The organism is Nitrosospira multiformis ATCC 25196 (assembly GCF_000196355.1).
GTDB lineage: Bacteria > Pseudomonadota > Gammaproteobacteria > Burkholderiales > Nitrosomonadaceae > Nitrosospira > Nitrosospira multiformis.
This window is the reverse complement of sequence record NC_007614.1, coordinates 1498402-1555555: the sequence shown is the minus strand read 5'-3', so window position 1 is coordinate 1555555 and position 57154 is coordinate 1498402. Positions and strand designations below refer to the sequence as shown.

Below are 57154 nucleotides of genomic sequence, written 5' to 3'. Positions count from 1 at the left end.
GCTTTCTCCCATGGCGCATAAACATGATTCAGCCTGGGTATGATCCAGTTGGGGGAACGCTGGCAGACGTAAAGCCTTGCAGCAAGGGGAGCAATATGGGGAATGATCTGTACCGCGCTCGCCGCGGTGCCGATGACCGCCACCCGTTTTCCATTGAGGGGGTAATCGTGATCCCACCGCGCAGAATGAAAAAGACGCCCTTCATAGGTATCCATACCCGGGATATCGGGATAGCGCGGCTCGCTCAGCGGTCCCGCGCTGCAGATGAAGAAGCTTGCCTTCAGTTGCTCCCCGTTTTCAAGCCGTAGCAGCCATAACCCCTGTTCAGCATCAAAGCGTGCGCTCGTCAGTGCTGCATTGAGCCTGATGTGAGACAGGAGATCGAACTTCGTGGCAAATCGCACCAGATATTTCCGGATTTCAGGTTGTGGAGCATAGGCCTGAGACCAGTCGGGGTTGAGGTCGAAGGAGTACGAATAAAGGTGAGAACGGACATCACACTCGGCTCCGGGATAGGTATTGTCCCACCACGTGCCTCAAATTCCCGCGGATTTCTCGATAATGAGAAATGAGGTGATGCCGGCTTTACGCAAAGCCCTGCCCATGCAGAGGCCCGAAACGCCAGCACCGAGAATTACAGCGCGATAAATTTCCGGAGCAGCTTGTTCAAGAACAGGATGTTCGTTCGACATTGGTCAGTTTCAGCAAAATTCATATTTAATGTCATTTATCTGACAAAGCTCCATCAATTTACTTCCAAAATATTCTTTCGCATCTTGGAGATCATGGCCATGAGGTTTTAGAAAGCCATTTCGTCGATAAAGAGGCTTTGGATTTGGACTTAACGACGATTATGAAGGTTTCTGCGCAGCGAGAAGTTCACTTTTGAAGTAGAAGATCTTGCAGCTTATTTGATGTTTTAAAATTCTCGAACCATTGAATAGTGACGGTAAAACAATAATCAACAACAAACCAATTTTGCTTTGGTGATGGTTAATTGACTAACTCGCAGTGTAACAACGCTTTGCCTGCGTCGTGGCGCCAGAAACTCCCATGGCCCATGACGGAGAAAATCGCGAGAAAAAACCCCAGGCAGACGAAGAACTCACCCGCAAGGCAACTTCGGTCACGCTTGTTTACGCGTAAAATGGCAATGACAGCTATTCCTGCTGTTTCCGCCGATAGTTTGCCGTCATGAATTGATGCCAGGTGCCGTCGTCACCCAGCATGTGCGAAGTCAATACCCTGTGATCATCGCTTTTGATCTCGATCACATCCCTGAATTTTCCCAGTTTTCCTTCAGCTGAAAAGCTTGGGCCCTCCGTATTCAGTGTCAGAATCTTCTCTTCTTCATCAAGTGATCCTTGGTAGATCCAAAGATGGGTCATCATCGATCCGACCCATGTTCCCACATATTGCTTTTTTTGCGGGTCGTAACCGAGGGTCATCAGGGTTGTTGCAGCACCCGTATCGCACATGCTGCCGTGGCCTTCGCACTGTATCCAGACATCGCCTATCGAGCGCACGCTTTCCGAGCCGCTGAATTTCTCCGGTGGCTTGTCGGGGCCCATCATTGCCTCCACCTCAAAGGTCCATTCACCCACGAGTTTCTGAAACCACTGATGTTCCTTCCGGGGTTCAACCTTCATAAATCTCTCCTCGTTTGTCCATGACTGCTCAACTTAACCGCCTGGCTCACGCATTTGGTGTTATTGCCCGTGACAAGTCAGCGCCGCCCATCGTACCAGACTGACAGGTGCTTTTTGTCTTGCAGAGAGCGACGAGGGCTCAGCAGGACGCGCGCAATCTGGCCAAAAATCTCTCCCGCAGAGTAGAGCTGCACCTTCCGCGGCGAGGATTCCAGCGGATGTTTCGTCAGGATCGGGAATTGCAGACCGCGCATCCGTCCCCATTTTTTCAGCTTTTCGCTCAGAGTTATTTCATCAGCGGCATAAAGTTCCTGGTCGAAGCCGCCAACATCCCGGAATGCATCGGCGCGGCTGACGACAAGTGCGCCCGCCGCCCAGCGAAAGAGGACGGATGTTGCAGTCCAAAGTTGCAATACCCCACTGGCCCACCACGGCAGGTCCTGCATTTTGATGGCACTCCCGCAACCTACAATTCGGCCTTGCTCTATCAACCGCAGAATATCGGCAAGTAATCCGGGGTTCAAAATACTGTCGGCATCCACAAATAATAGCCAGTCCCCCGTGGCCACGGCAGCTCCGGTATTTCGCGCCCGGCCGATCTGGTTAACCGGCTCGAAAACAACCTGTGCACCGGCTTGCCTCGCAAGCTCAGCCGTGTTATCCGTGGAATTGTTGTCGACTACAATTATTTCCGAGGTAAGGCCATGCCTTGCATTCGCCGCGAGCGATGCATGAACAGATTCAAGACACGCTTCAATCAGAAGCTCTTCGTTAAAAGCGGGGATGATTATCGAAAGATGCATGAGCGGACTCGATCTCATTTGTTGTGACTGAAACCACAATTATCGCGGAAAATAGGCAGGGGAAACCAGATATCGACGCTAGGTGAACATAAGACGTTATGCTACGCACAGGGGTGACAGGCAGTGGAAACAAGGTTTTTTGAAAAAACCTCCATCAGATTATCGCGGCAAGTAAAATTGAAAAATAATGAAAGGGTTCTTGTGGTTGAAGCCGCAAGAATCATATTGAGTATTGGGAGGTAAGATGAGTGAATTTGCGATTTTGCAGTGGTTGATAGTATCCACACTCTTTTTCGTCGTTCCATTCTGGAGAATCTTCGGAAGAGCAGGGTTCAAGCCGGCATTATCCTGGATTGCCTTGATCCCTGGGGGCATCTTGATTCTTCTATGGATTCTTGCGTTTGCCAAATGGCCAATCCTGGCGGGAACAGAAATAAAGAAGGAATAACCCTCCGTTCAGCATCCATCCCGCCACCGTGCCGTGTCTTCTGCACGGCGCCACGGTGTCTAAAGTGCCTTGTTACCGCTGGGGAAAAGGAAGCGGGCGAGGAAGCGCAGGCATGAATACCCGGCATGGGAAGTATGGAAAATCATGCCATCATGCCAAACAAGCTACACTTCCTGAGATCTGTCCGAGTACTTCTTGTCAATCTGGATAATGGCAACTAGCGGCAGTTTGCAAGGAGGTAGCATCTTTGATACGGCTGACGATAGGCTGCCAACGATTTCGGGGTATGTATGGAAAATTGGGTCGATGATTTGAACGGACGCGGCGCCAAGTATAAGCCACTGCTTGAAGCAGCCGAAAAGCGTTACGGAATACCGTCCGGCATGCTGGCGCGCCTGGCGTGGCAGGAGTCGCGCTTTCGGGAGGACATTGTTTCCGGGCGTACAGTATCGAGTGCCGGGGCAATGGGAATAATGCAAATCATGACGCGCTGGCATCCTGGCGTAGACCCCCTTAACCCGGCGGAAGCCATCGATTATGCGGGACAGTTTCTGGTCAGGCTCTATAAGAAATTTGGTACGTGGGAACTCGCGCTCAAAGCCTATAACTGGGGTGAAGGGAACCTGGCCAAGTGGCTGCGCGGAGAAAAACCAGAGCCGTTGGAGACCCGGTTGTATTCTGCGCAGATTTTGGGTGATTTGGGGATGGCGTGATGGATAATAAGATGGGAAAAATATCATGGTGGGGATTGTGGCTGCTGGCTTGAGGTGGGCATGTTCGTCCACGCATCATTCAGTTTCCCAACCATATATTGAATTTAACATAATATACATTATATGCAAAATCAGGAAAATAGAAATGATCGTGATTGCCATCGTTTTCCGCCGCCTAGAAACTGTCAGCATTACGCAATCAATAGTACGAGCTGGACAGCCTTATTGTGAGTGCAGTATTTTGCCCCTCGAACAGCAAAACCGTACGCCGGATATAATCGCATCCGCCTATGAGCGAATGCCGAAGCAAGAAAATTCATTTATGTGCGCCTGCGCACAGAAACCATAGTCAGACTAAGGGAAAATGACACTCAGGCATCCGCTTTTTTCTCCCTCTTGTAGTGGATGCCACTGACCCGGTAAAGGCCAACTACTCCTTACCGGGTCTCTTTTTTGTATCCTCATTTTCCAGTCCTTCCTGATATCCCTCCTCTCATGCTTAGCCCGGATGCTCGTGGCGCACTTGCCTGTAAAAGAGAAAGAAGCGCTGCGGCGTGATGAATGGGAAAGCAAATATTAAATTGCAGCGGGTTTTTTTTCTGAAATCATCATTCTATAATCCCTCAGAAATTCCGTTATCCCTCAAAAATTCCATTCACTGAAAGGAGCTGATATGCGACTCATCGTTGTGGCTATCTCCATGGTGTGGATTACAGGGGCTCTCGCGGAGGATGTGCCACTGACATTTCAACAGCCCGATCCTCAAAGTAAATTCCGCGACGCGCAGCTTCATGTAAGAGAACTGATGAAAGCAGGTCGCTACAAGGAAGCCTCGGAATACATGCCTGAATATCAAAGACTTTCGTGTGAGGCTTCGGAGCAGAAAGCGGGACGAAGCATAGTGGAAGGCGCCGCTATCTGTGCCCGCAAATACGATCATGGGGGAATGAGCGCCGGCAACATGCTGCCCCAGCAGGATCGAGCCGTAGCAGGATCATTATCCTCAGATCCTGTGGCGCCTGGAATTACGGTAATGCAGCGGCCTGTTCCCGGCACTCCCACAGTACTGGATGGCTCGACACCCTCCCTTTTTCTTTTCGATCCCCGAAATGATCCTGCAACGGGCAGCCGCCATCGCGATGATGCACCCGCAGATCCCTGGACAGGAACGCGCTGAAGCACATTTCTGAAAAACCCAAAAGTCTGCACCCGCTTTTCGGGGAAAACTTTCCGTTGGAACCGGGGAGATTGGGGTGTATTATTGCGCGGCTGTTATTTACTGAGGAGAGTCGTTTTGAAGACAACTTATCTTGCGACAACTTTTTTTATTGGCATCCTATTTTTCAGCCCTCTGCCCGCCCTTGCGGAGGCTGGGACGAGTACGCCGGCAACCGGCGCAGCGACAGGAATGCCAGCCAATGAAGGCAAGGTTCTTTCCACACTGGATGCCCCGGGCTATACCTATATGGAGTTGGCGAATACCGAGAAACGTTTCTGGATTGCGGCGCCAACGATGCGGGTTAAAGTGGGTGACCGGGTACGTTTCGATCAAAGTCTCGTCATGAAAAATTTCAACAGCAAGACTCATAATCGTACCTTCAAGGAAATTATTTTTGCGAACTCGGCCACGGTGATCAATTAGCGCAGAAAAGCATGTTGACGCTTCCCGGCTTTAATCCGTCGCTATCTCACCGCTCTTGGCACCTTCCCCCGGGATTTCGCCGCTCCCGTTCCTTTCTCATCCTGGGGCTCCACAAATCCGACAAAGAGCTTGTTTTTTAATTTTTTTAATTCATCCCGATACTCCGCAGCCTTCTCGAATTCGAGATTTTTTGCTGCCTCGTGCATCTGTTTTTCCAGTGACTTGATTTCTTTTGCGAGCTGCGTCTCGCTCATGGCTTCGTACCGCGCCTGCGTTTGCGCTGCCTTAAGCTGCTGCTGGGCTGTTTCCATGCTGTAAACACCGTCAATCAGGTCCTTGACGCGCTTATGCACGCTTCGCGGCGTAATCCCATGCTCCTGATTGAACAGGATCTGCTTGTTGCGCCGTCGCTCGGTCTCATCCATTGCCAGCCGCATGGATTCTGTAATCCTGTCCGCATAAAGAAGTGCAGTGCCATTGATGTGGCGCGCCGCGCGGCCGATGGTCTGTATCAATGAACGCTCTGAGCGAAGAAAGCCCTCCTTGTCCGCATCCAGTATGGCTACCAGCGATACCTCCGGCATATCCAGCCCCTCACGCAACAGATTGATGCCGACCAGCACATCGAATTTTCCCAGTCTCAGGTCACGCACAATCTCCACCCTTTCCACCGTATCGATATCGGAATGCAGATACCGCACTCTGATGCCGTGGTCGGCAAAATAATCCGTCAGATCCTCCGCCATGCGTTTGGTGAGCGTCGTTACCAGCACCCGCTCATCCTTTGCGGTACGCAGCCTTACTTCCGACATCAGATCGTCCACCTGAGTGCTCGCCGGTCTGACTTCGATCTGCGGATCTACGAGACCTGTGGGCCGCACCACCTGCTCGACAACCTGACCACTGTGTATCTTTTCGAATTCCGCCGGTGTCGCAGACACAAACACCGTTTGCGGCATGATTTTCCTGAATTCATCGAACCGGAGGGGACGGTTATCCAGCGCTGAAGGCAGGCGAAACCCATAATCGACAAGATTTTCCTTGCGGGCCCGATCACCCTTGTACATTCCTCCGACTTGCGGAACCGTTACGTGACTCTCATCGATCACCATCAGCGTTCGGGGCGGCAGGTAATCCATCAAGGTGGGCGGCGGTTCTCCCGGTTTTTTTCCTGACAAATGACGCGAATAGTTCTCGATGCCTTTGCAGAAACCCAGTTCGTTGAGCATTTCCAGATCGAAACGAGTGCGTTGTTCGATGCGTTGCAACTCTACCAGCTTGTTGTGCTGGTGGAAAAAATCCATGCGTTCCCTCAACTCGGTCTTGATTGTCTCGATGGCGCGCAAAGTGGTGCTCCTTGGCGTCACGTAATGGCTGGAAGGATAAACGGTATAGCGCGATACCTTTCTCGAGGTGCGACCGGTAAGAGGATCGAACAATGTCATGCTTTCCACCTCGTCATCAAACAGGGAAACACGCACGGCGGTTTCCGAGCTTTCCGCGGGAAAGATGTCGAGCACATCTCCCCTCACCCGGAAGGTTCCTCGGCTGAACTCGAATTCGTTACGCTCGTATTGCATTTCTGTCAGACGCTGTATTGCCTGCCTTTGGGTGATCTTTTCATGCTCCCGCAGATGGAGGATCATTCCGTGATAGTCCACGGGATCGCCTATTCCATAAATGCACGACACCGTGGCGACGATGATGGCATCGTCCCGCTCGAGCAGTGCCTTGGTGGCAGACAGGCGCATCTGCTCGATATGCTCGTTGATTGCGGAATCTTTCTCGATAAAAAGGTCCCGTGACGGGACATATGCTTCCGGCTGATAATAGTCGTAATACGATACAAAGTACTCGACGGCATTTTCCGGGAAAAACTCCCGCATTTCCGCATACAACTGCGCCGCGAGGGTCTTGTTTGGCGCCATGATAATCGCGGGACGTCCGAGCCGCGCAATGACATTGGCCATCGTAAAGGTCTTGCCGGAGCCCGTCACTCCCAGCAGTGTCTGGAATGCCAGCCCGTCCTCTATTCCCTCCACCAGTTTTTCGATCGCTGAAGACTGATCGCCTGCGGGCTGAAATAACTGGTTGAGCTTATAAGGGCTATTGGGAAAGGTAATAATCACGGGTATAATCCAAATCCATCGTTGTCTACTGTTTTTCAGTTAATTCCATGACTTGCAGCATTGTTTCTGCTTCGCCTGGCCCCTCGTCAAACTGGAGAAGTGGAGTGCGTATTTTTCGCAAGTATGCGCGGTGCAACAGGTCGGATGGAGCTATCCGGGGATTGCAAGAGAGAACCGGTTACCCCGCTCCACTTCATCCTGTTTCAAATCTCAAGCCTCATCAGGCGTTTTTTTCATCTCCTCCAACCACCGCATGCAGCATCACCCGCGACTTGATGGCTGATTTTATCACGCAGCACAAGTGCCATTAGCATAAGGACATTATTGTGGAACTCTCAAAGCGCGTTCAGGCCATCAAGCCCTCCCCTACTCTGGCTGTCACTGCCCGAGCAGCACGCCTGAAAGCGGAAGGCAAGGATATTATTGGACTGGGCGCCGGCGAGCCCGATTTCGATACCCCCCAGCACATCAAGGATGCCGCGGTTGCCGCGATTCAGCGCGGTTTTACGAAATATACGGCTGTCGGTGGAACACCCGGCCTCAAGAATGCGATCATCGCCAAGTTCAAGCGCGAAAACGGCTTCGACTATACTGCGGGACAAATTCTGGTTTCATGCGGAGGCAAGCAAAGCTTTTTCAATCTCACACTGTCTGTCATCAATCCTGGGGATGAGGTCATCATACCGGCGCCCTACTGGGTCTCTTATCCTGACATCGTCCTGATCGCCGAAGGCAAGCCGGTCATTGTCGAGGCGGGTATCGAGCAGGGTTTCAAAATTACAGCGGCTCAGCTCGAGCGAGCCATTACGCCGAAAACCCGGATGTTCGTCATCAACAGCCCCAGCAACCCCTCTGGCGGTGTCTACACGCTGGACGAACTCAAGGCATTGGGAGAAGTTCTACTCGGACATCCCCATATCCTGATTGCCACGGATGACATGTACGAACACATCCTGCTATCGGAGGGCAAGTTCGTCAATATTCTGAATGCCTGTCCAGCCCTGTATCCCCGCACGGTGGTGCTCAACGGGGTTTCCAAGGCATATGCCATGACAGGCTGGCGGATCGGTTATTGCGCGGGTCCCGCTCACATCATTACCGCAATGGAGAATGTCCAGTCGCAGAGCACTTCAAACCCTGCCTCTATTTCCCAGGTCGCGGCTGAAACAGCGCTGAATGGCGATCAATCCTGTATCACCCCGATGGTGGAAGCGTTCCGGCAGCGGAACCGTTTCGTGACTGATGCCCTCAATGGTATCGCCGGCATCCGTTGCCTGCTGTCCGAAGGAGCATTCTACGCATTTGCCGATGCACGGGAAGCAATCGCACGTTTGCACGGTAATGGGATGATCAAGGATCGCAGCGATATCGCCTTTAGCGAATATCTGCTGGAACAGGGGGGGGTCGCGGTGGTGCCAGGCTCCGCTTTTGGGAGCGAAGGTTACATCAGGCTCTCCTTTGCCACCGCAATGTCCAACCTGGAAGGTGCGCTAGGACGCATGGCAAGGCTGCTGGGCTGAAAATCTTCCACACTTGAAGGTGACCTTGCCCGCCTCGCCCGAAATTTTCTTACCAATAACCGGGTGGAATCATCTAAAGTCCCGTGTCCCATACCTACTGGCGAACAGGGTTCTCGGTCATCGCGTCCCCGTCACCCGGTTGCGCTTTCCAGTGGAAATCACACACTCCCGTTATGTCCCACAAAGATATCTCCTCAAAAGACTACGCGACCCCATCCCAAGATTACTTCTGATGGGGCATACAAATCTCGCCCTGGAATTTCACGTCAATTGAAAATTGGCAATTTATGCGGCCGTCAATTGCGATTCTACCCGCAGTGACACCCTGAAACATCCCCCGCCCGGTTCCGGGTACGGGGACCGAGGTTTCCTGGAATGTCCCATACGAGCCTCCGAGGGGATTACTGGGATTGCACGCCTGGAATACGCCGGTACCGGTAGTATTAAAGGTAATCTGGGAATGGACAGTTTCCCTCTGGCCGGTCACAGGGTTTGTTACCGGAATACTGTCATCGCACACCAGTGTTTGTACGAAGTGGGTCGAGCCGTCGGAGCCAACGCCACCGTTGCCCAGGAGGCCGCATTTAACTTTGGCGCCGCCAACTTCAAGGTGTGCAGCGCCGACAACGATACCGGCGTCGCTGACAATATTGTTGGATATTTTACCCTTGGCTGCGGCAGCAGCTGTACCTGCGGGGCATGAAGCAGCGTCCGCCTGTCCAGCAGCTGCAATCAGGACCGATATTGCCATGGAGAACATATAATTGTTTTTAATCAACAGAAATTCCCCTATATTTAAATGAATTATCTCGCCAAGCTCGAGTGTGAAGAGCGGCCAGGAGGCGGACGTCGCAGTCTGCCATACCATTGTTTCCGGGTTACTCCCGCATGCCAGTTTACTTGATTTGTTCGGAACTCGCTTTACTCCGTTGTAATCAGCCCAAATAACCAACAGGCTGAAATATGGCGTTAGAGTGACTATTTCCAATCAGAAGGTTGACGCAGAAAGTCGCGCATTATAGATTGGCGACATGTCCGAATTTTTACCTTCTCTTTGGCGTAAGATTTCAACAATTGATACGCCAATCATTATTAAAGGACCTTAAATTGAAAGTAGCTCGCACAACGCTGATAAAGCGCTCTATAGCTTCAGTCACCGCCGGCATGGCTACGCTTGCGCCCGTTTCTGGCCCCGAGGCAGCACTTTTCTCGGTAAGCGCAATCATACAGGAGCAGATCGGTCTTGATGCTGGATGCGCCTCCCATATGGGAGGCTCGATCTCCGGCAGTGGAATTTCATCTTTCGGCGCAGTTTCCCTCGCAGCCAGGGACTGCATCATGCCCGCGGCAGATTTCAGTTATTTTTCCTTTCAAGGTAAAATGACATTTACCCTGCTCAGTGGAGACGAGATTTTTGCCGATTACGGGGGACGCTTCGTTCCTACCCTCACTCCATCCATATATACGCTGAAGAATTCTTTCTTCGATATAACAGGCGGGACAGGACGCTTCCTGTCGGCAGATGGACGCGGGAACTTGCTCGGAACTGAGCAGATATCCTCAGATTTCTCAAGCGGCCTGGGTCTTATCCAAGCCATAGGAGATGTATCCTTTCCCAAAAAAACCAAGAAAGGAACAGAATCAAGTCTCGAACTTCTCGATCTTACAGACCCTGCTGAGGGAAGCGTTATCGTTGCAATCAATGAGCTTCCGGAATCAGATTCCCTGGCCCTGCTCGGTATAGGTCTTGCCAGCCTGGCCTTCGTTCGTCGTAAGGTAAGCCGCTGAGCTCAACGGGCGTTTTGCGTCACCTCGAGCGTCGTTTGCAATCCGTCAGTGATTAATCGCTCGAGCACCGGGGTAAAATGCGGAAGCGACAGCATGAGCGCTGACATTCCAATCATCAGGGTAATTGGAAAACCAACCGCGAAGATGTTCAGTTGGGGCGACGCGCGAGTCAGAATGCCGAGCGCGAGGTTGACAATCAATAATGCGGCGACCACTGGCAACGCAAGTTGCAGCCCGACGCTAAAAATAACACTCCCCCATTCCGCCAGCCTTTTCCATCCCATATTTGAAAAGGGTTCGGTGGAGATTGGGAAGGCGTTGAAGCTGTCGATCAGCGCAGACAGCATCAACAGATGGCCGTTGAATGATAAAAATGCGAGCGTTCCCAGCAGACCCAGGAAACGTCCCAGAACAAGACTGCTGCCATCGCTGTGAGGCGTAAAGAACGTAGCAAACCCCAAGCCCATCTGCAAGCCTGCAATTTCTCCCGCCAATTCAATCGCGCTGAAGATGATGCGCATGGCAAAGCCCATTGCCAGGCCGATCATGATCTGCTGACCGAGGACCAGCAGGCCGGGAGCCGACGCCAACTCGATCTTTGGCACCGATTCGAGGGTGGGCGCCACGACCAGTGCGACGAGGACACCCAATCCCACTTTCACCCTGACAGGAACTGCAAGATTTCCCAATACCGGCGCTACCGAAAGGAGCGCCAGAATACGGGCAGCAGGCCAGAAAAAGGAAATGAGCCACGCATTGAGGTCGACCGAGCTGAGCGTGATCATTTAACAATAATGAAATTCCGCTTTATCTCTCTGATCCAGGAAGCACTGGAGGGCGGGATGTGACAAGCAAGATGCCGCTTTTGTCTATCTTTTCCGGATAGTTCTGACAACTATCCGATCACTCCGGGAATTCCTTCCAGCACCTGCCTCATATAGTCGAGCAGCACCGAAAGCATCCACGGGCCTGCAAGCACCAGCATGGCAAACAGGACCACGAGTTTGGGAATGAAAGACAGAGTCATCTCATTGATCTGGGTAGCAGCCTGAAAGATGCTGACCAGCAATCCGGTGGCGAGTGCGGCCAGTAACAAGGGAGCGGAAACCATCAAGGTAACTTCCATTGCTTTCTGGCCGAGTGTCATTACGCTTTCAGGTGTCATGGTTTTTTTCCGTCATCTCGTCCGGTGAATAAATATGTTGCATCCTTAATAAAAGCTCTCTGCCAGCGAACCGATCAGCATATGCCATCCGTCGACCAGCACGAAGAGCATGATCTTGAAAGGCAGTGCAACAAGCGCTGGCGATACCATCATCATTCCCATCGACATGAGCACCGATGCCACGACCATGTCAATAATCAGAAAAGGAATGAATACTGCGAAACCGATTTGAAATGCGGTTTTCAACTCGCTGGTAACAAAGGCCGGAACGAGCACCCGAAGGGATACTTCTTCCGGTCCGTTCAGCTGCGGCCTGCCCGAGAGTTTGACGAACAGCGCAAGATCGGTCTCCCGAGTTTGTTTCAGCATGAAAGCTTTGAGCGGTACGGCGCCCTTCTCCAATGCCTGCTCCATCGTCATCCTGTTTTCCACATAAGGTTGGTATGCGTCCTGATAAATCTTGTCGAATACCGGACTCATGACGAAAAAAGTCAGGAACAGCGCCAATCCGACGAGCACCTGATTGGGGGGCGAGGATTGGGTGCCGAGGGCCTGCCGCAGCAGCGAAAGGACGATGATGACGCGGGTAAAACCCGTCATCATCAGGAGCACCGCCGGCAGAAATGTCAGCGATGTGAGCAGCAGCAGTGTTTGCAGGCTCAATGAGTAAGTTTGTCCACCCCGGGGTGCGGGCGTACTGCTAAAGGCAGGAAATCCTCCCTTTGCCTGTGCCAGCGCAACCACAGGCGTAGTCAGCAACAGGACTGCGGCCACTATCCCGTAGGCAATATGTGTGCTGGATCGGAATTTTTTATCTGACATGCTATTCGCCATGCTTTTCTGCCAGCCGCTTCAGCCAGCCTGAAAAATTCGAATCTTTTTCAACATGCCCTGACGCCCCGGAAACATGAAGCATGCTTGCGCCAATATCGCCTTTGGGCATGTTATGCAATACCGTTACATGCCCGGGTGCGACCCCCACGACAAGCCAGGTCTCGGCCACTTCGACTACAACGACGCGCTCGCGTTGCCCCACCGCCGATCCCCCGATTATCCGGACCACTCCTGCATGACCCCTGTATACTCCACCCATGCGCTTGAGCAGCCACGCGCACCCCGCGATCACTGCAAGCACCACTCCCAAGCCGAGCATGACCTGGAAGGGACTGCCACTGGAAGTAACGGTGCCGTCGCTCGCCCCGACCGCCATGGCCGGCGAGGCGAAATGCCAGAGCGCTGCCGCTAAAAGAGAATTACGGAGCACCGCCCGGGGCAAAAACGGGTTCTGATGTTTTCTTTTCATGATTAGCGGTTTAATTTGCGTATCCGTTCACTCGGCGTGATGATATCGGTCAGACGTATGCCAAACTTCTCATTGACTACCACAACTTCGCCTTGAGCAATCAGATAACCGTTTACCAGAACATCCATCGGTTCTCCCGCCAGCCCATCCAGCTCCACCACGGAACCCTGCGCCAATTGCAACAGGTTCTTGATGGCGATTTTGGTGCGCCCCAACTGCACAGTGAGTTGAACGGGTATATCCATGACTAGATCAATGTCATTCTGGATCTGTACCTTCTGGGTATTCTGGAATTGCTCGAATATCTGCCCCGAGCCAGTCTCCCCGGCCCCAATTGTCTCATCCTGATCCGCCGGCGTTCGAGCTGCGGAATTGGCTGGTGTTACAGACACTTTCATCTCCTCAGTTTTATTCACAAAGGGCCGCCTGGACAGATCGCGGCGTTCAACTTCACTCATTACTGTTCCCGGAAGCGAGCATTTTCTCCATACGCAAAGCGTAGCGCCCATTCGAAATTCCGTATTTGCATTCCATGACCGGTACCCCATCCACGCTTGCAGTAACGAATTCCGGAATATCCAAGGGAATAACATCCCCAACCTTCATATTCAGGATCTGATCGAGTCTTACCTGGGCATGCGTCAGATTTGCGAGTAGTGTCACTTCAGCCGACTGCACCTGTTTTGAGAGGCGACCGACCCAGCGTTTATCTACCTCCAATGCCTCACCTTGCAAAGTGCTCGACAGCAGATCGCGGATCGGTTCGAGAATGGAATAAGGCATGCAGATGTGCATCTCCCCTACTACGGAACCAAAATTGACCTCGAAGGTGGTGGCAACCACGACCTCATTCGGTGTCGCAACATTGGCAAACTGGGTATTCGTTTCTGCCCGCAGATACTCAAACTCGATCGGATAAACCGGATGCCAGGACTTGCCATAGCTGTCGAAGACCAGGTTGAGCAAGCGCTGGATGATGCGCTGCTCGGTCTGAGTGAAATCGCGGCCTTCAGTCTTGGGAAGAAAGCGCCCATCGCCGCCGAACAGGTTGTCAACCACAAGAAATACCAGTGTCGGGTCGAATACAAATAGCGAGGTGCCGCGCAAAGGTTTTATATGCACGAGATTCAGGTTGCTTGGTGCAGCGAGGTTGCGCACGAATTCGCTGAATTTCATAACCCTTACCGGTCCCGCGGTGACATTTGCGCTGCGGCGCATGAAATTGAACAGTCCGAGGCGCAGGAGGCGCGCAAAACGCTCATTGATGATTTCGAGGGTGGGCATGCGCCCCCGTACGATGCGTTCCTGTGTCGCAAGGTTATAGGGGCGGAAACCGGGATTAGCCGTACTCTGTTCGCTTGTCGTGGATCCACTGCTCACTCCCCTGAGAAGAGCATCCACCTCCTCGCGCGAAAGGAAATCCTCTCTCATGGAGCTACTGAATCACGAACGAAGTAAAAAGCACGTTCTCAACCGATCCTGTCACACGCTCCTCGCTGAACTGGTGATTTATCTCGGCAGTGAGTTCAGAGGCGAGCTTCTTTTTTCCCTCGATACTCGAAATCTGCGTGGCTGTCTTGCCCGAAAGTAGCAGCAACACGCGGTTGCGTACTTCCGGCATATGCAATTTGATTAAATTCACCACACTTTCGTCTTCGACCTTCAAGGTAAGGCTGGTTTGGAGATGCTGCTCGCTGTGCTCCGGCTGGAGATTGACAGTAAAGGTTTCCAGATTGAGAAACACAGGAGGTTTAGGCTTCGGCAACGCGCCTGTCCCATTGTAGACCTGGCTGAAATACCATCCTGCACCGCCGCCTCCTGCTCCCAGCAATAGGGCGCACGCCGTGATAATCAGAACGAGCTTGCCTTTCCCTGATTTCTGCTCCAATTTCACTTCCCTCGGATCTTTACTTTGCTTATTTGGTCTGACTGACATGGTTGTGCTCTGTTAGCCGTTTTACCCTCACGCAGGAGGCATTATTGAACTGATGCCCTGCCTTCAATGTGAGAAACAAACGGGAAAAAACAGGTTATCTCGAAATTTGGAGATTGCAGTCTCCAACGTCACAAATAGAAACTCTATACCTGGCTTGGTTACAAGCCGCCCCAAAATTATGCAAAGGTATCCACGAGCTGGTGTCCGCGAATATCAGCAGTGCCACCGCCCATTCCGAAGCTTGCACCTGCTGCGGCGACCCGGCTTTCTCCCTGCCGATAATGAGGCCCTGCACTATTTTGCCTTTCGAAATCTCCTTGCTGCCGGGATCCCTGGTCGCTGACTGTTGCATTGCCCAGATTGATTCCGCTTTCCGCCATCATTTCCTTCAGCCGGGGCAGCGCCGCTTCGAGTGCCTGCCGAACCTCAAGGTTCTGGGATACGAATGCTGCACTGGCCTGATCGCTGTTCACGGACAGAACGACTTGCAGCGGTCCCAGATCAGCAGGGTTCAGATTGAGTTCGGCGATCTGATGTTGGTGAGATACCATCCAGAGTACTCTCTGACCCAGGGCATTATCCCAACTGCCTGTGCCCAGGCGCGGCTCCAGCTTGGGCAAGGAAGGATCGCGCAGATCTGCGGTGCCGGGTACCATACCTGGCTCGCCTGTCAAAGGCCCTGGAGAGGGGGATGGGGTCAGGAGTTCGGGGGACACGACGGATGCAGCTAATGTGGGAAGCGAAGAAGTATCGGTATCGCTTCCTGCGGTTGAGCCTGGATGCAGATGTGAAACATCCGGCAGGAAATCGCCAATGCTGCGGGACATTCCCCCCGGCCTGCTCTCTGGGGAGGCCGAGCGAGACATCTCGCCCACCGCGACTCCTGTGAACTTCATATCTTTGGGTAGTTTCACGCCTGCAGCCGCCCGTCCCTCCTGGAAGTCCCGCGCAATAGCAGAACTCGGGTGAGTTCCGGCTTCCATGCCCTGCCCTACGCTGACAATGGTCTTTCCCATCGCCAGTCCCGAGGGGTCGGATGACTTTGCGTCTCCTCCAGCCTGCGCCTCGTGTCCTATCGATGCAGGCGAAATGAGCCCTCCGCCAGCAGACCGGAGCAGCTCGTTTACATTCCTCTGGCCGAAGGCAGCGTCAGGCTGCTGCGGGACCGGCATGCCGGCAGGGACCTGAGTTTCAATTCCGGTTAAGGTATCCGAGGTGCGGGCGGCACCAGGGGGGTGTAAAGCATCTGTGATACCGGGCATTGCCGTAGCCGTGGCAGGACGAGAGAACTGGAATCCGCCGGTCAGCATTTCAGCTGTCAAATTCCCTTCTTTGCCGCGATCTTTCTCAGCCTCTGCCTCAGCGTCCGTATCTTCAGAATCTTTCAGGGACCGATTCCCGGGTATGCCCAGACCGTTTCCGATCGCATTCGCCGTCGCGCCCGTCTGTGGATCGCTAGCGCCTGTATCCGATGCTTCATCATCACCGTTCACTCCGGCGGCAAGCAGTTTGCGGAAATCGGACGCATCCGATTTCTGGATAACGCTTTTCGATTCGGTCAAACTATCCTTGGCGGAATGCAAAGCGGTGCTCGATGATACAGATAGTACAGATAGCATGGGCTGCCCTCGGAATTCGATTTTTCAGGAGTTTATTATCTTGTATGGTTTAATTATGTCGAGCCGGGCCGGATAGCCGCACTGTTCGCCCACTCGTCTGTTTCCCGCTGCTCGCGCCTTGCCTGGTGGGCCAGCTGAATCTGCCTGTGACGCTGCGCCAGAGTGCCATAAGAGTTAAGAACACGCCGCTCCGATTGCCACGCGGCCTCACTGGCAGCGACACGCTGACGCATGAGCGCCAGCGCCTCCTGTTGCTGGGAAATCGCAGCGTCGAGCTTGTCGATGAATTCATGATAATTCCGCCATCCTGCCGCGGTGAGGCCTTGCTGCATGGAAGCTCGAAAGCGGGACTGGTATTCATCCGAATACTGTGTCAGCAAAACCAGCTTGGCTTCCATGTCCAGGCCTTGAGCGTTCAGAAACCCCAATCTTCGCGCCGCATCATCCGTGCGGGTTTGTGCCAGTTCGATAAGGGTTTCCAGCGCAGAAGTTTTCGGCATGATCAGGCAACAGCTAATTGAGATTGATTGGGGTTAATTGAGGTTTAAGGCCAGCAGGGCCTCCAGGCTTCGGGTACTCTCTTCATACCCTGCCCGCTCCACCATGGTTTGTTGAAGAAAATGTTCGAGTTTTGGATACAGGGCAATCGCCCGGTCCAGCAATCTGTCATTCCCCGGGGAATATGCTCCTACGCTGATCAGGTCGCGCGAACGCTGATAGCGTGAAAAAAGCTGCTTGAAATTACGCACCTGCTCAAAATATTCGGGCGAGATCAGGCTGGTCATGGCGCGACTGATGGAGGCTTCGATATCGATGGCAGGATAATGCCCGCTTTCCGCCAGTTGCCGCGAAAGCACGATGTGGCCATCCAGAATCGCCCTGGCCGCATCCGCGATGGGGTCCTGCTGATCGTCCCCTTCGGCTAACACGGTATAGAAAGCGGTGATCGAACCGCTTCCCTTGACTCCATTCCCCGCCCTTTCCACCAATTGCGGCAGTTTGGCGAATACGGAAGGCGGATACCCTTTGGTTGCGGGAGGTTCCCCGATCGCAAGCGCGATCTCACGCTGCGCCATTGCATAGCGGGTGAGCGAATCCATGATCAATAGAACATTTTTTCCCTGGTCCCGAAAGTATTCAGCGACAGAAGTCGCATAGGACGCACCCTGCAATCTCATGAGGGGCCAGGTATCTGCGGGTGCTGCCACTACCACCGAACGTGCCAACCCTTCAGCACCTAGGATTTGTTCGATGAAATCCTTGACCTCTCTTCCGCGCTCACCGATCAATCCCACGACGATGATATCGGCGCTGGTATAGCGCGCCATCATGCCGAGCAGGACGCTCTTTCCCACGCCGGAACCGGCAAAAAGGCCCATGCGCTGGCCGCGCCCCACCGTAAGCAGGGCATTTATCGCGCGCACCCCTACATCGAGGACCTCGCTGATCGGTTCCCGGTCGAGCGGATTGATGGGCGAACCTGCGGCCGAAGCCGAACGTTCCACCTCTAACGGGCCAAGGTTATCCAGAGGACGTCCCGTGCCATCCACCACCCTTCCCAGTAGGGCTTCTCCCACTGGAAACCGGCTGATCTGATCAGACGCCCGGCGCCGCTGGCGGGATGCGCTGCCCGGGTTAGGAAGCACGCCGGTGCGATCCCACGGCACGACCTTGGCACCGGGAGCCAGCCCGAACATGCCATGGGCTGGCATCAGGTAAAGCCTGTCACCGTGAAAGCCCACTACCTCGGCCTCCATGCTGTTACCGTTGGGCATCAGTATGGTGCATCCACTGCCCACAGCCAGCTTGAGGCCGGTTGCTTCCATTATCAATCCCGTAACACGCGTGAGGCTTCCCGAAATCTGGAAGGGCGGCGACACCTCGGCCAGCCCACTGCAGTTTTTGAGAAATCCTTGCCATCGGTCGGTATGGGATAAGGTTTCCATCAATGACGCTCCAGCCAGTCATTATGTTGCCCCAGGGCCTGGGCTATGCGCCGCCAGCGGGTCGCCACAGTGGCATCGATCTCGCTGGGCCCTACCCTGATTCGGCATCCTCCCCGCTCCAGGCGAGGATCGGGGTGAATGACGCAATGGTCTGGCTCCTGATTCAAGTGGGTGCGTATCAGGGCAGCATCGTCCGGGTGCAAGAATAGCTGTGCCGGTTGACCGAGTACCGGCTCAGACTGGATACATTCGCGAATGACAGCGAAAACAAGTTCCGGTTTCACCCGCAATGCCTCACGCACCATCTCTTTGGCGACGTCGAGTGCAAGGGAGAGTAGAGCATTGCAAATCTTCTGGTCGGCACTTGCCAAGGCTTCCTGAAGACTCCCAAATGCAGCCGTCAATTGCCCAGCTTCAAAGCTGGCACGCTCGCAGCCAGCCTCATAACCGGCTTTCACGCCAGCTTCCCGGCCGGTTTCATAGCCTGCGGCATAGCCTTCCTGCCGGGCCTCCTGATGGATTTTTTCGATTTCCTCGACTGTAGGCAATGCAACCTGTATTTGCTCAGGCATTGCCTCGTCTTTGGTATCAACTGAAGTGTCCACCGGCCCTTCGAGCACTGCGCCTTGCTCCAGAACATCCATTTCCCAGCGGCGATAGGTCGGCAAATCTTCCTTAAGAATGATCTGATTTGCCCGAGACGTCATTCTTGATCTTTCGCCGGAAGTTTTTGCCCGCACGCCAACCTTACTCATACGTAGCTTTCTTCGTTCTTGCTGCCGAACACGATTTGCCCTTCATCTGCGAGTCGCCGGACGACCTGTAATATCTGCTTCTGGTGGTTTTCAACTTCGCTTACTCTTACCGGTCCCATCGCTTCGAGGTCTTCACGCAGGATTTCAGAGGCACGTTTCGACATATTCTTGAAAATCCTTTCACGCAGATCCCAGGCTGCGCCTTTCAGCGCGATAACCAGGATGTCAGATTGAATTTCCCGCAGCAACATCTGAATTCCACGGTCGTCAATATCCATGAGGTTCTCGAATACAATCATCTGATCCATTATTTTCTGCGCCAGATCCGCGTCGAATTCCCGCAAATTATCAAGCACAGACGTTTCCGCGGCGCTACCCATGAAGTTGATGATTTCCGCTGCAGTACGAATGCCGCCCACCGAGCTTTTATTGATATTTTCACTGCCGGACAACAAATCGGTCAGAACCGTATTGAGTTCGCGCAATGCGGAAGGCTGAATGCCTTCGAGCGTGGCGATGCGCAGCAGGACATCATTGCGGAGCTGCTCGCTCAATTGCCCGAGAATTTCACTGGCCTGGTGACGATCGAGGTGGACGAGGATGGTAGCAATGATCTGCGGGTGCTCCCCCTTGATGAGTTCCGCGACTGACTGCGAGTCAATCCACTTGAGTCCCTCGATTCCGCTCGTGTCGTGTCCCTCCAGAATGCGGCTGATATTGTCCGTCGACTTATCTTCATCCAAAGCTCTTTCGAGCACCGTCCGCGCATAGTTTTCCGGATCGACATCCAGAAGAAGCGGCTCATGCATGACCCGGCCGCAAAAATCGCTCAGAACACTATCTACCTGCTCCCGGCTCAGATTCCTGAGCTTGGCCATCGCAGCCCCGAGTTTTTGAACCTCCAGCTGATTGAGATGTTTCAGTACCTGCACCGCCTCGTCTTCGCCCAAGGACAGGAGCAGGACCGCACTCTTGTAGATACCCTCCTCATTCATGACCAGCCACCCATTGCTTGACAACGTTTGCCACCAGCTTCGGCTCCTTTTTCGCAAGCTGGCGCGCGAGCGTCAGTCTTTGCTCGTATTCGGAAGGTTGTGCCGCAGGTTTCAATGCGGGAACAGGTTGCACATCCTGGTCATCGTTCCTCGGTTCTGCCAGTAACGGAGGTTCGGGCTGGCTGATGCGCTTGAGCGAGGGACGTAGCACACCCAGCACCAGATACAGAATCAGGCCACCAATCAGAAGCGTTTTTCCGATCTGTTGAGCCAATTCAACCACCTCGGGCTGTTTCCACAAAGGGAGCTCTGGCGCTGCTTCCCGTTCCACACCTGTAAAATGGCTATTAACCACGTTCAGTGTATCCCCACGTTCCCTGCTGAATCCGACCGCCTCTTTCACCAGATCGGTAATCTGGGATTTTTCCACCTCGCTCAGTGGCTTGGCGCTGACAACACCATTCTCGTCCACGACTCTGCGGTGGTTGACCACGACTGCAACAGAAAGTCTTTTTATACCACCGACTGGTTTGCGCACATGCTGGATTGTTTTATCGACTTCGTAATTGATGGTTGCATCCTTGCGCGTGCTGCTTGGGGCGCGGGATGGGGAGGCAGTTGCTCCGGGAGGAGCTGGCGGCGTGGTGACCGGAGCGGTTGCGGGAACCGGAGGCTGATTGGAAAGCGCGCCCGGAACGCCGCCTTCATTCTGTGTGCCCACATTCGTGGATTCCGAACTCTGCTGACTGCGGATGGTGGAGCCTGCAGGATCCTGGTTGGGTCTGTATGTTTCGCTGGTTTGTTCGGAGTGTGCAAAATCGACCTCGGCCGCGACCTGAGCACGAACATTTTCCTGTCCCACGATGGGAATCAGAATCGCCTCGATCCGCTTGATATAGCTTTGCTCCAGCGCATGCAAGTACTTGAGCTGAGCTGGATCCAGGCCCGTATTGGGGTTCGATTCATCGATCCTGGTCAGTAGATCGCCTTGTTGATCCACTACCGTCACATTCTTCACATGCAGATTGGGCACACTGCTGGAAACGAGGTGGACGATCGCATTGACCTGCTGGGGATCGAGGGTGCGGCCGGGGTAGAGATTCACCAGCACGGATGCGCTCGGTTTCTGTTGCTCCCGCATAAATACCGATTGCTTCGGGATCGCCAGATGGACCCTGGCGCTGTCGACAGCCGCCAATGCCTGGACAGAACGGGCCAGTTCACCTTCCAGCGCCCGCTGGAAATTGACCTGTTCAAGAAACTGGCTGGTACCGAACTTCTGGTTTTCCATCAGTTCGAAACCTACCAGACCTCCCCTTGGCAACCCCTGAGATGCAAGTTTGAGGCGAGTATCATGCACCTGGCTCGATGGGACGAGTATCGCTCCGCCGCCTTCGGCAAATTTGTAGGGCACATTCATTTGCTGGAGGGACGCGATGATTGCGCCGCCGTCACCGTCGGATACATTGCTGAACAGCACCTTGTAGTCCGGTCCCTGCGTCCACATCCATCCGGCGGCCAGCAACGCAACCAAGGAAGAAACGGTCAGCATGAGACCGATTTTCTGCTGGCTCGATAATCGCGTCAGAAAGCTTTGCAGTCCCCCTTGAATACTGCTTACCGCGCCCTTGGCCGCGTTGTTTGCGGCGGTGTTCATTGCGCTGTTCATCGTTGTGGCATTCGCACCCGCTGTCACCTGTTTCTCCCCAGTCCTGTGCTCCAGATCAAATCGCGTTTCTTTGTCCTATATAGGATAGGCGTACCTTGGCAAACCTCTTGACAGTCGCCATTATCACCAGGGCTGCAGCTTTCAATTCGGGAAAAAGAAACTGGTTTTACGGCCTTTTCAAAAAACGGAACACGGGAGAGAGTGCTATCTTGTATACCTTTCAAAAGCACTGCCGGAAGCCATGGACATTTCAAACATAGATTCGATGCTCACCCAGCTACGCGCAGGCGCTGCACTTGCTGGCGGCAAAGCAGGTTCAGTCGGGACAATAGCGAGTGGAGACGAAACTGGAAGTGAAGCGGGACGTGTCGATTTCGCAACCGTATTCAGGAGATCGCTGGATCAGGTCAATAACGTTCAGCAGCATGCATCGAAGCTTGCCAGAGATTTTGAATTGGGCGCGCCCGAGGCCAATTTGACGGAAGCAATGATCTCGCTGCAGAAAGCATCCATCTCGTTTCAGTACACAGTGCAAGTACGCAACAAGCTGGTTGCGGCCTATCAGGATATTATGAATATGCCGGTTTAGGAGTGGACCGGGATTGATGGAGACTCCTCACTGCTCTGCTCCCCGGCTTCCATCTTGTAAAGCCATACGAGCAATTCCGCCACCGCCCGGTAGAGCTGCGGCGGAATATGCTGATCCAGATCCACCTGGATGAGCAAGGACACCAGTTCCGGAGATTCATGAACGAAAACGCCGTGTCTTCGTGCCTCCCGGATAATATTTTCGGCAACCAGACCGCGTCCCTTGGCAACAACCTGCGGGGCATGGTCGCCGGTCCGATACGCCAGCGCAACGGCAGCCTCAGACCGGTTCAACCTTTTCATTCGCCTCAATACCCATACTCGATAATCCGATTCCCGCTGAATTCAATCCTGCGACGAGGTGTCCTATCCCCGCCCGCAGGATCGCGGCTGATGATTCGGTTGCAGCAAGACGAACCTCGACTCCGGACTCACCCAGCTTCAGAACTGCGTTGACAGATCCCAGATTCGGTAGCGTAAGGTGTACACTGGTTTTCCATACGGCACTCTGTGCAGCCCTGCCTCTTTCCGGATCGTCCTTCTTTTCTCTGACTGTATCCCACTCGATAGTCTGGCCGGGCCAGATTTCGCCTCGCCATTGAAGATGTCCGCTTTCCAGAACATCCAGTTGCTGACGCAAGAGGGTTTGAGTATCGCGATGCAGGGGATTCAAATAATCCTGATGCGGGTGAGCTGACAGACGAAGCTCGCCTCCCGGTGAAGCCGGGGGTGAAGCAATCGCGGGCGCCTGCGGGAGGTTTTCCGATAAACGCCCCTGCGGTTCCAGCAGCAGGCTGGCCAATGATCTTTTGCCGGCCACCCATTGCATCAGATGGAACTCATAAAACAGTCCGCTTGAACTTATTGCTTGCATCAATCCTTGAGCGAGTTGCGTATGCTGTCCCGGCGCACCCTCGCGTGGTGGCGCGGGCAGCAATGGCGCCACATCCGACTGCATCGATCGACTGACAGAAGGAAGTGGAAGCGGCTGCTGGAGCAGGGTGCTGATGAAACGTCCGGTCTCACTCAATTGAGGAGCCACTGCTTGAGAGCCGAGCACGAGTCCGAACGTCGGCTTTGGCGCGCGGGACAGGAAAATCAGATTGAATGTTTCGCCCAAGTGCGCACTCCGGGGCAATTTCATCTGTAACACCTGCCCATCCTGCTCCTCCCGGCCATACAGCATTACGACGAATTCATTATTGGGAAGCAGAGCTTGCACCTGCGCTCTCAAAGAACGCCCAGGCTCCAGTCCGGCGAGGAACGAAGTAAAATCCTCACTTCTTTGAAGTGAGGATTGAACCGGACGGATTGAAGTTATTGCCGCGATTGAGTCGACTGCACGCAGATCGAATTCTCCTGTTCTGGGGTTGATCCACTGCCAGGGGTCTGGACGAATTAAACAGGCCTATCTGTACCCATCGAATGGGATCTGCCCTCGGACCCCTCTTCCCGTGTCTCGTGATTGGGAAAACCTGGAATGAAACTTGCCCTCCCCATGAGGAACTCCTCCCGAATCCTTCGCCTCCCCGCTCGCCCTAAGTCGTTTTTCCCCGCTCGCCCTGATCCTGAACCCTGCCAAAGGGTTAAGCTGGGGATTAAACCGGATTCCCTGACCTGCACATTTTGACGGTGCTACGAGAGCGCGCTCCCGGAATTCCCGCTCAGAAATTCCACGCCCCCGACTCATAGGCCTGACGCACGCACCGCGAGCGGCTGGCAGTACCCAGCAGAGCTTGAACCTGTCTTATCCAGGGTTCCGTGTACTCGCGTATGGCTGCGTCATCGGCCAGAATCTTGTGAATCAGCTCAACTTTCTGCCGTTGCATATCCTGGGGAAGCCGCACCGCCTCCGCGCTCTCGAGTTGCGCCACCAAGGCTGCGCAGCGTCGTTCCAATCCCGCAAGCCGATCCCACTCACTCCCCTGGGCAGCCTCTCTCATTTCTCCGGTAAGGTCGGAAAGAGACTGAAACACAGCAAGGTTTTCTGCACTTGTCATCATCATTACGCTTTTTTCAGATTGGCAATGCCGTCATGAGTGACGGATGAAATCATCTCTCCCTCTCCACCTGACTGCGTGAACGAGCCGATCGCTTCCCATGCCTCGTGCAGTTCGCCAAGAAGACCACTTACCTCTTCGATATATTCCGGTTTGTCATGAACATTAGCCTGTAACAGCCGGCGTCCCATGTACTCATAAAGCGCATTCAATTGCTGGGCGAGCTCTCCTCCCGCTTTGATGTCCAGGCTGGCTTGCAAGCCGGAGTTGATGATTGCAATGGCTTTGGAAATCGCTTCGCCCCTGGCCGCTATCTGGCCGCTTCGCGTATGGGTAAGCGCCGAAGCCAATGCTATCCGCGCTCCCTCAAACAGCATCAGGACGAGTTTATGAGGACTGGCGGCGATTACACCCGTTTCAAGACCAACCCGGGCATATGCGTTTACACCGCAGCGAGGTACTGAATACATATATTTACTCCTCCGTTATTTTTCGTTGAGAGTTGGCAGCGAGGCCAGTTGTTGTTGAAGAAACTGGCTCGTCTGGGTCAAGCTGCCCAGCATGGCATCAAGCGCAGAGAACTGTGCCCGGTAACGCGCCTCAACGGTTTCAAGTCGACGGCTAAAATCCTCCTGGCGCCGATCGAGATCCTTGATACTGGCGTTCAGTCCCTCGACCCGGGTGGCAATCACTCCCTCAGTGGCGAGAAACTCTTCTGCAACCTTACTCAATCGCTCGGCGTAACCTCGCGAGAACTCGATTGTCCCCCGGGTGCCGAGCGCGCCGCCGTGGATGGCGACGCGCAGACCTTCGGCGGATCCCCCGCCAGCAGCAGTCAGCATCTGTCCCGACCCTGTAGCGGAAACACCATTGATGGAGCCTGCGACATCTATTCCGGTGGCTCCCACAGGACTGGCACCGAGCAGATTGCCCGCACCATTACCTCCCGTGAGGATAACGCTGGAGGCGGAGCCGTAACGCGACGACACGATGCTCAATACGCCGGCGGACGGGGAAACCGATACTGAAATTCCTTCGGTTGTCAGGCCAGAGAGACCATTCAGCTTGCTTTGCACTTCGGCCGCCAATGCATCCGCGGAAGCATAAATTCCGTCGGCCAGCGTAATACTGGCTGCCACCCCATCCACATTAAAATTGAGTTGATCGTTGATTCCTGCCGTTATCGTTAGCCCTGCTGCCTGGCTTCCGCTGAGGCTGCCTCGAGTTGCGAGCTGTGTAACCGTAACGGCATAATTTCCAGCCACTGTCTTATCCGTGGCTCCTTCGTACGAAATCAGACTATCGGTGGAGGTGCCGCCTATCGTAAACAGCCTGCCGATCTGTTCAAATCCAGTATCCATCGACGCCTGCAGCTTTGCGGAATCCACCGCCAGGCTGCCGTCTTTCTGCAAGGTAACACCGATCTGGGAAAGGGAGGTGAAGCCGCGACTGTCACCCATCATGGCTGTTAATGCCGATCGAATTCCGCGCTGAATAGAGAACGCCGCGGAATCCCCCTGCAATATCGCGCCCTTCTTTGCTCCAGGGTTATAGGCGCTGAGATTGGAAAGCGTTTGATTGATGCTGTTGTATGACTTTACGAATGCTTCCACCGCTGTCTTCGCAGCAGCGGTGTCCGGTGAAACATTCAGCGTCGTCGGACTGCCTGCATTCGTTTTGAGCAGGCTGAGTGTGACGCCTTCAATTGCGTCTGTAATCGTATTCGAGGACTTGACGATATCGATCCCGTCGATCCGGAGTTTCGCATCCTGCGCGGCCTGCACCTGGATGAGATTCTTGCCGGAGCCCCCTCCGACCGTTGGGTCGAAGGCAAGAGCGGAGAGTCCGGTTGTGTCGAGATTGCCCCCATCGTCATCGCTGACTGTAATCTTCAGGCTGCTCGCCGCTCCTGGATCCTTTGCGGTCAGCACAAGTTTGTTGCCGGCGCCGTCATTCACAATCGTTGCACTCACCCCGGCATTGGCTGCGTTGATAGCGTCACGCACACCGGAGAGCGTGTTGCTGGAGGGTTCGATCGTTATCGTTTGCGCCGGTTTCGCGTTGTTGAGAGTAAAGGTATTCAGCACATTATCATAAGTGCCGTACTGTATCGTCAAAGTTCCGCTGCCTACGGTGCTTGATGTGCTGGCAAATCCTTCGGAACGGATTTTCTGCTGCTGGGCAAGCTGCTGCACTTCCACCGAATAACTACCCGGCACCGCCTTGCCATTGCTATTCCCGGTTGCGGTCAACAGAGAGCTATCTGCCGCACTCGCGCTCACTGCATTATATTTTGCAGGATCAGCCAGTCCCTGCATTGCCGTCTGGAAAGCAGACAAGGCACCTTTCAGTGTTCCATAAGCGGATAGTTTTGCCTGGTAGTCGGATTCGCGCTTCTGAAGCAAAGCAAGCGGCGTACGTTCGGCCGCCATCAACTGGCTAACTATGCCATTTACGTCCAGGTTCGAACCTGCTCCGGCAGCGGTAATCGCCATTTTTCTGTCCTCTTCTTTTTCCTGTTTCCGGTGGGTTGCCCGATCGCACCATCAGGCTTTGGTGCGCAGCAACAAACCCTGTAGCTGATTCATGGTCTTTGCCAGGGCAAGCATTTCTTCCATGGGAATCTGCCTTACGAGTTCCCGGGTTTCATTGTCTATAATTTTTATTACTATCCTGTCGGTATCGGTATCGACACTGAATTCCAGACTGGAGCCAGCGAGTAAAGTCCTTTCCTTTTCCGTTTCCTGTTTAACCTGCATGGTCTGCGGCGGGGGTGGATTTCCTTTCCCGGCCGATAGGCGAACATCGCTGTATGGGAATTCACCTTCGGTTGCTCTGGAACCGATCCCTGGTTGAATGGCGGCTCCGGATTGTTCGATTTTCATTATTGACCCTCAGAGGATTCGAACGGGGATCGCAAGCAAGCTTCCGATCCCCGTTCATCACACACCCGGCCGTTCAGGCGAGGCCGTTTACCAGCGATTAACCTCTCAGCAGGGACAATACGCTTTGCGGCATTGCATTTGCCTGAGCCAGCATGGCCGTTCCCGCTTGTTGCAGCACTTGGTTGCGCGAAAGCGCCGCCGTTTCCGCCGCGAAATCGGCATCCATGATGCGGCTGCGCGAGGCGGACAGGTTCTCGGAGACAGTCTGAAGGTTTGCAACTGCCGATGTGAATCGGTTCTGGTAGGCGCCGAGATCGGCACGCGCCGCGTTGAGCGCGCTCAATGCGGAATCCATCGAAGCGATCGCGGTATCGGCATCGGCGGTGGTGTCTATCTTCAGCGCGCCGAAGCCAGCGGCGGTCGTTGCCGTTGCTGCGGTTGCGCCGGCAGTCAGACCGGTCCGTGCGGTGTTAGCCGTACCACTCATGGCCACAGTGATGCCGTCGCTGGACGTGCTGGTCAGTGTCACCAGACCGGCGCCATCGGCAGAAGCGCTAACCCCTGTGGTTCCCGAAATCAGGTTGATGGCAGCTGCGACGGCTGCTCCCTGAAGGGGTGCTGTGCCTCCTGCGGTAATGGCGCCCACGTCAACCCCGTTTATCTTCAAGTCGCCCGCGGCGATGTCATCCGCTGGCGTCGCGAATCCTGTAGCGGCTACACCGGTAACGGTGGTTGAGTAAGTGGTAGTGGTTCCCAGAGCAGAGCTTTGTGCATTGACGATACTCGCAATATTGATAGTCTCGCCCACATTGGCGCCCACCTGAAAGTCTTGATTGGTGAAAGTACCATCAAGCAGTTTGATGCCGTTGAACGTCGTGGTTGAAGCAACGCGATCGATTTCGGCCTTGAGCTGCTGGACTTCATTGTTGAGCGCGGTACGGTCGCTTGCGCTGTTGCTGGCATTGCGCGATTGCACGGCCAGCTCACGTATGCGCTGCAGGTTGTTGCCGATTTCCCCCAGTGCGCCCTCCGCCGTCTGAGACATCGAGATGCCGTCGTTGGCATTGCGAATTGCCTGAGTGAAGCCTTTGATCTGGGAAGTCATGCGTTCCGAGATCGCAAGCCCTGCAGCATCGTCCTTGGCGCTGTTGATGCGCAGACCGGAGGACAGGCGCTGCAATGTGGTGGCGAGTGCGTTCTGCGAACCGTTGAGGTTACGCTGCGCATTCATGGAAATGACGTTGGTATTGATGATTGCAGCCATGTAAATCTCCTTGACTAATTTTTCATGAAATTACACCTACAGCCGTCAACTTTGGTTCGCCTCATTACCCGAAGCTAATCAACTGCTGTTATGCTTATTAACGGTGATCCAGGAGAAACATTTAATGGCATCGTCACGTTTTTTGGCGCAGCCACCGCCGCACTCTTCTCGAGTTTATCCGGCATTGCTATCCGGGTGATGGGCAGGCAGGTACGATAATGATAAGAGGAGGCAGGGCTGGGCAATGCGCTGATTAACGGGGTGAACAACGCCGTATATTCGGCGCTGCCTTATTCACTCGTGCAACAGCGGAGATCGGAGTAAAGAGGGCATAGGCGATATTTGAAGCAGCCTCGGGAGTAGCGGGAACCGAGTGCTTTGAGGTGCAGCCTTTGAGAGTTTAAGAATACTTGAAGGTTATGGTTCTGCAAGCGAAAGCGAGCAGGCAGGAGTCTCATTTCCTATTGCAACGCTAGAGGCGCCATGCTGCCGCCCCCATGAAGAAGCAGCGAATCAGCGAATTGGCGTGAAGGGTAATCCGGCCCACGGGCTGAGGGACCAAGGGACTAAGGGGCTCAAGCGAGGCCGTTCTTGATGGCGTAGTGGGTCACTTCCGCATTGTTCTTGAGCTTCATCTTTTGCAGGAGGCGGCCGCGGTAGACACTCACAGTCTTGACCGACAGATGCATTTCCTCGGCCGCGTCTGTGAGACTCTTGCCTGAAGCGATCAGGCGCAGGGTCTGGTATTCACGATCGGACAGTGTTTCATGCAGCGGACGATCGTGGTCCGTGCCAAGACTTTCCGCCATGGCTTCAGCCACTGCGGGTGTCAGGTACTTGCGCCCCCTGGCCGCCTGGTTGATGGCGGCCATCAACTCATTGGGAGCGCTCTGCTTGGTTATATAACCAAAGGCTCCCGCCTTCAGTGCCCGGATCGCATAAAGCCCCTCCTCGTGCATGCTCAACATGAGCACGGGTAATTTGGGACGCTCTTTCCTGATCTGCTTCAACACTTCGATACCGTTCCTGTCGGGCAGGGAGATATCCAGCACCACTACGCTCCATTCCCCTTCACGCAGTTGCCGCATTGCCTCTCCACCCGATTCCGCTTCAGCGATAAGATCGATTTTTCCGCTTTCAGTCAGAATCTGCCTTAAGCCCTGACGCACGATGGCATGGTCGTCCACAATCAGTACATTCATGACGGGGTGGATTTTCCTGAAATAACCGTCGCAGGGACCGTTGGCCGTGCTTCCGCAGCGAGTGGAATCGAGAGATGAACCAGAGTACCTTGCCTTGCCTGCTCCTCTCCCATCCGTTCCCGCTGAATTCCTGGCTGGCCTTGTCCGGGCTGAATCCACTCATGCCCCTGCCTTGCGCTGACCGTCAGTTTTCCCTCGAGCAGGCTCGCGCGCTCGACCATGCCCCGAATCCCGAACGAATCAAGCTTTCTGAAATCGTTTGGGGCGATACCGCAGCCGTTATCCTGCACCTTGAGCTCCAGATATTCCTGCCTCACGTCCAGCCCGACCCAGACATGCGAGGCATGCGCGTGCTTCGCAATATTGGTGAGCGCTTCCTGAAAAATTCGAAATACGGCCACGGCCATGTCAGATTCGAGTTCAATATCCGGCTCGTTGCACGACACCTTGCAAGGTATGCCATAGCGTTTTGCAAATTCACCCGCTTCCCATTCTATTGCCGCAAAAATGCCAAAATCCATGATCTCACGTCCAGCCCGACCCAGACATGCGAGGCATGCGCGTGCTTCGCAATATTGGTGAGCGCTTCCTGAAAAATTCGAAATACGGCCACGGCCATGTCAGATTCGAGTTCAATATCCGGCTCGTTGCACGACACCTTGCAAGGTATGCCATAGCGTTTTGCAAATTCACCCGCTTCCCATTCTATTGCCGCAAAAATGCCAAAATCCATGATGCCGGGCCGCAGGTCCCGGGAAATACGTTGTATCGAATGTATGGTGCGATCCACCAGATCTGAAACAATACGCACTTTCGCAAGCAATACAGCATTCTCGGCGCTGCTGGCGCCGGCATCGATCCGCCTCACCAGCCAGTCGAGATCGATCTTGATGGCAGTGAGATTCCCCCCCAGATCATCGTGTATTTCTCTGGCAATGCGTATACGCTCGTGCTCCCTCGCCGCCATGACGTGGGCTGATACTTCCTTGAGCCGTTCATGGGATGCCTTGAGCTCTGTCTCCCGGCGCCTGCTCTCGGTGATATTGATGATAATGCCTTCCCAAACCACGCACGCGCCCTTCTCCCGCCTCGGACTTGCTCGCAAGCTGACCCACTTTATATCCCCGTAGGATTCGATCCACAGGCGTCCTTCCCAATTCCACGTTGTCAGATTAGCTGCGGATTGCGCCTTCGAATACTCCAGGCTTTCCCGGTCTTCCGGAAGCACCAGATCCTGGAGCAGCGAAGGATTAGCCTTCAGTTCTCCAGCCGAGATCCCGAGTACATTGGCGCACTGATCACTGATAAAGGGCATGGATGAAGTACCATCTCCCTTTTGTATGTATTGAAAAACCATCCCTGGAGAATTGGCGGCAACATCCGGAGGGTACGCTTCCCCCATATGGAGGGGTTCTGAATTTTCCTTTTTTTGCTTCATGCAGTGCTGATATGTTATTGACTGCGCAAGTTATAATGCGACGGATTCCGGCTGGACGCAGAGCAGGGAGCGCGATCACCCACTCTTGAAGATTCACGCATCCTTGCAGATATTTTCCAGAGCGCGCTGGATGAGACCGGGATTCTCAGGCCGGACCAGGCGCGCAATTTCTTTTCCGTCCTTCAGAAAAATCAGGGTCGGCCAGAGCTTCACGCCAAACGAGCGTCCCAACCGCCGCCCCTTTCCATCCTCTATCCGGATATAACGCACCGGTGGAGCTCCGGACAAGGCCGAAGCAATCAACGGCCGCGCAGCCCGGCAGTATCCGCACCACGCTGCCCCGAATTCGACGAGAGCTGGACCTTGGAGCGAATCGATTTCGGCCCGGCTTGGCTCACTGCCATGAACAGTATCCATTCCTATATTATAACCGCTCCAGGGTTCCGGTTTCTCCGGCATTCTGCGAAGGTGCAGGCGCAGCGAAATCAATTTTTGTGCCTGCTCCTTGGCCGGATAACTTTATAACTCCGATATCCGGATGTATCAGGGATGCGGGATGACATGCCAACCAGGAACGTATGTCTTCTATAAGGTAGGTAACAAACTGTTGCTCCATTCAAATGCTTCCAATTGGAATGGATAAAGCTCTTCAATCGGGAGCCCCAATCTGGCAAGCAGGGGCACGAGCAGTCGGCCGGCTTCGCCAGGTTTTTCGAGATATTCGGCAAGCTTCAGCAAGTCCCCGTAAAACCCCGTCCGGTACAGCAAGGCTTCGGTGATCTCCTCGCTCAGAACGATCTGGCGGAGAATTCTTTCCATGTGTTGCCCGAACAAAGCATCCAGCAAGGATAAAATGCCCACGGTAAAGGCAATATCGGCCATGCTTCTGTTTGCGGGCTGAAGTTTTTGAGCAACCAGTTCAAGAAGTTTGCCGCGTGTAGCTGCCAGCAGGAGAAGCGGCGACCCGAATTGGATCTGAGGGTCCGGCCCGACATAGATCTGAATTTGCAACCATCGCTGCAACTGGCGGCGGCCGAGGACCATCAAGGCCTCACTTAACGAATGTATGCTTTTCGTAACACCCATGGCGGGCGTATTGACCAATCGTAATAAGGACAGGCAAAGCGATACTTCTTTTTTGATGCGTTGCTCGATTTCTATCGTGTCGGCGTCCCTGGCTACCAGAGTCATCAGCTCCATGATCGCCAGTTGCGAAGTTGCAAGCTTCTTGCCTGACAGAAGAGCTGGTTTTGCAAAGTAGTAACCCTGGTAATAGTCAAAGCCGAGCTCATGGCAATTCTGGAATTGTTCGAGCGTCTCTACTTTGTCAGCAAGAAGCACCTTGCGTGCCTGTTTGAACTGGCGAACGAGCATGGCCAGATCGGCATACGTCATGACGGACGTGTCGATCTTGATGATTTCAACAAACGGCAGTAACGGTTTTATGTATTCGGACAGGGTGATAACGTCATCCAACGCAAATCGATATCCTGCCTTCGCCAGTTCGGCAACACGCCGGACGAGTTCGGGAGTAATCTTGTCCGTTTGAGGAAACTCGAACACAACTTTTTCGGCGGGTAGAAAATTAACCAGGTCTCCCATCAACAGCGTGGAATTCACGTTGAAGAAGCCGAGCGCGCTCCCGGTCACATTCTCGATGCCCAGTTCGGATGTATGTGCGATGATGGAAGCGGCACCCCGGGTATCCTCCGCGCTAACCGGTGCCCTGACTCCTGCGCGGCGGAACAATAACTCGTAAGCGATCAGATTCTGGTTCTGATCCAGAATAGGTTGACGGGCCAGGAAGAATTCCTTTACCTGCCCGACCGAAGAAATATGTGGAGCCGTATCTAGAATCATCTGCCCGTCTCTATTCGACTGAAAACTCAGGTAGCGGTTACAGTTAACCGCAGTCAGAACCACGGTCGGATAGCACGCCTCCCTGGGGAATGACTCGGAGCATGGAAATCATCAGCAGGAAACTTCTTTCCAGGTAAAGAAGCCGTGCGTGAAATATTTTGCCGCCATCAGCGTATATAATCGAACAAGGAAAGGCTTTGCACCTTCAGAAATGCCTTCTGCGTAGCTTCCAGATAGGTCCGCTGCTGAGTCAGGTCACTGATGGCCTCAACGTAGTCCACATCCCGTAATTCCGATAACTGCTGTTTGTACTGAATATTCAAATCTTCGCCGCGTTCATTTAAGGCATCTATTTCCTTCATGCGCGTTCCTACCGATGCCTGCACCTTGAGCACATTGTCGAGCGCATTGGACAGGTTCACTTGCGCGCTACCCAGACCGGTGGCGAGGGCTGTCTTGCCCGCTGGGTCGGTTACCGGTGTTTCGAGTAAATCAGCAAGGTCGGACAGCGTCTTGAACATACTGTGGTAGCTCCCTCCCGCCGCAGGAATGCGCTCGAACACCTCTCGTCCCGACTCATTTACTGCAAGCTGCCGGGATGAGCTGGCTTGTATCATGCGCAAGCCTTCATCGCCAACATATTGCACCCCACTCCCGGTATCCTCAAACGGCTTGGTTGAACTCTGATAACCGGAAAAGAGATATTGCCCGCTTGCGTCCTTTCGGTTGGACAAACCCAGAAGTTCACCCAGACTCGTGCGCAACTCAGTGGCAATGGTTTCGCGTCCGCTGTCATTCAGCGTACCGTTTCCAGCAGCCACGGTAAGCTCCTGCGCCCTTTGCAGCAGGGCTGTAATGCCGCCAAGAGTATCTTCCAGCATACTGAGGCTGGCCATGCCATTTTGCCGATTCAACGCGTATTGGCTGTTGGCGGAGTCTGCCTCGGCAACATCGAGTGCCCGAACATACGCCGCGGGATTTGCCGACGGCGTGAGTACGCTGCGGCCAGTGCTTATCTGCTCGAAAGTCTTCATCTGTGCCGATTGCTGGCGGTGGATGGCAGCAAGTCCCGCCTCGTAACTGGTATTACTGCTGACGCGCATTTTGATTCCCTTTTTCTATATCATACTGATATGTTCTTGCTATAGCCGGTGCTTGCACTGATCACACCGCTTCAAGCGTTCTCAGCATCCACTTTCGCGCACCGCGCGCTTTTTTGCAGCGCGCTTTTACCTCGTTATCTCGAGTAGCGCATCGAACATCTGATTAGCTGTTTGTATCACCTTGCTCGCTGCCTGGTATGCCTGCTGGTAACGCAGCAGATTAGCCGCTTCCTCATCGAGATTGACACCTGCTTCCGACTGCTGCAAAGCACGAGTCTGGGTAAGCAGGGCAGCCTGCGCGCCAGCCGTGACCTCCAGTTCGCGCGTCTTGTTACCCATCAGGCTGACCAGCTGCCCGTATGCGCCCCGGTAACTGGCTCCGCCGGCGGCCAGTGTATTGCTTGACTGCAATGCTCCCAGCAGCAAGGCATTGCGGTTATCAGCCACTCCATCCGTGTTCGGGCCGATACTGAACGTATCGCCCGGCTGGGGCGTTCCGGTAATCTGAACAGTCCAGCCATTGAACGTAATCGGGCCACCCGCAGTAAAGGGAACGCTGGCCGGATTTCCTGTGCCGGTACCGCTTACATCAAAAGTGGTGGCACTGGTAAAGGTAAGCGTGACCGCCTGTTGCAGATTGGGATCAGTGGGAAGCGGTGCATTTACCGTGCCTGCGCTGATGCGCCCGGTACCGGTATTGGTGGTAGGTGCGCTTGTCCGGATTGGAGCCGCCGCGGCGATCTTGTCCGTATCCTGAACCGAAACCGCGATCTGGCCGGCGCCCTTTGCCGTTGGTCGAATAAGAAACTCATCTCCCGCCGCAACTGTTCCGGAAGCAAGGTTCAAGCGCACCCCATCCACGGTCTGAGGGAAGGTAGTAAAAGTCTGAACAGTGCCTTCCACTCCATTCCGGATGGGTTGCAGCGTATAGTTGGCGCCATCAAAACTCAGACGATAATCGCTGACGTCCAGATCGCGATAACTGACGATTTCCGCATCAATGACTGCGCTGCCGGTATTTTCTGTCGACGCCGCTACCACCGGGCCCGGTGTAGTAAAAAAATCACCTCCCAGGTTACCTTGCGCATCTTGTCCCAACCGATGCTGTTCGTTAAAGGTTCCCGCCAACCCGATCGCTACCCGCCCCAGCCCGTTGCGTACCGTATCAATGATCTCGTTGCGAAATTGCAGCAACCCGCCGAGCTTGCCTCCATCCAGGTTTGCCTCCTTGAGCGGGATACTGCTGCCACCCATGACATGGATAATCTCGAGGCGGTCAGCATCCATTGCGGAGGGTCGGGCAGTAAGCTGAGACGCTTGCGAACCCATTACCAAGGGCTGACCTCCTCCCAGGAAAACACTATATCCCTCATCGCTCTGCACCACTGTGGCGCGAACCTCGTCGTTGAGCTGCGCCACCAACTCATCGCGCTGATCCCGCAAGTCGTTTGCAGGCTGGCCGTTGGCAGAACTCTCCGCCATGTGGATGGTTTCATTCAATTTTGCGATTTGCGCTCCCAGGGTATTGATAAGCGCAGTGCTGTTCTCGATTTGCCTGTTTACCCCTTCCTGGATTTCATTCAGCTGGCTGTTCATTGAGTGAAACTGCCGTACCAGCATCTCTGCGTTCGACAGCATGGATTGGCGCGATGCCACTTCAGCGGGATTTGTCGCCATTTCCTGGAGGCTGCCGAAGAAATCCTGCAAGGCAGGCGATAAACCCGAACCGCCCATGGAATCGGCCAGCAGGCTGTCGATCTGCTTCATCTGGGAAAAGTATGTTTCCAGCTGGCTGGATTCAGTTCCCGCCTGCGCAACCTGTCTGGAGAGAAACTGGTTATAAGCCCGCTTTACTGTATCGACCTGCACACCCTGGCCAATAAATCCACTGCCCGTGGCTCTGGCGTCGCTGGTCGACTGGATAACCTGCTGACGGGTATAACCTGGAGTTGCAGTATTGCTGATGTTATGTCCCGTAACGAGCAATCCCCGCTGGGCAGCCTGGAGCGCGCTGAGTCCAATGCCGAAAATACCATTACTCATGGTTGTACCCTGCCATGGTTATACCCTGTCTCTGTCAGTAGAGTGTCTGGATGTCGTCGTGCATATATTGACGGCATCGGGTTGAAAATATTTAGGGGGACGGAGAAATCCTCCGAAAGATTTGCCGCCGGTTCTTACCCCTTATGGAGGCTCAGGACCAGGGAGTGGTCCTGATGATCCGGCCTAACTTGTCTCCATAGGCCGGGTCAGTAGCATAGCCCGCCCGCTGCAGGGCATGGGCGAATCCTTCGGCGTCGAACTTCTGCACTGCTTGCCTGAGTGCTTCCGTGTAGCGTGGATTGGTGCTCAAAAGGGTGGCGTAGTCGCGGAAAGCTTCGGCGTAGGATGGATAAGCGCGAAATTTCTCCACCCTCTTATGTGCAATGCCATTGATGTATTCTGTCGTGACCGCTTCCACCACGGGCCCCTTCCAGCCGGTCCCCGCTTTTATGCCAAAGAGGTTGTGGCTGTGGGTTCCATCGGTAGCACGCAACTCGCGTTTCCCCCATCCGCTTTCCAGTGCTGCCTGCCCGAGCATGAACTGGACCGGAATACCCGTTGCCTGGCTCACTTCCTGGGCATATGCTCCTACCCTTGCCTTGAACTCGGACACATGCGCGGGTATTTCGCTCGCCTGTGGCCCCTCCTGTTCCAACCTGGATGGAGCTGACTGTCCCGCTCCAGACCACCCTGACTGACCTCGCTGCCCGATCTGTCCGGGTTTTGCGAGTTCCTTTTGTCCCTCTATTTCCTGCAGTCGTTCCTGCATTTCTACTGTCGGTGCATAACCCCGCAAACCCGGATGCTTCCCTGCCTCCGCTGAAGAGCGTGGCATTGATTGATCCAAGGCATGGCTATTGGGGTTTTGCGGAATCCCCGCTTTCTCTGTCGGATCAGGCGGCGCAGCATGGCGCAATTGACGCACCATGATCTCGGCAAGGCCAATGCCGCGCGCAGCCATGGTCTGGGAAAACTGTTGATCCAGCATCGAGAGATACAGTCGGCTCTGTTCGCTCTCCATCAGATCGTCTTTAGGAGTGGCATCGCGCATGCTTTTCAGCAGCATGTTCAGAAAGAGCGCTTCGAACTGCCTGGCTGCGGCTTCAAGACCCGCTTCGCCGGTTTTTTTTGATTCCACGCGTAACCCGTTTACCGCCTGGACGTCAAGGGCAAAGCGCGTGGATAGATCAACCGGAGCAACCATCAGATGATTTCCAGCTCAGCCCGCAGCGCACCGGCGGACTTCATCGCCTGTAAAATTGCCAGTAGATCCTGCGGCGTCGCGCCGATTGCGTTCAATGCCTTTACCACTTCCGCCAGCGAAGCGCCTTCAACCATCGTCAACATACCCGACTCCTGCTTGATTTCTATGGTCGAGCGCTGCGCCTGCACGGTCCGCCCCGATGAAAAGGGTCCAGGCTGGCTGATCACGGGTTCCGTACTGATAACGACTGTCAGGTTCCCGTGAGCAATCGCGCATTGATCCACCGTTGCCGCCTGATTCATGACCACTGAACCCGTGCGGCTATTCACGATCACTCGAGCCGGCATTTGTGCAGGATTGATGGCAAGGCTTTCCATCTCCGCCAGAAACGCCACCCTTTGATCGCTTTCCGGGGGTGTCCGTACCTGGATCGCCCGGCCATCCAGCGCAGCGGCCGTGCCCATGCCGAAGCGTGTGTTGACCGCATCCACGATCCGTTTCGCTGTGGAGAAATCGATGGTATTCAGCTCAAGGCGAATCATGTCATTCTGCCCCAGTGCTACCGGTACCGCCCGTTCGACTGTCGCTCCACCGGGAATACGGCCGGCATTTAGATGATTGACCTGGACTTTGCTTCCGCTGGCGGCGGCGCCTATTCCACCCACCAGCAGGTTGCCCTGAGCCACCCCGTAGACCTGACCGTCGATTCCCTTGAGTGGAGTCATCAGCAGAGTCCCTCCGCGCAAGCTCCTGGCGTTACCCATGCTGGATACCGTGACGTCGATCGCCTGGCCCGGCTGTGCAAGCGGTGGAAGCGCAGCTGTCACCATTACGGCCGCCACATTCCGCAACCGCATGTTCGTCCCGGGCGGCACATTGATGCCCAGCTGCATCAGCATGTTATTAAGACTTTGAATGGTAAATGGTGTCTGAACGGTCTGATCGCCTGTCCCATCCAGTCCCACCACCAGCCCGTAGCCGATGAGCTGGTTGGGGCGTATGCCCTGAATCGATGCGAGATCCTTGATGCGCTCTGCCTGAACAGGCAGGGAAAAGGTCCATAAACCCGCCCATGCACAGAAGAAAGCGAACCAGGCCGGGGCAGCAATTCCTGTTGAAACCGGATATCTCATGGATTCACCTCATGCGCTTCAGAATGGCGCAACGGTCAGAAAGAAGCGTGAAAGCCAGCCCATGGTTTGCGCCTCGTCGATATAGCCGTTCGCCTTATACTCGATTCGCGCATCCGCCACCTGGATCGATGATACGGTGTTGCTGATCACCGTTTCCGGGCGCACAACGCCGGAGAAACGGATGTATTCCGAACCCTGGGTCATCGCCAGCTGCTTTTCGCCACTTACTACCAGATAACTGTTGGGTAGCACATCGACCACGGTAACGGTGATCGTGCCGCTAAAATTATTGGCGGAAGCCGCCTCGCCCTTGCCTGCGAAATCATTGGACGAGGATGCCCCGAGATCGATTTTTTTTGTGATAGGCACGCCAAACACGATTGGCGGAATGCCGAAGCTCACGTCGCCATTCTTGTTGGCGCTGCTGTTGGAGCGCTTGCTTGCATTGGTCCGCTCGGTGAGGAGAATAACCAGCGTGTCGCCGATCTGGCGCGCTCGCCGGTCGATGAACAAGCTGTGGTATTGATTAGCATCCTGATAAACCGCTCCGTTGCCAGGCGGCGGTGCAGGCAGCGCCGCGCGCGCGGACATGGGTTGGTGAACGATGGGCGCAGGCGGCGGGAGGCTGACGCAACCGGAGAGCGCGAGCGGCACCCCTGTCATGAAACCGAGAACGCGCGCGCGTCGCTTCGCCGAGAAACTCAAAACCATTTTGTGCCGCCATGATTCTTGATTGTCATCGCCGCTTCAGCCGCAGGCATTTGATGTTCGATCCGGTTGCTGCCGATCTATAGCTGGGTCAGGCGTTGCAACATCTGGTCCGACGTTTGCACCGACTTGCTATTGATCTCGTATGCCCGCTGCGTCTGGATCATATTGACCAGTTCCTCCACCACGTTGACATTGGAGGTTTCCACATATCCCTGGTTGAGTAACCCGGCCCCATCCGTACCTGGATTGGTAACGTTAGGAGTGCCACTCGATGCTGTTTCCACATAAAGATTTTCCCCCACGCTCTGCAAGCCGGCAGGATTGATAAATGTGGCAAGTTGCAGATTGCCGACCTGAACGGGCGTGGTGGAATCCTGCGTGGTTACGGAAACGATTCCGTCGCGGCCCACGGTAATGCTCTGGGCATTCGGCGGAATGGTGATCGCAGGTTGGACGTGATAGCCGCTGGACGTTACCAGTTGCCCCTCGAAATCGGTCTGAAACGAACCGTCTCGGGTATAGGCTGTCGACCCGTCGGGTCGCAGCACCTGAAAAAATCCCTGTCCCTGGATAGCGACGTCCTTGGAATTGCCGGTCTGCTGCAAATTGCCCTGGGTAAATATATGCTCGGTGGCAACAGGCCTGACGCCGGTCCCGAGCTGCAGGCCGGAAGGCAGTTGGGTTTGCTGTGAGGATTGTGCGCCCGGCTGGCGGAGCGTCTGATACAGCAGGTCTTCAAAAACGGCGCGCGAGCGCTTGAAGCCATTCGTGCTGACATTCGCCAGGTTATTGGCGATGACATCCATCTGCGTCTGCTGCGCATCAAGCCCGGTCTTGGAAATCCAAAGTGATCGAATCACATCAACTCCATGAAAAATTATTTTCTATTATCTGGCTGCAATTACTCATCAGGTGACGTATCAATACGGAAACGTACAGGACTGTGTCCCCACCTCACCCGCTGATCGACAGGAGCTGGCTCGCCCGTTGGGCATTGCCTTCCGCATTCTGCAACAGCTTCATATGCGTCTCGAACTGGCGGGAAAGGGAAATCATGTCCACCATCGCCTCCACGACATTGACGTTGCTTCCCTCCAGTGCACCGCTGCTCAAGGTAACGTTTCCATCCGCCTCCGCCTCGCCACCGCCGCTGAGCCGGAAGAGCCCGTCGGAACCGCGAACAAGCTGCGCTTCAGGCGGATTAACCAGCTTGATCCGGCCCACTGCGACAGCCAGATTGGGTTCGCTCGTCCCTGCTCCGGCCGGTACTGTCGAAATTGTGCCGTCGGTACCTATGGTCACTTTCGCATTCGGCTGGATGGAAATCAGCCCGGTATCGCCCAGCACGTTCAACCCGTCGCGGGTCTGCAATACCCCATTGGCACTGACATGAAGATCGCCGTTGCGAGTATAAGCCTCGCTACCATCCGCCAGTTGTACCGCGATCCACCCGGCTCCCTGTATTGCTACGTCAAGTTCACGTGCAGTGTTCTGCACTGTGCCCGGACGGAAATCCGCCCCGACACTTGAATCCACCACAAATGCCCTTGTAGCGAGGGTATCGCTGAACACCGGTACAGCGCGCAGCGCATTTATTTCGGCCCGGTATCCCGGAGTGTTCGCGTTCGCCAGATTGTGAGATACCGCAGCATGCTGTCCCAGCGCGTGCTTGGCCCCCGTCATGGCAACATAAATCATGCGATCCATATTTACTCCAATGATTGCCTGCCACTCGGATTACTTCAGGTTCACCACTGTCTGAAGTATCTGATCCTGAGTCTTGATCGTCTGGGCATTGGCTTGGTAAACACGCTGGGCCGTAATCATATTGACGAGCTCCGAGGTAAGCTCCACGTTTGAATCCTCAACCGCGCCCGCCTGTAGCACACCCAGGCCCCCGGTGGCGGGCGCCGCTACGAGGGCAGCGCCTGAAGCGGCGCTTTCTTTCCAGGTATTATTGCCGACTGCTTGCAAACCTTGGGGATTGGCGAAATTGGCCAGCGCGATCTGCCCCATTGAGAGAAATTTACCGTTGGAATAGCTGCCGCTTACGATCCCATCCTCGCCGATGGAAAAACCGGTGAGCTGCCCGGATGCGTACCCGTCCTGCGATAACGCATTGATACCGAAATTGGAACCAAACTGGGTCGTGTTTGCGAAATCGATATCGAAAGCGAGGGGACTGGCCCCGGTAGTGACGGGAGCCGTCACATTGAAGCTGCTGGAGCTCAAGGGGTCGAGGCTACCGTTGGACAGGAAATTCAATGTGCCAATCGACAGCCCGCCATTGAGGAGGGAGCCATTGTTGGCAGCGAATACATCCCAGCTATTGGCTGCCGTCTTGACGAAATATGTCGACAACGGAGTCGAATTACCCAGGCTGTCATAGACCGAAAGCGAGGTTGAGCTGTGATAAGTCGCCGGATCCATCAGATCGAAGGCGGCCGCACTCAACGGCGCCCCCCGCGAATCGAGATTGACCAATGCGTTCACCCGCGTCGTGGTGACAGGTGGCAGGTCGGCAGTGGAAAGCCTTAAATCGGTAGGCGTGCCGGTATTGATCTGTCCGGTCGAGTTGGCCATATAGCCGGTAAGCCGGAGGCCACTGCTGTTGACGATATAACCATCCTTGTCCGGATGAAACTGGCCATTGCGCGAATAGCTAATCGTGCCCTGATCGCTTAAACGGTAGAAACCTGCACCGCTGATGGCGATGTCGAATGGATTGTTGGATACGGTAATACTTCCCTGGCTGAACTGCTGAGCAATCCCGGCCAGCTTGACACCTATGCCGGCCTGCGTGCCACCACCGCCCGACAGCGAATTGGCGAACATATCCGCAAACTGTGCCTGTGATTGCTTGAAGCCTACAGTATTCGTATTGGCCACATTATTACCGATGACATCGAGGTTTTTCGATGCTGCATTCAAACCACTTAAACCCTGCTGAAAACTCATATCTTTCGCTCCCCTGCCTGTTCGTTCGTACTGAATACCGTGATAAATGCCAAATGTCCTGTAGCTGGACCGCTTTCGGCCGCAGGCCCTTCCCTACCTCAGCCTAAAAAATCTGCCTGATATCGGCCAATCCCACCATCCCCAGCCTGCCGACGTCCAGTTGCACGCCTTGATTTCCCTGGGATACGCCTTGAACGATTGCCGCCGCCAATGCCTGTACTTCCACCTTCTGATCGCCACGCAGCGCGGCAACGCTTATGCTGTAGTTCCCGTTCGCTGCCTGGCTGCCATCACTCGTCTTGCCATCCCACGCCAATTCGAGGGAACCCGCCGCCTGAGGACCCAGATTCATGACTTGAATCTCGCGGCCGGCCGCGTCATGTATTCTTACCTTTACCTCATCCGCGGGTTGCGTCAGTTCGATCCCGAAGCGTGCCGCTCCATTGGCCAACTGCAAGGCGGAGCCAGGCACAAGGACCTCTCTTCCGATCATGCCGGCGGCTTGCAGTGATTGCCCGGCAGTAAAACTGTCGGCAATGGTTCGAATGGTCGCATTAAGTCTCTCGACACCGTTCACGGTACTGATTTGAGCAAGCTGTGTGGTGACTTGCGCGTTGTCGAGAGGATTGAGCGGATCCTGGTTTTTCATTTGGGTAACCAGCAGCTTGAGAAACCGGTCCTGCAAGTCTTCTTCTGCCGGTTTGGCAGTACTTCTGGTTCCATAAGCGGCAAATGGATTACTTGTCGGCTGTGTATTCTGGATAGTACTCATGGGGATTTCCTATTGTCCGATCGTGAGGGTTTTCAGCAGTAACGTCTTCGCGGTATTCATCATGTCCACATTGTTCTGGTACGAGCGCGAAGCAGAAATCATATCGACCATCTCTTCCACTACATTTACATTCGGCATGGTGACAAATCCCTCAGGATTCGCCATTGGATGCGAAGGTTCGTATACCATCTTCATGGGAGATTGGTCCTCGATTACCCCCGAGACCCTCACGCCGTGGGTACCATTTGAGATGCCGTTATCCCCTAGAGGCGAAGTGCTCATGAACACGACCTGCTTTGCCTTGTATGGCTGTCCATTGGAACTCGCCGCGCTGTCCGCGTTTGCCAGGTTGCTTGCAACCACATTGAGGCGCTGATTCTGGGCTGTCATGGCCGAGCCGGCCACGGTAAAGATATTGAAAAGAGACATATTCCGACTTCCCCTAGCCCTGAATGGCAGTTCGCATCTGCCTGATCTGGTCACTGATGAATGTGAGATTGGCCTCATAATGAACGGCGTTATCGGCAAACTGGTTGCGTTCCACATCCATATCGACCGTATTCCCGTCCACACTGCCTTGTACCGCGGTCCTGTACAGCAATTGCTGCCCCGCTGCCACCCCTGCTCCTGTTGGAGAAGCAATATGATTCGGCGCGCTTGTCACAAGAATGACGCCTCGCTTCCCGGTCAACGCGCTTTCCATCGCGTCCTTGAAATTGATGTCGCGCGCCTTGTATTGGGGCGTATCCGCATTAGCAATGTTTGAAGCGATCAATTGCTGCCTGTGCGCCCGAAGGTTGGCCGCATCCTCATAAAATCGAAATGCATGATCAAGTTTATCGATCACGGAAATTTCCCCCTTCTATCAATTTCAAATGCGTGCTGATATGGATAAACGAAAGCATCTTATTAGGGATGGGAATTATCCAAAAGCCGGATCAAAAGGGGATAAATCCCCCAAATCTCCTAAATCCCCTTATCTCGACTTTGAAATCAGATTCCGCAGCCATTGCAGCTTCCGATCTCCCATCCCTCCAATTACCTACGGGTCCATTACAGCAACAATCACTTAGGTTCAGGACCTATTAATTTCATGATTCACGAATAGGATCAAATGTGATTCACTTATGGCGGAGGTGCTGCCATGAGAGATTTGTTTTACCTGTCGGAAACACAGTTCAACCGTATAAAACCTTATTTTCCCTTGTCCCACGGAGTTCCCCGTGTTGATGATCTGCGGGTGATCAGCGGGATCATCTACGTCATTCGGAATGGCCTGCAATGGAAGGATGCCCCCAGGGAATACGGGCCGCACAAGACACTGTATAACCGTTTCGTGCGCTGGAGCCGACTGGGCGTGTTCAACCGCATCTTTGTGGAACTGACCGGTAAAGAGGAAACGCCCGAGAGGCTGATGATCGACGCCACGCATCTGAAGGCCCACCGCACGGCAGCCAGCCTGCTAAAAAAGGGGATGTTCCCCGCCGTATCGGTCGCACAAAGGGCGGCCTGAACTCGAAGCTTCATGTGGTCTGCGACGGTCAGGGCAAGCCTGTGGCCATGCTCCTGTCCGAAGGGCAGATGAGCGATTACAAGGGAGCACGTGTGCTGCTGCCGTCATTGCCCAAAGCCAAAACCCTGATTGCAGACCGCGGCTATGACGCTGCCTGGTTCCGGGCAGCGTTGCGTGCCAAAGGCATGACGCCCTGCATACCGACAAAAAGGAATCGCAAAATCCAGATCAAATACGACAAGACCCTCTACAGGCAAAGGCACAGGATCGAGAACATGTTCGCTCGGCTCAAGGACTGGCGCAGGATCGCCATGCGTTACGACCGCTGTGCCCATACCTTCTTCTCTGCCATCTGTATCGCCGCAACTGTCATCTTCTATCTCAATTAATGAGTCCTGAGCCTAAGGAAGCAGGCAATCGCATAGTGGTATCGTATGGATGCCTGCTCCGGATAATGCCCCGAATAGCGGAAAAAACACCTCTCATTTCCCCCGCTACCCGACATCTGTGCGTACTAGAATCCTTGGAGTCGCACACTGTAAGCATTTTTGAGAGTCCATATGCCTGCCATCCATCTTCGATTACTATCCCGGTTATGGGCCGGTAGCCCGAACCTGCTCATTCTCCTACCCTTGATTCTCCCCTCGGCCGTCTCCGCTGCAGCCTCTGCCCCGGCAGCTGCAAGGCAGGATCCGCATGCTGTCCAGCAGGCGGTTTTGAGCTTTCTGCAGATGCAGTCGATCGGTCTTCCCGGCGAGGTGGAAATCACATCGGGGACGATCGATGGGCGGCTGGCGCTGCCGGCTTGCACGGCGCTTGAACCCTCCTTGCCGCCGGGCACACGCCCCTGGGGAAATACAACTGTCATGGTGCGGTGTACGGCGCCTCACTCCTGGACCATTTACGTCCGCGCTACCGTAAAAGTCGTGGCTGAGTACCTGGTAAGCACCCGGCCCCTGAGACAGGGGCAGGTAATTGACGCTTCAGACCTGACCAGCCGGAAAGGCGATCTCACCCAGCTTCCGCCGGGTATCGTGACCGACTGGAATCAGGCAATCGGCAGAACCTTGGGAGGAAACCTCCCTTTCGGAAGTCCGTTACGCCAGGATATGCTTCGCGCCCAGACAGCCGTAATACAGAATCAGACTGTGAAGCTTGTCTCCAGCGGACGAGGGTTCAGTGTGAGCGCGGAAGGCAAAGCGCTTACCCATGCAACAGAGGGCCAACCGGTAACAGTTCGAAGCGCTTCGGGCGCGGTTGTAAGCGGCATTGCCCGGGCAGGCGCCATCGTTGAAGTAACTTATTGATTGCAGGAAAGCAGGAAACAAAAGATGCCTTTGCTCAGCCGTTCCTGGGTTGCCGTCTTGCGTGCAAGAACCGGTAACTGGACCTGATAAATCTCAAGTTTCTCCCGGGTTCTCCGTTAAACTGTCTACAGTCAAACTGAGGAGACAGCAATTGAAAATAGAGAACTCAATCAAAACAGAATCTGCCAAGCCGGTCCACGAAGGCCAGTCGTCTCCTGGTAAATCGGGCCAGCGCGCGGTAGCAAGCGCTGTCACCTCGGGTGCAAGTAGTACGAGTAGCGCGAATAGCATAAGCACTGATATCCAGTTGAGCGCCCAACTGAAAAATATCGAAAAAAATTTGGCGAAGGGCGAGGTTTTTGATACCCATCGGGTAGCAGAAATCAAGCAAGCCATCAGTGAAGGCCGTTTCACGGTCAATGCGGACAAAGTGGCTGACGGATTGCTTGACACTGTCCGTGATCTGATACGCAGGAGGCAGGGATAAACTTGAATAATACTGTTTTCGATCCCATTGCCGGTATTGCCAGCGAGCGCGATGCCGTGCGGGCGTTCATCGATGTGCTGCGCAGGGAGCAGCGGGCCTTGCAACAAGCGGATGTGTCTGTGCTGTTGCCGCTCGCCGTGGAAAAAGCGAGTCATGCCCAGCAGCTTGCCGGGCTTACCGAGGCCCGCGAGCAGTGGCTCGGAATGTCTGGCTCCCTCAAGGATCAGGGTGATATGGAGCGCAGATTGGCAGATCATCCCACTGCAGCTATGGCTTGGCAGGAGCTGCTCCAGTTGACTGAGACCGCTCACCGGATAAACGAAATCAACGGTATTCTCGTGAACCAGCGCCTCCGCTATAACCAGCAAAGACTTTCTGCATTACAGGCTGCTGCTCGTGGCCTCCATAATGGCCTTTATGGTTCTAACGGTCAGCCGCAGATCTTTTCCGGTGGACGCCGGCTTGGCGAGATCTAAGGATGTAAGGATTTAAAACAGGACACAGATGGCAGTCCCCCCTCATACTCCCTATACTTACCTCTATTGAGAATGCCATCCAATCCGTATCAGGACCAGACGGATTGGAACAAGGAATTCCGGCATTTCCTGTGTCGGGATAAATGCAGGTATTCCTTTCACCCTTGCAGGTCTGTCGGACTCATCATTCCGTTGCCCCTGAGCCCTTCGCCGCCCCCGTTGATCCTGAATCTTCGGCCCCCGTTCGCCTGAGCGTGTCGAAGGTGTGAACGAGGCTCAGAAACAGGCTGCGCGATCACTACGGAAATTACGAGAGCAGCATCATGCCACCCAGCCGCATCCCAGAATGACCGAATGACGCGCTCTTGAAGCGAAATAAAGCAATCAGCACGATAGCAGCCAAGGCATGGAAATCCAGTCTATCGGACCATTGATTCCCCCTGCCCGGAAAACATGATAGGCAGGCCGTGGACGCCGAGGTCCTGAAATAGGAACGTCTTGGGGAGGCTGCTGAATCCCTCGCAGGAAAAACTTATGCCAGTTTCTCTCGCCGAAAAAGGCAAGCGGTTCTCTCAGAAGCAGTCGAGGCGGACTCGGTTTCCTGTGGCGCGTCCTCGAGATTATCGGATGGATTGCGGTCTGAATTGGAGAGGATCATGATGGTAACGCGTCGATTACGCGTACGGCCATCTTCAGTATCGTTCGAATCCACAGGCCGGTTCTCGCCATAGCCCACGGCAGTCAGCCGTGCCGCCTCTACTCCGCTGCCGATGAGCAATCGAACCACGCTGCTGGCCCGCACTGCTGATAATTCCCAGTTAGAGGGAAATTTATCGGTTACGATCGGAATACTGTCCGTATGACCTTCCACCTGGATGGGATAGTCGTTATTTTTCAGCACCTGCGCCACCGCTTCAAGAACGCGGGCGGAGTTTTGTTCCAGCACTGCCTGCCCAGGCGCAAATAATACCTTGGCATTGATTTCCACAGCCAGTCCCCGGCTGCTTGGAATCACCCTCACCTGCCCGTTCTCGATGAGCGAGCGGAATGGCTGAAAGGCTGCGACGACATCTCTTGCGATAACTTCCATTGCTTCCTGCTGCCCGCGCTGCGCCTCAGCCAGACGGCGCGCCTTTTTTATTGACCTGTCCTCTTCCGTCGGGGATTCCTGGACAGGCGACGAGGGCGCGGACTCGGGCGTAATGAGTACGCTTCGATCCGATTGCGCACCAAATGCGTTCACAAGCGAGCCTGCCATTCGCTGGTATTTACCTTCGTTTACCTGCGAAACCGCATACATCACGACGAACAGCGCGAGCAGCAGCGTGATAAAGTCGGCATAGGACACGAGCCAGCGCTCATGATTCTCACGCTCTTCCAGTTTGCGTTTGCGAGCCATATCAATTGAAAGCCGGTCTACCTGATAGACCGGCTTTCCGTTTCATTTTTCTATTCATAACCGGTCTTTTTCTTCATGCCTCTTTGTCGCCCGCCCTGCGGCCGCCTTTGCGCCGGTCCGGATTTCTTCTCTCGCTTGCTCCCCGGCTATTGGGGTCGCGCCGTTCTGCGCCTGAGCGTCTTTCTCCCTGGCGCCTCTCTATGTACACGCCATCCTTCATCGGCCTTTGCTTGTCATCTCCCGCCGTAACCGTTTCGTTGGCTTCGCTTGTAATAACGGTTTTGTCGCTGTTTTTCATCATTTCTCCTGAATGAAATGGGGTGGTTACTTTCCTCTTTTACGGGACTGCATGATTCGAGCAAAAAGGTGCTCGTTATACGACATATCCCTTCAGCCGTTCTGCAATAAGCCGTGGATTCTCACCTTTTGCAATTCCTACCAGGCCATCGACCAGCATGTCCCGCAGCAATACCTGACGGGCAATGAGGGTCTTCAGTTTGTTTGCAATAGGCAAAAATGCAAGATTTGCCAGACCGACGCCATAAATGGTCGCCACGAATGCGACTGCAATACCCGCGCCAAGGTCGGCAGGATTGGACAGGTTCTCCATCACCTGGATTAATCCCATCACTGCTCCAAGGATGCCGATAGTCGGCGCATAACCTCCGGCTGCTTCCCACACCTTGGCGCCCTGATGGTGGAGATCCTCGAAAGTCTCGATCTCCACTTCCAGCACGCGCTGCAACACCTTGGGTTCGGTTCCGTCCACCACCATCTGCAGTCCTTTTCTCACGAAAGGATCGTCGATGCCTTCAACATGATTGTCGAGCGCCAGTAAACCCTCCTTGCGGGCAGCAGCGCTCCAGGTTGCAATGTGCTGCACCACGGCTTCCGGGTTGAGCACTGGCGGAACAAATATCCAGCGGCTCATTTTCATGGCAAGTACAAACTGACGGACCGGACTTTGCAGCAGAACAGCTCCCAGCGTCCCGCCCAGTACGACTACGAGCGAAGTAACCTGAATGAGCGATGCGTGGTGTCCCCCCTCGAGCACTTGCCCGCCAAAAACAGCAACCAGCGCGATACCGATACCGATTATGCTATTGAAGTCCATGCGCATTCCTTGAGTCGCACGCGTAGCCGGGCAATCGCCTGACTGTGCATCTGACATATTCTCGATTCGGATACGCCCAAAACGGCGCCGATTTCCTTGAAATTCAGTTCCTGCTCGTAGTACAGCCCCATCAGCGTTTTTTCACGCTCGGGCAGGATCTCTATCGCGTTGATCAAAATCCGGCGTAAATCGCCGTCGAGCAGCGCCGCCAGCGGATCAGCAGTATTGTCGGCACAGTTGCGCTCCAGAAAATCATCGTCCTCATCGTCCGAAAAATCCTCATAATGGATAAGCTGGGTTCCTTTTGCTTCAAACAGCATCTGCTGGTAACTTTCGATCGATACGCCGAGTTCTTCGGCGATCTGCCGCTCCGAAGGAGAGCGGCCGAGGCGGTGCTGCAGCACATTGATAGCGCTCTCGATCTGGCGCATTACCCTTCGGGCTCCTCGCGGAAGCCAATCCAGCTGGCGCAGTTCGTCGAGCATGGCGCCGCGAATGCGCTGCTGCGCATAAGTCTCGAATTGTGCCCCGGGCATCTCTTCATACCGGTTCAACGCTTCCATCAGGCCGATCATTCCGACCTGTACCAGGTCATCTGCTTCAACACTGACAGGCAATCTCGCCATCATGTGATTGGCAATCCGTTTTACAAGCGGAGTAAACTCCACGATATGCTGTTGTTTATCGATGGTGCCGACCGAAGTGTACATGCTGTTCCTCACTATGATTCTGCTGTAGCGGCATTCATTCTGGCGCCCTGACTGCCGGAACTGCCTTGCAACAAACATTGCATGAAGCGTTCGAGGCCTCGTCCTTCATCCTCCTCGAACGGCCAGTGAATCAGCGATTCCGCTGCATGCTGGAACGCTGCCCCGAAGGATGCGGCCGAAAAAGATTTGGGCAACGGATTATCGGGACAGAGCTTGTGCTCGTACGGGATATATCCCAGGAACTGGAGCGAAACCCCCAGATAACGCTTGGCGGCGCTCTCCATATTGCTGAAAATGGTATTTGCTTCGATTTCTGTAACCGCTTTATTGATCAGAATGTGATAGCGCCGCTTATTCTGATGATTTCCACCGATATGCTTGATCAGCGCATAGGCAGCAGTAATGGAAGCGGGTTCGGGCGAAGCAACCACAACGATTTCATGACTTGAAAGAGCAAGCGAAAGCGAGCGGCTGGCCTTGCCGGGAGCAGCATCGATCAAGACCACGTCGAATGACGGCGTTATATGCGCGAAAGATCCGATCAGGTGAGCGCGGTCGCCGACATTGAGTTTTTCAAGGGCTCGCATGCCTCGCCCCGCAGGAAGGATCGAAAATCCGTGGACACTGCCGACAACCACTTCCTGCACGGTTTTATCGCGTCGAATAACATCCAGCAGATCACGGTGCGCATTCAATCCCAGCAGCTCGCATACATTGCCTGCACCCGTGTTCTCGTCGATTACCAGCACACTTTTTCCATTGCGGGTTAGAGCCGCCGCGAGATTGACCACGGCTGTGGTATTTCCCGTACCCGTACCACCGGATGTGAGTGTGACAATGCGCAGGAAATTCTGAACCAGCAATCGGCGAAGGCCCTCTGCCTGGTCATGAATGGGTTCAGTCAAGGAACACCTCGCTCGTATCCGGCCCGATTCCGCCATCCTCGCGACTTGCTCCGGCTATCGAACATGAATGATCGAGAGCGGTAAAAGACGCGGCGTCCTGGAACTGAGGAAAATGAGCGAACTGCGAGAGATCGTCGAACATGCGGTTTACCAGGGATTCGGCATCCGCAAGCTCGATATCCTCGGGGACCCGCTGGCCATTGGCAACATAGTAGAGAGGCAAGTTGTGGCGCATGGCTATATCGAGCGCACAGCCCGTTACTACCGCTTCATCCAGCTTGCTGATGATGGCGCCCGCCAGACCATCACCCCAGTAGGCCTCTGCAACTTCATCCAGCGTATGCCAACTCGAAGCGGCATTGAGCAGCAGCAGGCGCTTGATTTCACTGCCGCAGCCACTCAGCATGGCAACCTGTTCGGCTACCATCTGATCGCGCTGCCCTACGCCAACCGTGTCGATCAGCACAATATGCTTGCCGCGCAATTCATTCAGTACGAGGGCCAAGTCCTGCGTATCCCTCACCGCATGTATGCTGACCCCCAGAATCTTTCCATAAATCCGTAACTGCTCATGTCCGCCTATGCGGTAGCTGTCGGTCGTCAGCAAAGCGACCTTGCTTGCTCCATGGCGGACAACACAACGCGCTGCGAGCTTCGCGGTAGTAGTCGTCTTACCCACACCGGTCGGCCCTACCAGAGCATAAACACCTCCCTTCTCCAGAATTTCGTCCTCGTTCCCGATAGTCTGAAGATTGCCTGTCAGCGCCGTTCTTACCCAGTTCATGGCTGCGCTTGCGTCCAGCTTTTCTGGCAATTGATCCAGCAGCGCCTGTACGGAAGCATCATGGAGTCCCGCTGCCAGCAGCTGGCGAAATAATTGCCCGCGCACCGGATCGCGTCTCTCCTGCTCGTTCCGGCTTAGCGAGGCGAGTTGCTGCTCCAGTGTCGAATGCATGAAACGGACTTCCTTTAGAACACTGGCCGCAACCTTATCCGCGACTTGAAGAGAATCGAGCGCAAGCCGTCGGGGCCTGCGGGAAATTGCAATTTCCGGATTCATTGCTGGCGATGAGTTGCGCGTATTCTGTAATCGTTTCCGCCAGCTCCGGAAATCTGACACCCTCGTTTCCCCCGCCATGGCGCTCGATTCACGGGGGGTTGTTCCTCTGCTGCTTTTCTTCGCCGACCCTTCTCCACTCTTCGTGGACTGCACGCGTCCCGTAGTTGCGCGACGCGGTTTGCTGGAAATTTGCGGAACGGCTTTTTTGTTGGTCCTGGCAGCGTGATCTGTCTCTTGCGCCTTCTTGCGCGGCAAAGGAGTCAAATCACGCTCGGGCGCATCTTCAGCATTTTTTTCGATTCTTGCCGTCCTTGCTGTCTGCTCCGCACCTCTAGCAGGAGGTACAGCAGGATTCTCGGGCATACTTTTGGGAACCGCAGGTTTGGGAACCGGGAGTATTGCTACCGACACGTCGGGCGAGAACCCGTTCTTGCTCTCTTCCCGCAGCCTTTGCTCCTGCCCATCTTCTTTCTGGCATTCCGCCGGGGGGAGCAACGCGGACATAGCGCTATTGCTCAAGGCCAATATCTCGACACCATTGTCTACCGCTCGATTCGACAGAATCACCCCGTCGGCTCCGAGCTCATCGCGTACCATGCGCAATGCTTCGCTGGTTGTTTTGGCAAAAAATCGTTTGATAGTCATGCTCTGGCTCCAAGAATCGAAGTGACTTTAATATTGCTTGAATCGGGTACTTCCGCATGCGACAGTATTTTCAGTTGAGGAACGGCACGGCGCAGAAAACGCGCCAGCAAGGTTCGAAGCGGCGCTGGCACCAGCAACACGGGAACCAGCCCCACCTGCTCCTGCCGCTGGCTGGCGCCAGCTGCCTCCCGAATGAGGGTATCGGCGAGTCCCGGCTCGATCCCAGCCCCCGTCGGGCTGGCTTGCAAAGCTTGGGTCAGCAACCTTTCCAGTCCGGAATCAAGCGCCATCACCTGCAACTCACTGGCTTGGGGCCATATCTGCTGAACGATTGAGCGCCCCAACGCAATGCGCACCAGCGCCGTCAGTTCATGCGCATCCTGAACTTTCGAAGCGTGCTCGGCCAAGGTTTCGACGATGCTTCGCATGTCGCGTATATGCACCTTCTCCTCGAGCAGATTCTGCAGCACTTTCTGCAAGGTGGAGAGCGGGAGCAGCTTCGGAATCATATCTTCCACCAGCTTGGGAGAATCCTTGGAGAGGCGATCCACCAGTTGCTGCACTTCGGAGCGGCCCAGCAATTCGGCAGCGTGGCTGTGCACCAGATGATTGAGATGGGTGGCAACGACAGTACCCGCATCGACCACCGTATATCCCAGTGACTGGGCACGCTCGCGCTGGCCTGCTTCTATCCAGACAGCGGGCAGCCCGAAAGCGGGATCGGTGGTGGCAAGACCAGGCACATTGCCGGATACGATGCCCGGATTGATGGCGAGATACTGCCCCACATTGACTTCACCGGTTCCAATATTGACGCCCTTGAGCGTTATCCGGTACCCGTTAGGGCGCAGTTCCAGATTGTCACGGATATGAACAGTCGGCGGAAGATACCCGACCTCCTGGGCGAATTTCTTGCGCACGCCTTTGATCCGCCCGAGAAGCTCCCCGTCCTGGGTCTTGTCCACGAGCGAAATCAGGCGATAGCCCACCTCTAGTCCCAGTATGTCCACGGGCATGACATCATCCCAACTGGCGTCCTGCGCCTCCGCTTGGATAACGGGAGCTGTCGGCGCCTGCGACACAAGCCGCTTGCGGCGCTGTTCCATCAGATAGGCGCCCCCGCCGCACAATGCGGCCAGCAGCAGAAAGGCAATATGAGGCATACCGGGTATCAGGCCCATGAGACCGATGATAGCGGCAGTCAAAGCCAATACCTGGGGCTTTGAGAAAAGCTGGCCTGCCAGTTGAGTGCTGATATCCTCATCCGTACCGACGCGGCTTACTACCAGGCCGGCGGCGGTAGAGATAATGAGCGCCGGAATCTGGGCCACCAGTCCGTCACCGATGGCAAGCAGGGTGTAATTTCTGGCGGCGGTAGCAAGATCGAGGTCATGCTGCAGAACGCCGACTACCAATCCGCCAACGACATTAATAAAGAGGATGAGAATTCCCGCTATCGCATCTCCCCTTACAAATTTGCTCGCGCCATCCATGGAGCCGTAAAATTCCGCCTCCTGGGCAATGGAGACGCGCCGCCTGCCCGCCTCCTCCTCACCGATGAGGCCGGCGTTGAGATCCGCATCGATCGCCATCTGCTTGCCCGGCATGGCATCCAGCGTAAAGCGCGCGGAAACTTCCGCAATGCGACCGGCACCCTTGGTAATGACGATAAAGTTGATCACCACCAGAATAACGAACACAACTATGCCGACCGTATAATTCCCGCCGACGAGGTAATGACCGAATGCCTCGATGACTTTTCCTGCCGCATCCGGCCCGGTATGGCCTTGCATCAGCACCACGCGGGTAGATGCCACGTTGAGCGACAATCGCAGCAGCGTTGAAAGGAGCAGCACTGTGGGAAACACGGCAAAATCCAGCGGCTTGTGCGTATGGATGCTAACCAGCAGCACCATGATGGAGAGCGCGATGTTGAAAGTGAACATCATGTCCAGTAAAAACGCGGGCAGTGGCAGTACCATCATGCCGAGGATCATGAATATCAGCAGCGGACCTGCAAGGCTGCGCGCCCTCGCACCGCTAAACAGGTAAGTTAGTTTTGTCATCGCAGTCATCGTTATTCAGGTTTTCCAGTTTTTCCCGCTTCCTTGAACGCTTTGTTTTCCGGATCCAGCTCAACCGGCACGTCAAGTTCCGGCAAAACGGGAGCCTTGCCGCCAGAGGGGCCATATTGCTGGTGGCGGCGCAATTGATAGACGTAAGCGAGCACCTCGGCTACGACGTTATAGAGTGTCTGGGGAATTTCATCTCCCAGCTCAGTATGTTGATAGAGAGCACGAGCCAACGGTGGCGCTTCCAGCACAGGTACTTTGTGCTGATGCCCTATCTCGCGGATTTTCAAGGCCAATAGATGCATACCCTTGGCGACGACGCGAGGCGCACGCATCTTGCCATCTTCATATCTGAGCGCGACGGAGTAATGGGTAGGGTTTGTAATAATCACATCCGCCCTGGGAATCTCGGTCATCATGCGCTTTCTTGCCATTTCGCGCTGTTGCGCGCGGATACGCCCCTTGATTTGCGGATTACCCTCCGTTTCCTTGTTTTCCTGACGGACTTCTTCCTTGGTCATCCGGAGCTTGCGGTAGTGATCCCACAACTTGAACGGCACATCCACCGTGGCAATCAGTATCATGGTGCCCGCAATGGAAAAAAAACTCAGGGCAACCAGCTCGCCCATATGAGTCAAACCCGGGACGAGTGGCCGGGCGATGAGCGACAGGACGGACTCCTTGTAATGCCAGATCGTCCATACCCCTGCTCCACCGATCAGCGCGGCCTTGAGGAGCGCTTTTGCCAGTTCGAGCAGGCTGTGCAGTGAAAACATGCGGCTCAGGCCGCTCAGTGGATTTATCCGTTTGAAATCGGGATTGAGCGACTTCCAGCTGAAAAGCCATCCGGAAAGCAGCATGGGCGCAACCAGGGCGACCAGGATCATCAGTATCAGGAAGGGAGCGAAGGTAATCAGCGCATGGAAGGATTGGTCGAACAGGCGCTCGGCCAGGCGTGCCGGCTCAAATCCGGTCTCACGCGGGATATGCATTCCCTCCTTCATCAATCGGGCAAGCTGGCTGCTCAGGTGTCCGCCCATGAGCCAAAGACCAGTCCCAGCTGCAATAAGAAGGGCAAAGGTCGACAGTTCCGTGGAGCGCGGCGCCTGCCCTTCTTCACGAGACTTTTCCAGACGCCGGGGGGACGCCGGTTCCGTTCTTTCCTGATCGCTCTCTTCGCTCACTGCAGATTCCTGTCACAACCCGAATGACTGATAACTCCACGCGGAATTACTGCACGTGGATGACATGCGACATTATTGGGCAGTGTGGGAGTGTGCTATCGGGGAAAAAGAACGCAATTTTCCCCATAATTCTCACGGCATCGCGGAGGGGATCAACACAGGGGATTTACTTTACACAGTACGGAATGGGATTTTCGCATTGGGGCAGGATCAGTAGAGGAAGTGGAGTGTTTTGCGCCGAAGAAAACTGTTGCCAGATTTCCGGAAGAATGACAACAGTTTCTCAGCCGGCCCTGCTGCGCAAGGTTTCGGGATTGACCGTGCCATTCGTTTTGACTTCCGTTGTTTCCACGCCTTCCTTGCTTATTGCTTCGGCCGCCCTGTTGCTCATCACAATGATGCTGATACGCCGGTTGACGGGATTCGTCGGATCATTCCTGTCGAACAGGACAGCGGAACTCAAGCCCACTACGCGCATGATCTTTTGCTCATTCATCCCGCCGAGGATGAGCTCCCGCCGGGAAGCATTCGCGCGATCGGCAGATAGCTCCCAGTTACTGTAATTTTTCTCGCCACTCGCGTAGGGAGTTGAATCCGTGTGACCGGAAAGGCTTAGTTTGTTGGGCATTTCGTTCAGCACACTGCCAAGTTTTTGCAGAATTTCGCGGGTGTGCGGCTCCAGTTCAGCCCTGGCAAGCGCAAACATCGGCCGATTTTTATCATCGATGATCTGAATGCGCAGGCCTTCCGTCGTAATATCCAGCAGTAACTGCTTCCTGAATTCATGCATGGTCGGATTGGATTCGATCAAACGCTCCAGGCGGCGCTTCAAGTCCTCCAGTCGACGCGCATCGCGCCGCTCCAGCTCAAGTTGCGCTGCCCTGAGACTGAGCGGTTTTTCAGAGCTGTCCACATCCGTCTTTTGCACCTGCCCGTCCCGACGCATCAGATCTTTTCCGCCTCCCTGAATCAAACTTGTCCGGTCACCGCTGCCGATATCTCTTTCCGGTACCGATTCCAGCGGTTTCATAAAGTAGTCGG

At 54.6% G+C, this 57154-nt stretch carries 61 protein-coding genes and 1 pseudogene (2 of these 62 running past the window's edge); 11 read left to right on the top strand and 51 right to left on the bottom strand.

The features are described from left to right. The 4 genes and pseudogenes from NMUL_RS07195 to NMUL_RS07185 all read right to left on the bottom strand — a co-directional run. A pseudogene (locus NMUL_RS07195) lies at window positions 1-431 on the bottom strand (flavin-containing monooxygenase) (its annotated part extends 790 nt beyond the left edge of the window); the annotation flags it as partial. Window positions 432-536: 105 nt separating this feature from the next. Further along, window positions 537-692: an NAD(P)-binding protein gene (locus NMUL_RS15665; protein ID WP_146063195.1), complete on the bottom strand. Its 156-nt coding sequence runs from the start codon at window positions 690-692 to the stop codon at window positions 537-539. A gap of 468 nt (window positions 693-1160) precedes the next feature. Further along, the gene (locus NMUL_RS07190; RefSeq protein ID WP_011380706.1) at window positions 1161-1649 is read right to left on the bottom strand and encodes a DUF1579 domain-containing protein; all 489 of its coding nucleotides are present in this window, start codon (window positions 1647-1649) and stop codon (window positions 1161-1163) included. Between the two features lie 77 nt (window positions 1650-1726). Continuing rightward, window positions 1727-2452, bottom strand: coding sequence for a glycosyltransferase (locus tag NMUL_RS07185; protein WP_049783086.1), 726 nt, complete (start codon window positions 2450-2452; stop codon window positions 1727-1729). 738 nt (window positions 2453-3190) lie between these two features. Between NMUL_RS07185 and NMUL_RS07175 the strand changes: the two genes are divergently transcribed. The 3 genes from NMUL_RS07175 (at window position 3191) to NMUL_RS07165 (ending at window position 5255) form a co-directional block, all read left to right on the top strand. Then, entirely contained in the window at window positions 3191-3613 is a 423-nt protein-coding gene (locus tag NMUL_RS07175) for a lytic transglycosylase domain-containing protein (RefSeq protein ID WP_011380703.1), read from the top strand. 673 nt (window positions 3614-4286) lie between these two features. Further along, window positions 4287-4790, top strand: coding sequence for a hypothetical protein (locus NMUL_RS07170; protein WP_011380702.1), 504 nt, complete (start codon window positions 4287-4289; stop codon window positions 4788-4790). 117 nt (window positions 4791-4907) lie between these two features. After that, a complete protein-coding gene (locus NMUL_RS07165; RefSeq protein ID WP_238529890.1) occupies window positions 4908-5255 on the top strand; it encodes an NrfJ-related protein in 348 nt (115 codons plus the stop codon). Window positions 5256-5296: 41 nt separating this feature from the next. Here NMUL_RS07165 and uvrB read toward each other — a convergent pair whose 3' ends face one another. Continuing rightward, the gene (gene uvrB / locus NMUL_RS07160) at window positions 5297-7384 is read right to left on the bottom strand and encodes an excinuclease ABC subunit UvrB (RefSeq protein ID WP_011380700.1); all 2088 of its coding nucleotides are present in this window, start codon (window positions 7382-7384) and stop codon (window positions 5297-5299) included. 326 nt (window positions 7385-7710) lie between these two features. Between uvrB and NMUL_RS07155 the strand changes: the two genes are divergently transcribed. Further along, a complete protein-coding gene (locus NMUL_RS07155; protein ID WP_011380699.1) occupies window positions 7711-8904 on the top strand; it encodes a pyridoxal phosphate-dependent aminotransferase in 1194 nt (397 codons plus the stop codon). Window positions 8905-9127: 223 nt separating this feature from the next. Here the strand turns inward: NMUL_RS07155 and NMUL_RS07150 are convergent, their stop codons facing one another. Next, complete coding sequence (locus NMUL_RS07150; RefSeq protein ID WP_143034396.1) at window positions 9128-9682, bottom strand: hypothetical protein; 555 nt, start codon at window positions 9680-9682, stop codon at window positions 9128-9130. 329 nt (window positions 9683-10011) lie between these two features. Between NMUL_RS07150 and NMUL_RS14905 the strand changes: the two genes are divergently transcribed. Continuing rightward, window positions 10012-10692: a hypothetical protein gene (locus NMUL_RS14905; RefSeq protein WP_143034395.1), complete on the top strand. Its 681-nt coding sequence runs from the start codon at window positions 10012-10014 to the stop codon at window positions 10690-10692. A 2-nt stretch (window positions 10693-10694) separates the two neighbouring features. On the opposite strand, the gene fliR is transcribed toward NMUL_RS14905, so the two are convergent. From fliR to fliF, 13 genes are all read right to left on the bottom strand, one after another. Further along, entirely contained in the window at window positions 10695-11477 is a 783-nt protein-coding gene (gene fliR, locus NMUL_RS07140; protein ID WP_011380696.1) for a flagellar biosynthetic protein FliR, read from the bottom strand. A gap of 110 nt (window positions 11478-11587) precedes the next feature. Continuing rightward, window positions 11588-11857, bottom strand: coding sequence for a flagellar biosynthesis protein FliQ (fliQ, locus tag NMUL_RS07135; RefSeq protein ID WP_011380695.1), 270 nt, complete (start codon window positions 11855-11857; stop codon window positions 11588-11590). A 45-nt stretch (window positions 11858-11902) separates the two neighbouring features. Continuing rightward, window positions 11903-12679 carry a flagellar type III secretion system pore protein FliP gene (gene fliP, locus NMUL_RS07130; RefSeq protein ID WP_049783084.1) on the bottom strand — a complete coding sequence of 259 codons (777 nt, stop codon included), beginning with the start codon at window positions 12677-12679 and terminating at the stop codon, window positions 11903-11905. 1 nt (window position 12680) lies between these two features. Continuing rightward, complete coding sequence (fliO, locus tag NMUL_RS07125; protein WP_011380693.1) at window positions 12681-13160, bottom strand: flagellar biosynthetic protein FliO; 480 nt, start codon at window positions 13158-13160, stop codon at window positions 12681-12683. A 2-nt stretch (window positions 13161-13162) separates the two neighbouring features. Further along, window positions 13163-13618, bottom strand: coding sequence for a flagellar motor switch protein FliN (gene fliN, locus NMUL_RS16155; RefSeq protein WP_011380692.1), 456 nt, complete (start codon window positions 13616-13618; stop codon window positions 13163-13165). Then, on the bottom strand, window positions 13611-14591 hold the full coding sequence (gene fliM / locus NMUL_RS07115) for a flagellar motor switch protein FliM (protein WP_011380691.1): 981 nt from the start codon (window positions 14589-14591) through the stop codon (window positions 13611-13613). Before fliM ends, fliN begins: the two co-directional genes overlap by 8 nt. Before the next feature lie 4 nt (window positions 14592-14595). Then, window positions 14596-15054 carry a flagellar basal body-associated protein FliL gene (fliL, locus tag NMUL_RS07110; protein ID WP_238529889.1) on the bottom strand — a complete coding sequence of 153 codons (459 nt, stop codon included), beginning with the start codon at window positions 15052-15054 and terminating at the stop codon, window positions 14596-14598. Window positions 15055-15272: 218 nt separating this feature from the next. Then, a complete protein-coding gene (locus NMUL_RS14900; protein WP_049783083.1) occupies window positions 15273-16658 on the bottom strand; it encodes a flagellar hook-length control protein FliK in 1386 nt (461 codons plus the stop codon). Between the two features lie 110 nt (window positions 16659-16768). Further along, window positions 16769-17215 (bottom strand): flagellar export protein FliJ, encoded by a 447-nt coding sequence (gene fliJ / locus NMUL_RS07100; protein ID WP_011380688.1) that lies wholly within the window; start codon window positions 17213-17215, stop codon window positions 16769-16771. A 33-nt stretch (window positions 17216-17248) separates the two neighbouring features. After that, the gene (gene fliI, locus NMUL_RS07095) at window positions 17249-18661 is read right to left on the bottom strand and encodes a flagellar protein export ATPase FliI (RefSeq protein WP_011380687.1); all 1413 of its coding nucleotides are present in this window, start codon (window positions 18659-18661) and stop codon (window positions 17249-17251) included. Then, window positions 18661-19416, bottom strand: a complete 756-nt coding sequence (locus tag NMUL_RS07090; protein WP_011380686.1) for a flagellar assembly protein FliH — start codon at window positions 19414-19416, stop codon at window positions 18661-18663. The genes fliI and NMUL_RS07090 overlap by 1 nt, the downstream gene beginning before the upstream one ends. Continuing rightward, window positions 19413-20411: a flagellar motor switch protein FliG gene (fliG, locus tag NMUL_RS07085; protein ID WP_011380685.1), complete on the bottom strand. Its 999-nt coding sequence runs from the start codon at window positions 20409-20411 to the stop codon at window positions 19413-19415. Before fliG ends, NMUL_RS07090 begins: the two co-directional genes overlap by 4 nt. After that, window positions 20404-22107: a flagellar basal-body MS-ring/collar protein FliF gene (gene fliF, locus NMUL_RS07080; protein WP_011380684.1), complete on the bottom strand. Its 1704-nt coding sequence runs from the start codon at window positions 22105-22107 to the stop codon at window positions 20404-20406. Before fliF ends, fliG begins: the two co-directional genes overlap by 8 nt. 214 nt (window positions 22108-22321) lie before the next feature. Here fliF and fliE point away from each other — a divergent pair, with 214 nt between their 5' ends. Then, window positions 22322-22669, top strand: coding sequence for a flagellar hook-basal body complex protein FliE (gene fliE, locus NMUL_RS07075; RefSeq protein ID WP_011380683.1), 348 nt, complete (start codon window positions 22322-22324; stop codon window positions 22667-22669). Here the strand turns inward: fliE and NMUL_RS07070 are convergent. From NMUL_RS07070 to NMUL_RS07040, 7 genes are all read right to left on the bottom strand, one after another. Further along, on the bottom strand, window positions 22666-22971 hold the full coding sequence (locus NMUL_RS07070) for an EscU/YscU/HrcU family type III secretion system export apparatus switch protein (protein ID WP_011380682.1): 306 nt from the start codon (window positions 22969-22971) through the stop codon (window positions 22666-22668). The genes fliE and NMUL_RS07070 overlap by 4 nt on opposite strands. After that, window positions 22949-23890 carry a flagellar hook-length control protein FliK gene (gene fliK, locus NMUL_RS07065; RefSeq protein ID WP_104009668.1) on the bottom strand — a complete coding sequence of 314 codons (942 nt, stop codon included), beginning with the start codon at window positions 23888-23890 and terminating at the stop codon, window positions 22949-22951. Before fliK ends, NMUL_RS07070 begins: the two co-directional genes overlap by 23 nt. 442 nt (window positions 23891-24332) lie before the next feature. Next, a complete protein-coding gene (locus NMUL_RS07060; RefSeq protein ID WP_011380680.1) occupies window positions 24333-24674 on the bottom strand; it encodes a flagellar protein FliT in 342 nt (113 codons plus the stop codon). Next, window positions 24674-25138, bottom strand: coding sequence for a flagellar export chaperone FliS (gene fliS / locus NMUL_RS07055; RefSeq protein WP_011380679.1), 465 nt, complete (start codon window positions 25136-25138; stop codon window positions 24674-24676). The genes NMUL_RS07060 and fliS overlap by 1 nt, the downstream gene beginning before the upstream one ends. 15 nt (window positions 25139-25153) lie before the next feature. Continuing rightward, window positions 25154-27163: a flagellar filament capping protein FliD gene (gene fliD / locus NMUL_RS07050; protein WP_011380678.1), complete on the bottom strand. Its 2010-nt coding sequence runs from the start codon at window positions 27161-27163 to the stop codon at window positions 25154-25156. Between the two features lie 51 nt (window positions 27164-27214). Next, window positions 27215-27553 (bottom strand): flagellar protein FlaG, encoded by a 339-nt coding sequence (locus tag NMUL_RS07045; RefSeq protein ID WP_011380677.1) that lies wholly within the window; start codon window positions 27551-27553, stop codon window positions 27215-27217. 97 nt (window positions 27554-27650) lie between these two features. Then, on the bottom strand, window positions 27651-28817 hold the full coding sequence (locus NMUL_RS07040) for a flagellin (protein WP_011380676.1): 1167 nt from the start codon (window positions 28815-28817) through the stop codon (window positions 27651-27653). A gap of 90 nt (window positions 28818-28907) precedes the next feature. Here NMUL_RS07040 and NMUL_RS16495 point away from each other — a divergent pair, with 90 nt between their 5' ends. Then, complete coding sequence (locus tag NMUL_RS16495) at window positions 28908-29036, top strand: hypothetical protein (protein WP_258039189.1); 129 nt, start codon at window positions 28908-28910, stop codon at window positions 29034-29036. Window positions 29037-29392: 356 nt separating this feature from the next. On the opposite strand, the gene NMUL_RS07035 is transcribed toward NMUL_RS16495, so the two are convergent. The 16 genes from NMUL_RS07035 to flgB form a co-directional block, all read right to left on the bottom strand. Beyond that, a complete protein-coding gene (locus tag NMUL_RS07035) occupies window positions 29393-30019 on the bottom strand; it encodes a response regulator (protein WP_011380675.1) in 627 nt (208 codons plus the stop codon). Further along, window positions 30016-30540, bottom strand: a complete 525-nt coding sequence (locus NMUL_RS07030) for a sensor histidine kinase (RefSeq protein ID WP_011380674.1) — start codon at window positions 30538-30540, stop codon at window positions 30016-30018. The genes NMUL_RS07035 and NMUL_RS07030 overlap by 4 nt, the downstream gene beginning before the upstream one ends. After that, entirely contained in the window at window positions 30513-31334 is an 822-nt protein-coding gene (locus NMUL_RS07025; RefSeq protein WP_238529888.1) for a sensor histidine kinase, read from the bottom strand. The genes NMUL_RS07030 and NMUL_RS07025 overlap by 28 nt, the downstream gene beginning before the upstream one ends. A gap of 216 nt (window positions 31335-31550) precedes the next feature. Continuing rightward, entirely contained in the window at window positions 31551-31874 is a 324-nt protein-coding gene (locus NMUL_RS07020) for a thioredoxin family protein (protein WP_104009667.1), read from the bottom strand. A gap of 168 nt (window positions 31875-32042) precedes the next feature. Further along, window positions 32043-33317 (bottom strand): EAL and HDOD domain-containing protein, encoded by a 1275-nt coding sequence (locus tag NMUL_RS07015; RefSeq protein WP_011380671.1) that lies wholly within the window; start codon window positions 33315-33317, stop codon window positions 32043-32045. Between the two features lie 167 nt (window positions 33318-33484). Beyond that, window positions 33485-34420, bottom strand: a complete 936-nt coding sequence (flgL, locus tag NMUL_RS07010) for a flagellar hook-associated protein FlgL (RefSeq protein ID WP_011380670.1) — start codon at window positions 34418-34420, stop codon at window positions 33485-33487. Between the two features lie 126 nt (window positions 34421-34546). Continuing rightward, a complete protein-coding gene (flgK, locus tag NMUL_RS07005) occupies window positions 34547-36463 on the bottom strand; it encodes a flagellar hook-associated protein FlgK (protein WP_011380669.1) in 1917 nt (638 codons plus the stop codon). 151 nt (window positions 36464-36614) lie between these two features. After that, window positions 36615-37667: a flagellar assembly peptidoglycan hydrolase FlgJ gene (gene flgJ, locus NMUL_RS07000; RefSeq protein ID WP_011380668.1), complete on the bottom strand. Its 1053-nt coding sequence runs from the start codon at window positions 37665-37667 to the stop codon at window positions 36615-36617. Further along, the gene (locus NMUL_RS06995; RefSeq protein ID WP_011380667.1) at window positions 37667-38800 is read right to left on the bottom strand and encodes a flagellar basal body P-ring protein FlgI; all 1134 of its coding nucleotides are present in this window, start codon (window positions 38798-38800) and stop codon (window positions 37667-37669) included. Before NMUL_RS06995 ends, flgJ begins: the two co-directional genes overlap by 1 nt. 18 nt (window positions 38801-38818) lie before the next feature. Next, window positions 38819-39511 (bottom strand): flagellar basal body L-ring protein FlgH, encoded by a 693-nt coding sequence (locus NMUL_RS06990; RefSeq protein WP_011380666.1) that lies wholly within the window; start codon window positions 39509-39511, stop codon window positions 38819-38821. 77 nt (window positions 39512-39588) lie between these two features. After that, the gene (gene flgG, locus NMUL_RS06985; protein ID WP_011380665.1) at window positions 39589-40371 is read right to left on the bottom strand and encodes a flagellar basal-body rod protein FlgG; all 783 of its coding nucleotides are present in this window, start codon (window positions 40369-40371) and stop codon (window positions 39589-39591) included. Window positions 40372-40465: 94 nt separating this feature from the next. After that, complete coding sequence (locus NMUL_RS06980; protein WP_011380664.1) at window positions 40466-41218, bottom strand: flagellar basal body rod protein FlgF; 753 nt, start codon at window positions 41216-41218, stop codon at window positions 40466-40468. Between the two features lie 30 nt (window positions 41219-41248). Then, window positions 41249-42469: a flagellar hook protein FlgE gene (gene flgE, locus NMUL_RS06975; RefSeq protein ID WP_011380663.1), complete on the bottom strand. Its 1221-nt coding sequence runs from the start codon at window positions 42467-42469 to the stop codon at window positions 41249-41251. Between the two features lie 103 nt (window positions 42470-42572). Then, window positions 42573-43241, bottom strand: a complete 669-nt coding sequence (gene flgD, locus NMUL_RS06970; RefSeq protein ID WP_011380662.1) for a flagellar hook assembly protein FlgD — start codon at window positions 43239-43241, stop codon at window positions 42573-42575. A gap of 9 nt (window positions 43242-43250) precedes the next feature. Beyond that, complete coding sequence (gene flgC / locus NMUL_RS06965; RefSeq protein ID WP_011380661.1) at window positions 43251-43670, bottom strand: flagellar basal body rod protein FlgC; 420 nt, start codon at window positions 43668-43670, stop codon at window positions 43251-43253. A gap of 13 nt (window positions 43671-43683) precedes the next feature. Beyond that, on the bottom strand, window positions 43684-44088 hold the full coding sequence (flgB, locus tag NMUL_RS06960; RefSeq protein WP_011380660.1) for a flagellar basal body rod protein FlgB: 405 nt from the start codon (window positions 44086-44088) through the stop codon (window positions 43684-43686). Between the two features lie 297 nt (window positions 44089-44385). Here flgB and NMUL_RS15305 point away from each other — a divergent pair. The 4 genes from NMUL_RS15305 to NMUL_RS06935 all read left to right on the top strand — a co-directional run bounded on the left by NMUL_RS15305 (window position 44386) and on the right by NMUL_RS06935 (window position 47024). Further along, window positions 44386-45143, top strand: a protein-coding gene (locus NMUL_RS15305; RefSeq protein ID WP_148235532.1) for an IS5 family transposase whose coding sequence is annotated in 2 segments (ribosomal slippage) — window positions 44386-44719 and window positions 44719-45143 — 759 coding nt in all. Because the reading frame shifts where the segments join, the coding sequence is not laid out codon by codon here. A 171-nt stretch (window positions 45144-45314) separates the two neighbouring features. Next, window positions 45315-46061 (top strand): flagellar basal body P-ring formation chaperone FlgA, encoded by a 747-nt coding sequence (gene flgA / locus NMUL_RS06945; protein ID WP_011380658.1) that lies wholly within the window; start codon window positions 45315-45317, stop codon window positions 46059-46061. 151 nt (window positions 46062-46212) lie between these two features. Then, the gene (gene flgM, locus NMUL_RS15660; protein ID WP_041352443.1) at window positions 46213-46548 is read left to right on the top strand and encodes a flagellar biosynthesis anti-sigma factor FlgM; all 336 of its coding nucleotides are present in this window, start codon (window positions 46213-46215) and stop codon (window positions 46546-46548) included. 2 nt (window positions 46549-46550) lie between these two features. Continuing rightward, window positions 46551-47024, top strand: coding sequence for a flagella synthesis protein FlgN (locus NMUL_RS06935; RefSeq protein WP_011380656.1), 474 nt, complete (start codon window positions 46551-46553; stop codon window positions 47022-47024). A gap of 532 nt (window positions 47025-47556) precedes the next feature. Here the strand turns inward: NMUL_RS06935 and motD are convergent. From motD to motB, 9 genes are all read right to left on the bottom strand, one after another. Next, entirely contained in the window at window positions 47557-48423 is an 867-nt protein-coding gene (motD, locus tag NMUL_RS06930) for a flagellar motor protein MotD (protein ID WP_011380655.1), read from the bottom strand. A gap of 73 nt (window positions 48424-48496) precedes the next feature. Beyond that, window positions 48497-48724, bottom strand: coding sequence for a hypothetical protein (locus tag NMUL_RS06925; RefSeq protein WP_146063227.1), 228 nt, complete (start codon window positions 48722-48724; stop codon window positions 48497-48499). Window positions 48725-48796: 72 nt separating this feature from the next. Then, window positions 48797-49537: a flagellar motor protein gene (locus NMUL_RS06920; protein WP_011380654.1), complete on the bottom strand. Its 741-nt coding sequence runs from the start codon at window positions 49535-49537 to the stop codon at window positions 48797-48799. Beyond that, a complete protein-coding gene (locus NMUL_RS06915) occupies window positions 49519-50247 on the bottom strand; it encodes an RNA polymerase sigma factor FliA (protein WP_011380653.1) in 729 nt (242 codons plus the stop codon). Before NMUL_RS06915 ends, NMUL_RS06920 begins: the two co-directional genes overlap by 19 nt. An 11-nt stretch (window positions 50248-50258) precedes the next feature. After that, window positions 50259-51152 (bottom strand): MinD/ParA family ATP-binding protein, encoded by an 894-nt coding sequence (locus NMUL_RS06910; protein ID WP_041352441.1) that lies wholly within the window; start codon window positions 51150-51152, stop codon window positions 50259-50261. Next, window positions 51145-52857, bottom strand: a complete 1713-nt coding sequence (gene flhF / locus NMUL_RS06905; protein ID WP_011380651.1) for a flagellar biosynthesis GTPase FlhF — start codon at window positions 52855-52857, stop codon at window positions 51145-51147. The genes NMUL_RS06910 and flhF overlap by 8 nt, the downstream gene beginning before the upstream one ends. Further along, on the bottom strand, window positions 52854-54932 hold the full coding sequence (gene flhA / locus NMUL_RS06900) for a flagellar biosynthesis protein FlhA (protein ID WP_011380650.1): 2079 nt from the start codon (window positions 54930-54932) through the stop codon (window positions 52854-52856). Before flhA ends, flhF begins: the two co-directional genes overlap by 4 nt. Window positions 54933-54934: 2 nt before the next feature. Next, window positions 54935-56113 carry a flagellar biosynthesis protein FlhB gene (gene flhB / locus NMUL_RS06895; RefSeq protein WP_011380649.1) on the bottom strand — a complete coding sequence of 393 codons (1179 nt, stop codon included), beginning with the start codon at window positions 56111-56113 and terminating at the stop codon, window positions 54935-54937. A 283-nt stretch (window positions 56114-56396) separates the two neighbouring features. Next, window positions 56397-57154, bottom strand: the 3' portion of a protein-coding gene (gene motB, locus NMUL_RS06890) for a flagellar motor protein MotB (protein ID WP_011380648.1). The gene runs 169 nt beyond the window's last position; only the last 758 of its 927 coding nucleotides appear in the window; the start codon falls outside the window, past its right edge; its stop codon occupies window positions 56397-56399.

Coding starts and splice junctions, on each gene's coding strand:
- NMUL_RS15665 (WP_146063195.1), bottom strand. CDS start 692: ATGTCGAACGAACATCCTGTTCTTGAACAAGCTGCTCCGGAAATTTAT.
- NMUL_RS07190 (WP_011380706.1), bottom strand. CDS start 1,649: ATGAAGGTTGAACCCCGGAAGGAACATCAGTGGTTTCAGAAACTCGTG.
- NMUL_RS07185 (WP_049783086.1), bottom strand. CDS start 2,452: ATGCATCTTTCGATAATCATCCCCGCTTTTAACGAAGAGCTTCTGATT.
- NMUL_RS07175 (WP_011380703.1), top strand. CDS start 3,191: ATGGAAAATTGGGTCGATGATTTGAACGGACGCGGCGCCAAGTATAAG.
- NMUL_RS07170 (WP_011380702.1), top strand. CDS start 4,287: ATGCGACTCATCGTTGTGGCTATCTCCATGGTGTGGATTACAGGGGCT.
- fliR (WP_011380696.1), bottom strand. CDS start 11,477: ATGATCACGCTCAGCTCGGTCGACCTCAATGCGTGGCTCATTTCCTTT.
- fliQ (WP_011380695.1), bottom strand. CDS start 11,857: ATGACACCTGAAAGCGTAATGACACTCGGCCAGAAAGCAATGGAAGTT.
- fliP (WP_049783084.1), bottom strand. CDS start 12,679: ATGTCAGATAAAAAATTCCGATCCAGCACACATATTGCCTACGGGATA.
- fliO (WP_011380693.1), bottom strand. CDS start 13,160: ATGAAAAGAAAACATCAGAACCCGTTTTTGCCCCGGGCGGTGCTCCGT.
- fliN (WP_011380692.1), bottom strand. CDS start 13,618: ATGAGTGAAGTTGAACGCCGCGATCTGTCCAGGCGGCCCTTTGTGAAT.
- fliM (WP_011380691.1), bottom strand. CDS start 14,591: ATGAGAGAGGATTTCCTTTCGCGCGAGGAGGTGGATGCTCTTCTCAGG.
- fliJ (WP_011380688.1), bottom strand. CDS start 17,215: ATGCCGAAAACTTCTGCGCTGGAAACCCTTATCGAACTGGCACAAACC.
- fliI (WP_011380687.1), bottom strand. CDS start 18,661: ATGGAAACCTTATCCCATACCGACCGATGGCAAGGATTTCTCAAAAAC.
- NMUL_RS07090 (WP_011380686.1), bottom strand. CDS start 19,416: ATGAGTAAGGTTGGCGTGCGGGCAAAAACTTCCGGCGAAAGATCAAGA.
- fliG (WP_011380685.1), bottom strand. CDS start 20,411: ATGAATGAGGAGGGTATCTACAAGAGTGCGGTCCTGCTCCTGTCCTTG.
- fliE (WP_011380683.1), top strand. CDS start 22,322: ATGGACATTTCAAACATAGATTCGATGCTCACCCAGCTACGCGCAGGC.
- NMUL_RS07070 (WP_011380682.1), bottom strand. CDS start 22,971: ATGAAAAGGTTGAACCGGTCTGAGGCTGCCGTTGCGCTGGCGTATCGG.
- NMUL_RS07060 (WP_011380680.1), bottom strand. CDS start 24,674: ATGATGATGACAAGTGCAGAAAACCTTGCTGTGTTTCAGTCTCTTTCC.
- fliS (WP_011380679.1), bottom strand. CDS start 25,138: ATGTATTCAGTACCTCGCTGCGGTGTAAACGCATATGCCCGGGTTGGT.
- fliD (WP_011380678.1), bottom strand. CDS start 27,163: ATGGCGATTACCGCTGCCGGAGCAGGTTCGAACCTGGACGTAAATGGC.
- NMUL_RS07045 (WP_011380677.1), bottom strand. CDS start 27,553: ATGAAAATCGAACAATCCGGAGCCGCCATTCAACCAGGGATCGGTTCC.
- NMUL_RS07040 (WP_011380676.1), bottom strand. CDS start 28,817: ATGGCTGCAATCATCAATACCAACGTCATTTCCATGAATGCGCAGCGT.
- NMUL_RS16495 (WP_258039189.1), top strand. CDS start 28,908: ATGCTTATTAACGGTGATCCAGGAGAAACATTTAATGGCATCGTCACG.
- NMUL_RS07035 (WP_011380675.1), bottom strand. CDS start 30,019: ATGAATGTACTGATTGTGGACGACCATGCCATCGTGCGTCAGGGCTTA.
- NMUL_RS07030 (WP_011380674.1), bottom strand. CDS start 30,540: ATGGATTTTGGCATTTTTGCGGCAATAGAATGGGAAGCGGGTGAATTT.
- NMUL_RS07025 (WP_238529888.1), bottom strand. CDS start 31,334: ATGCCCTTTATCAGTGATCAGTGCGCCAATGTACTCGGGATCTCGGCT.
- NMUL_RS07020 (WP_104009667.1), bottom strand. CDS start 31,874: ATGGATACTGTTCATGGCAGTGAGCCAAGCCGGGCCGAAATCGATTCG.
- NMUL_RS07015 (WP_011380671.1), bottom strand. CDS start 33,317: ATGATTCTAGATACGGCTCCACATATTTCTTCGGTCGGGCAGGTAAAG.
- flgL (WP_011380670.1), bottom strand. CDS start 34,420: ATGCGCGTCAGCAGTAATACCAGTTACGAGGCGGGACTTGCTGCCATC.
- flgK (WP_011380669.1), bottom strand. CDS start 36,463: ATGAGTAATGGTATTTTCGGCATTGGACTCAGCGCGCTCCAGGCTGCC.
- flgJ (WP_011380668.1), bottom strand. CDS start 37,667: ATGGTTGCTCCGGTTGATCTATCCACGCGCTTTGCCCTTGACGTCCAG.
- NMUL_RS06995 (WP_011380667.1), bottom strand. CDS start 38,800: ATGAGATATCCGGTTTCAACAGGAATTGCTGCCCCGGCCTGGTTCGCT.
- NMUL_RS06990 (WP_011380666.1), bottom strand. CDS start 39,511: ATGGTTTTGAGTTTCTCGGCGAAGCGACGCGCGCGCGTTCTCGGTTTC.
- NMUL_RS06980 (WP_011380664.1), bottom strand. CDS start 41,218: ATGGATCGCATGATTTATGTTGCCATGACGGGGGCCAAGCACGCGCTG.
- flgE (WP_011380663.1), bottom strand. CDS start 42,469: ATGAGTTTTCAGCAGGGTTTAAGTGGTTTGAATGCAGCATCGAAAAAC.
- flgD (WP_011380662.1), bottom strand. CDS start 43,241: ATGAGTACTATCCAGAATACACAGCCGACAAGTAATCCATTTGCCGCT.
- flgC (WP_011380661.1), bottom strand. CDS start 43,670: ATGTCTCTTTTCAATATCTTTACCGTGGCCGGCTCGGCCATGACAGCC.
- flgA (WP_011380658.1), top strand. CDS start 45,315: ATGCCTGCCATCCATCTTCGATTACTATCCCGGTTATGGGCCGGTAGC.
- motD (WP_011380655.1), bottom strand. CDS start 48,423: ATGGCTCGCAAACGCAAACTGGAAGAGCGTGAGAATCATGAGCGCTGG.
- NMUL_RS06925 (WP_146063227.1), bottom strand. CDS start 48,724: ATGATGAAAAACAGCGACAAAACCGTTATTACAAGCGAAGCCAACGAA.
- NMUL_RS06920 (WP_011380654.1), bottom strand. CDS start 49,537: ATGGACTTCAATAGCATAATCGGTATCGGTATCGCGCTGGTTGCTGTT.
- NMUL_RS06915 (WP_011380653.1), bottom strand. CDS start 50,247: ATGTACACTTCGGTCGGCACCATCGATAAACAACAGCATATCGTGGAG.
- flhF (WP_011380651.1), bottom strand. CDS start 52,857: ATGACTATCAAACGATTTTTTGCCAAAACAACCAGCGAAGCATTGCGC.
- flhA (WP_011380650.1), bottom strand. CDS start 54,932: ATGACTGCGATGACAAAACTAACTTACCTGTTTAGCGGTGCGAGGGCG.